The organism is Streptomyces physcomitrii, assembly GCF_012273655.1.
Taxonomy (GTDB): Bacteria; Actinomycetota; Actinomycetes; order Streptomycetales; family Streptomycetaceae; genus Streptomyces; species Streptomyces physcomitrii.
Map to the genome: position 1 here is coordinate 287370 of NZ_JAAWWP010000005.1, position 57671 is coordinate 345040.

At 68.8% G+C, this 57671-nt stretch carries 51 protein-coding genes and 1 tRNA gene; 28 read left to right on the forward strand and 24 right to left on the reverse strand.

All coding sequences use genetic code 11. From position 1 onward, the window contains the following. Positions 1–170: 170 nt before the first annotated feature. Both HFV08_RS10980 and HFV08_RS10985 read left to right on the forward strand, forming a co-directional pair. Positions 171–1028: a Yip1 family protein gene (locus HFV08_RS10980; RefSeq protein ID WP_246341652.1), complete on the forward strand. Its 858-nt coding sequence runs from the start codon at positions 171–173 to the stop codon at positions 1026–1028. 243 nt (positions 1029–1271) lie between these two features. Then, a complete protein-coding gene (locus tag HFV08_RS10985) occupies positions 1272–2621 on the forward strand; it encodes a M14 family metallopeptidase (RefSeq protein WP_168538301.1) in 1350 nt (449 codons plus the stop codon). Between the two features lie 126 nt (positions 2622–2747). Here HFV08_RS10985 and sph read toward each other — a convergent pair whose 3' ends face one another. Both sph and HFV08_RS10995 read right to left on the reverse strand, forming a co-directional pair. Beyond that, the gene (sph, locus tag HFV08_RS10990) at positions 2748–3812 is read right to left on the reverse strand and encodes a sphingomyelin phosphodiesterase (RefSeq protein ID WP_168538303.1); all 1065 of its coding nucleotides are present in this window, start codon (positions 3810–3812) and stop codon (positions 2748–2750) included. Between the two features lie 244 nt (positions 3813–4056). Beyond that, positions 4057–4680 carry a nuclease-related domain-containing protein gene (locus HFV08_RS10995; RefSeq protein ID WP_210430139.1) on the reverse strand — a complete coding sequence of 208 codons (624 nt, stop codon included), beginning with the start codon at positions 4678–4680 and terminating at the stop codon, positions 4057–4059. An 817-nt stretch (positions 4681–5497) separates the two neighbouring features. Between HFV08_RS10995 and HFV08_RS11000 the strand changes: the two genes are divergently transcribed. After that, positions 5498–6502 carry a hypothetical protein gene (locus tag HFV08_RS11000; protein WP_168538305.1) on the forward strand — a complete coding sequence of 335 codons (1005 nt, stop codon included), beginning with the start codon at positions 5498–5500 and terminating at the stop codon, positions 6500–6502. Further along, positions 6495–6989, forward strand: a complete 495-nt coding sequence (locus HFV08_RS11005) for a hypothetical protein (RefSeq protein ID WP_168538307.1) — start codon at positions 6495–6497, stop codon at positions 6987–6989. Before HFV08_RS11000 ends, HFV08_RS11005 begins: the two co-directional genes overlap by 8 nt. Before the next feature lie 778 nt (positions 6990–7767). Here the strand turns inward: HFV08_RS11005 and HFV08_RS11010 are convergent. The 3 genes from HFV08_RS11010 to HFV08_RS31535 all read right to left on the reverse strand — a co-directional run bounded on the left by HFV08_RS11010 (position 7768) and on the right by HFV08_RS31535 (position 9248). Then, a complete protein-coding gene (locus HFV08_RS11010) occupies positions 7768–8286 on the reverse strand; it encodes a phosphoribosyltransferase (protein ID WP_168538309.1) in 519 nt (172 codons plus the stop codon). Between the two features lie 13 nt (positions 8287–8299). Beyond that, a complete protein-coding gene (dcd, locus tag HFV08_RS11015) occupies positions 8300–8875 on the reverse strand; it encodes a dCTP deaminase (RefSeq protein WP_168538311.1) in 576 nt (191 codons plus the stop codon). Between the two features lie 178 nt (positions 8876–9053). Next, positions 9054–9248, reverse strand: a complete 195-nt coding sequence (locus HFV08_RS31535) for a hypothetical protein (protein ID WP_168538313.1) — start codon at positions 9246–9248, stop codon at positions 9054–9056. 341 nt (positions 9249–9589) lie between these two features. On the opposite strand from HFV08_RS31535, the gene HFV08_RS11025 reads away from it, so the two are divergent. Continuing rightward, positions 9590–9663, forward strand: a tRNA-Gly gene (locus tag HFV08_RS11025). 491 nt (positions 9664–10154) lie between these two features. Here HFV08_RS11025 and HFV08_RS11030 read toward each other — a convergent pair. The 5 genes from HFV08_RS11030 to HFV08_RS11050 form a co-directional block, all read right to left on the reverse strand. Beyond that, a complete protein-coding gene (locus tag HFV08_RS11030; protein ID WP_237282733.1) occupies positions 10155–10634 on the reverse strand; it encodes an ASCH domain-containing protein in 480 nt (159 codons plus the stop codon). Continuing rightward, on the reverse strand, positions 10631–12688 hold the full coding sequence (locus tag HFV08_RS11035) for a GNAT family N-acetyltransferase (protein WP_168538315.1): 2058 nt from the start codon (positions 12686–12688) through the stop codon (positions 10631–10633). The genes HFV08_RS11030 and HFV08_RS11035 overlap by 4 nt, the downstream gene beginning before the upstream one ends. A 159-nt stretch (positions 12689–12847) precedes the next feature. After that, complete coding sequence (locus HFV08_RS11040; protein WP_168538317.1) at positions 12848–13999, reverse strand: tyrosine-type recombinase/integrase; 1152 nt, start codon at positions 13997–13999, stop codon at positions 12848–12850. Then, complete coding sequence (locus HFV08_RS11045) at positions 13999–14211, reverse strand: helix-turn-helix domain-containing protein (protein WP_168538319.1); 213 nt, start codon at positions 14209–14211, stop codon at positions 13999–14001. The genes HFV08_RS11040 and HFV08_RS11045 overlap by 1 nt, the downstream gene beginning before the upstream one ends. Before the next feature lie 134 nt (positions 14212–14345). Next, positions 14346–14603, reverse strand: a complete 258-nt coding sequence (locus HFV08_RS11050; protein ID WP_168538321.1) for a helix-turn-helix domain-containing protein — start codon at positions 14601–14603, stop codon at positions 14346–14348. A gap of 477 nt (positions 14604–15080) precedes the next feature. Between HFV08_RS11050 and HFV08_RS11055 the strand changes: the two genes are divergently transcribed. From HFV08_RS11055 to HFV08_RS11070, 4 genes are all read left to right on the forward strand, one after another. Next, positions 15081–15932, forward strand: a complete 852-nt coding sequence (locus tag HFV08_RS11055) for a helix-turn-helix domain-containing protein (RefSeq protein WP_168538534.1) — start codon at positions 15081–15083, stop codon at positions 15930–15932. A 7-nt stretch (positions 15933–15939) separates the two neighbouring features. Then, a complete protein-coding gene (locus tag HFV08_RS11060; protein ID WP_312885513.1) occupies positions 15940–16587 on the forward strand; it encodes a hypothetical protein in 648 nt (215 codons plus the stop codon). 760 nt (positions 16588–17347) lie between these two features. Then, complete coding sequence (mobC, locus tag HFV08_RS31540) at positions 17348–17635, forward strand: plasmid mobilization relaxosome protein MobC (protein ID WP_040250497.1); 288 nt, start codon at positions 17348–17350, stop codon at positions 17633–17635. Further along, positions 17632–19350: a relaxase/mobilization nuclease domain-containing protein gene (locus tag HFV08_RS11070; RefSeq protein WP_168538323.1), complete on the forward strand. Its 1719-nt coding sequence runs from the start codon at positions 17632–17634 to the stop codon at positions 19348–19350. The genes mobC and HFV08_RS11070 overlap by 4 nt, the downstream gene beginning before the upstream one ends. Positions 19351–19396: 46 nt before the next feature. Here the strand turns inward: HFV08_RS11070 and HFV08_RS11075 are convergent, their stop codons facing one another. From HFV08_RS11075 to HFV08_RS11095, 5 genes are all read right to left on the reverse strand, one after another. After that, positions 19397–20566, reverse strand: a complete 1170-nt coding sequence (locus HFV08_RS11075) for a methyltransferase domain-containing protein (RefSeq protein WP_168538325.1) — start codon at positions 20564–20566, stop codon at positions 19397–19399. A gap of 1 nt (position 20567) precedes the next feature. Next, the gene (locus HFV08_RS11080; protein ID WP_168538327.1) at positions 20568–20723 is read right to left on the reverse strand and encodes a hypothetical protein; all 156 of its coding nucleotides are present in this window, start codon (positions 20721–20723) and stop codon (positions 20568–20570) included. Positions 20724–21009: 286 nt separating this feature from the next. Then, positions 21010–21315 (reverse strand): hypothetical protein, encoded by a 306-nt coding sequence (locus tag HFV08_RS11085; protein WP_168538329.1) that lies wholly within the window; start codon positions 21313–21315, stop codon positions 21010–21012. A gap of 9 nt (positions 21316–21324) precedes the next feature. Continuing rightward, a complete protein-coding gene (locus tag HFV08_RS11090; protein WP_168538331.1) occupies positions 21325–21615 on the reverse strand; it encodes a hypothetical protein in 291 nt (96 codons plus the stop codon). Positions 21616–21814: 199 nt separating this feature from the next. After that, positions 21815–22213 (reverse strand): ATP-binding protein, encoded by a 399-nt coding sequence (locus HFV08_RS11095; protein ID WP_040250511.1) that lies wholly within the window; start codon positions 22211–22213, stop codon positions 21815–21817. Between the two features lie 97 nt (positions 22214–22310). Here HFV08_RS11095 and HFV08_RS11100 point away from each other — a divergent pair, with 97 nt between their 5' ends. After that, a complete protein-coding gene (locus tag HFV08_RS11100) occupies positions 22311–23351 on the forward strand; it encodes a helix-turn-helix domain-containing protein (protein WP_040250515.1) in 1041 nt (346 codons plus the stop codon). Positions 23352–23977: 626 nt separating this feature from the next. Here the strand turns inward: HFV08_RS11100 and arsB are convergent. Both arsB and HFV08_RS11110 read right to left on the reverse strand, forming a co-directional pair. After that, positions 23978–25105 (reverse strand): ACR3 family arsenite efflux transporter, encoded by a 1128-nt coding sequence (arsB, locus tag HFV08_RS11105; RefSeq protein ID WP_168538333.1) that lies wholly within the window; start codon positions 25103–25105, stop codon positions 23978–23980. Next, positions 25102–25410, reverse strand: a complete 309-nt coding sequence (locus HFV08_RS11110) for an ArsR/SmtB family transcription factor (protein ID WP_040250521.1) — start codon at positions 25408–25410, stop codon at positions 25102–25104. Before HFV08_RS11110 ends, arsB begins: the two co-directional genes overlap by 4 nt. 103 nt (positions 25411–25513) lie before the next feature. On the opposite strand from HFV08_RS11110, the gene HFV08_RS11115 reads away from it, so the two are divergent. Further along, complete coding sequence (locus HFV08_RS11115; RefSeq protein ID WP_168538335.1) at positions 25514–25936, forward strand: arsenate reductase ArsC; 423 nt, start codon at positions 25514–25516, stop codon at positions 25934–25936. Between the two features lie 72 nt (positions 25937–26008). On the opposite strand, the gene HFV08_RS11120 is transcribed toward HFV08_RS11115, so the two are convergent. Beyond that, positions 26009–26377, reverse strand: coding sequence for an ArsR/SmtB family transcription factor (locus HFV08_RS11120; RefSeq protein WP_040250525.1), 369 nt, complete (start codon positions 26375–26377; stop codon positions 26009–26011). A gap of 83 nt (positions 26378–26460) precedes the next feature. Between HFV08_RS11120 and HFV08_RS11125 the strand changes: the two genes are divergently transcribed. Then, positions 26461–27237, forward strand: coding sequence for an SDR family oxidoreductase (locus HFV08_RS11125; protein ID WP_168538337.1), 777 nt, complete (start codon positions 26461–26463; stop codon positions 27235–27237). A 63-nt stretch (positions 27238–27300) separates the two neighbouring features. On the opposite strand, the gene HFV08_RS11130 is transcribed toward HFV08_RS11125, so the two are convergent. Together HFV08_RS11130 and HFV08_RS11135 are read right to left on the reverse strand one after the other, a co-directional pair. Beyond that, the gene (locus tag HFV08_RS11130; protein ID WP_040250532.1) at positions 27301–28782 is read right to left on the reverse strand and encodes an NAD(P)-binding domain-containing protein; all 1482 of its coding nucleotides are present in this window, start codon (positions 28780–28782) and stop codon (positions 27301–27303) included. 35 nt (positions 28783–28817) lie between these two features. Then, entirely contained in the window at positions 28818–28982 is a 165-nt protein-coding gene (locus tag HFV08_RS11135; protein ID WP_159393003.1) for a hypothetical protein, read from the reverse strand. A gap of 489 nt (positions 28983–29471) precedes the next feature. On the opposite strand from HFV08_RS11135, the gene HFV08_RS11140 reads away from it, so the two are divergent. The 4 genes from HFV08_RS11140 (at position 29472) to aepY (ending at position 39482) form a co-directional block, all read left to right on the forward strand. Beyond that, positions 29472–36545 (forward strand): type I polyketide synthase, encoded by a 7074-nt coding sequence (locus HFV08_RS11140; RefSeq protein WP_168538339.1) that lies wholly within the window; start codon positions 29472–29474, stop codon positions 36543–36545. Positions 36546–36572: 27 nt separating this feature from the next. Continuing rightward, the gene (locus tag HFV08_RS11145; RefSeq protein ID WP_168538341.1) at positions 36573–37613 is read left to right on the forward strand and encodes a ketoacyl-ACP synthase III family protein; all 1041 of its coding nucleotides are present in this window, start codon (positions 36573–36575) and stop codon (positions 37611–37613) included. A gap of 85 nt (positions 37614–37698) precedes the next feature. Beyond that, positions 37699–38385 (forward strand): DedA family protein, encoded by a 687-nt coding sequence (locus HFV08_RS11150; protein WP_040250545.1) that lies wholly within the window; start codon positions 37699–37701, stop codon positions 38383–38385. Beyond that, positions 38382–39482 carry a phosphonopyruvate decarboxylase gene (aepY, locus tag HFV08_RS11155; RefSeq protein ID WP_040250548.1) on the forward strand — a complete coding sequence of 367 codons (1101 nt, stop codon included), beginning with the start codon at positions 38382–38384 and terminating at the stop codon, positions 39480–39482. The genes HFV08_RS11150 and aepY overlap by 4 nt, the downstream gene beginning before the upstream one ends. Before the next feature lie 80 nt (positions 39483–39562). Here the strand turns inward: aepY and HFV08_RS11160 are convergent, their stop codons facing one another. Both HFV08_RS11160 and HFV08_RS11165 read right to left on the reverse strand, forming a co-directional pair. Continuing rightward, positions 39563–39964: an ArsR/SmtB family transcription factor gene (locus HFV08_RS11160; RefSeq protein ID WP_040250551.1), complete on the reverse strand. Its 402-nt coding sequence runs from the start codon at positions 39962–39964 to the stop codon at positions 39563–39565. Between the two features lie 110 nt (positions 39965–40074). Beyond that, a complete protein-coding gene (locus HFV08_RS11165) occupies positions 40075–41640 on the reverse strand; it encodes an MFS transporter (RefSeq protein ID WP_040250555.1) in 1566 nt (521 codons plus the stop codon). A 756-nt stretch (positions 41641–42396) separates the two neighbouring features. Here HFV08_RS11165 and HFV08_RS11170 point away from each other — a divergent pair. From HFV08_RS11170 to HFV08_RS11205, 8 genes are all read left to right on the forward strand, one after another. After that, complete coding sequence (locus tag HFV08_RS11170; protein ID WP_168538343.1) at positions 42397–43113, forward strand: glutamine amidotransferase-related protein; 717 nt, start codon at positions 42397–42399, stop codon at positions 43111–43113. Between the two features lie 104 nt (positions 43114–43217). Beyond that, entirely contained in the window at positions 43218–45740 is a 2523-nt protein-coding gene (locus tag HFV08_RS11175; RefSeq protein ID WP_168538348.1) for a molybdopterin-containing oxidoreductase family protein, read from the forward strand. A gap of 34 nt (positions 45741–45774) precedes the next feature. Beyond that, positions 45775–47097, forward strand: coding sequence for a 3-phosphoshikimate 1-carboxyvinyltransferase (aroA, locus tag HFV08_RS11180; RefSeq protein ID WP_168538350.1), 1323 nt, complete (start codon positions 45775–45777; stop codon positions 47095–47097). Continuing rightward, complete coding sequence (gpmI, locus tag HFV08_RS11185; protein ID WP_168538352.1) at positions 47094–48629, forward strand: 2,3-bisphosphoglycerate-independent phosphoglycerate mutase; 1536 nt, start codon at positions 47094–47096, stop codon at positions 48627–48629. Before aroA ends, gpmI begins: the two co-directional genes overlap by 4 nt. Beyond that, positions 48626–48979, forward strand: coding sequence for a hypothetical protein (locus HFV08_RS11190; protein WP_168538354.1), 354 nt, complete (start codon positions 48626–48628; stop codon positions 48977–48979). Before gpmI ends, HFV08_RS11190 begins: the two co-directional genes overlap by 4 nt. 450 nt (positions 48980–49429) lie before the next feature. Next, complete coding sequence (locus tag HFV08_RS11195) at positions 49430–50296, forward strand: phosphate ABC transporter substrate-binding protein (protein ID WP_040250572.1); 867 nt, start codon at positions 49430–49432, stop codon at positions 50294–50296. A 3-nt stretch (positions 50297–50299) separates the two neighbouring features. After that, entirely contained in the window at positions 50300–52111 is a 1812-nt protein-coding gene (gene pstC / locus HFV08_RS11200) for a phosphate ABC transporter permease subunit PstC (RefSeq protein WP_040250574.1), read from the forward strand. After that, entirely contained in the window at positions 52099–52788 is a 690-nt protein-coding gene (locus tag HFV08_RS11205) for an ATP-binding cassette domain-containing protein (RefSeq protein WP_040250579.1), read from the forward strand. The genes pstC and HFV08_RS11205 overlap by 13 nt, the downstream gene beginning before the upstream one ends. Positions 52789–52862: 74 nt before the next feature. Here the strand turns inward: HFV08_RS11205 and HFV08_RS11210 are convergent, their stop codons facing one another. Together HFV08_RS11210 and HFV08_RS11215 are read right to left on the reverse strand one after the other, a co-directional pair. Next, positions 52863–53204 carry an ArsR/SmtB family transcription factor gene (locus HFV08_RS11210; protein WP_040250581.1) on the reverse strand — a complete coding sequence of 114 codons (342 nt, stop codon included), beginning with the start codon at positions 53202–53204 and terminating at the stop codon, positions 52863–52865. Between the two features lie 86 nt (positions 53205–53290). Then, on the reverse strand, positions 53291–53650 hold the full coding sequence (locus HFV08_RS11215) for an ArsR/SmtB family transcription factor (RefSeq protein WP_168538356.1): 360 nt from the start codon (positions 53648–53650) through the stop codon (positions 53291–53293). A 151-nt stretch (positions 53651–53801) separates the two neighbouring features. Here HFV08_RS11215 and HFV08_RS11220 point away from each other — a divergent pair, with 151 nt between their 5' ends. From HFV08_RS11220 to HFV08_RS11235, 4 genes are all read left to right on the forward strand, one after another. Next, positions 53802–55196, forward strand: coding sequence for an FAD-dependent oxidoreductase (locus tag HFV08_RS11220; protein WP_168538358.1), 1395 nt, complete (start codon positions 53802–53804; stop codon positions 55194–55196). Positions 55197–55255: 59 nt separating this feature from the next. Next, complete coding sequence (locus tag HFV08_RS11225) at positions 55256–55714, forward strand: ArsI/CadI family heavy metal resistance metalloenzyme (protein WP_040250590.1); 459 nt, start codon at positions 55256–55258, stop codon at positions 55712–55714. Positions 55715–55721: 7 nt separating this feature from the next. Next, positions 55722–56948 (forward strand): MFS transporter, encoded by a 1227-nt coding sequence (locus HFV08_RS11230; protein WP_168538360.1) that lies wholly within the window; start codon positions 55722–55724, stop codon positions 56946–56948. 108 nt (positions 56949–57056) lie between these two features. Further along, the gene (locus HFV08_RS11235; protein WP_168538362.1) at positions 57057–57437 is read left to right on the forward strand and encodes an ArsR/SmtB family transcription factor; all 381 of its coding nucleotides are present in this window, start codon (positions 57057–57059) and stop codon (positions 57435–57437) included. The last annotated feature ends 234 nt before the right edge of the window (positions 57438–57671 follow it).

The following is a 57671-nucleotide window of genomic DNA, read 5'->3' on the forward strand; positions in this document are numbered from 1 at the left end:
CCCGGGCGGGTCCCCGGCCCGCCCCCAGAGCAGGTACGTTCATTGACGTGGCTGTATTCAGGACCGGACGTGGCCCAGGCAACCGGGCCCCGCACTCGCGACCGCAGAACCCCCCGCAGCAGCCGTACGGACAGCAGGCGCCAAGCGGCGCCCCGTACGGCGGGCCGCCCATGTCTCCGTACCCGCAGGCCCAGCAGTCCCAGCCGCCCTACGGCCGGCAGCAGCACGGTCACGGACAGCAGCCGGGCTACGGTCAGCAGCCCCCGTACGGCGGCCCCGCCCAGGGCGGTCACGCGGCCCGGCAGCAGTGGCCGGACCCGGGCGGCCACGGGGAACCGGAGTACTTCGGCGCGGGCCACCCGCAGGGCGCGCCCGATCCGTACGCGGCGAACAACCCCGGCCACACCCAGGCCTTCGCCTTCGGCGAGGACCCGTACTCGCAGGGCGACACCTACCGGGCCGGGCAGATGGCCGCGCCCCCGGTGGGCCCCCGGCTGCACTGGAAGGAGCTCCTGCCGGGCATCGTGCTGCGCCCGGCCAGCACCTTCCTGACCATGCGGGACTACTCGGTCTGGTTCCCCGCGCTGATCGTGACCTTCGTCTACGGGCTGCTCGCGCTGTTCGGCTTCGACGGCCCCCGTGAGGACGCGATCAACGCGACGATCTCCACGGCCGTCCCGTCCGTGATCATCACGGGCATCGCCTTCATGATCGGCCTGTTCATGCTCGGGGTGGTCACCCACACCCTGGCCCGGCAGTTCGGCGGCGACGGCGCCTGGCAGCCGACGGTCGGCCTGAGCATGCTGATCAGCTCGCTCACCGACGCGCCCCGGCTGCTGGTCGCGATGTTCTTCGGCGGCGACGCAGGCTTCGTCCAGCTGCTCGGCTGGGCCACCTGGCTCGGCGCGGGCGCCCTGCTGACCGTGATGGTGAGCAAATCGCACGACCTGCCCTGGCCCAAGGCGCTCGGCGCCGCCGCCATCCAGCTGATCGCCCTGCTCTCGCTGATCAAGCTCGGCACCTTCTGACACCCCCGCCGGCCTCGGCGGACGCCCGCCGGCCCGGCCGCCCGCCGCCGAGGCACCGCACTCCCGAAGGCTCCCGGTACCGCTCCACAGGTACCGGGAGCCTTCCGGCATGCGGGAGCCGTTGTTGCGAACGCGCCCTTGACCACCGTCTGTTGGGCGCGAACGATGAGCGCCGGGCGCCCACCCCCCGCACCGCCGGGTGCCCGACCCCCCACCTGTCGCACCAGAAACCAGGAGAAGACGATGCGACTGCAGCACTTGCGCGGGCGGCGGACCACCGCCGTGGCCGCGCTCCTCACCATGGCCCTGGCGGTCCCCATCGCCGCCCAGGCCACCGAGGACAGCGGCGCCCACGACTCCGCGGCGGCGAAGGCGGCCGCCGAGATCCCCCGCCAGTACCGGGTCACCGGACCGGACTCGGTAGCCGACCGGGACCGCCTGGCCCGCCTCGGCGTCTCGCTCGACGAGGTCGCGAAGAAGTCCGTGGTGATCACCGCCGACTCCGCCCAGCTGAAGAAGGTCCGCGCGCTCGGCTGGCGGACGAAGTCCCTCGGCGGACCGCCCGCGCGCGACAGCTCCGGCAAGAAGGTCAGGCCGGGGGTCGCGGACTTCCCCTCCGACGACTCCGGCTACCACACCTACGACGAGGCGCTGAAGGCGATCGACGAGGCGGTGGCCGCCCACCCCGACATCCTCAGCAAGCAGGTCATCGGTAAGTCCCACGAGGGCCGGGACCTGCTCGCCGTGAAGATCAGCGACAACGTCGGGGAAGACGAGGACGAGCCGGAGGTGCTGTTCACCCACCACCAGCACGCCCGCGAGCACCTCACCGTCGAGATGGCGCTGTACCTGATCGACGAGTTCGGCGGCAAGTACGGCAGCGACGAGGCGATCAAGAAGGCCGTCGACGGCCGCGAGATCTGGATCGTGCCGGACCTGAACCCGGACGGCGGTGAGTACGACATCACCGGCGGCGAGTACCAGATGTGGCGCAAGAACCGGCAGCCCAACGAGGGCTCCGAGGAGATCGGCACCGACCAGAACCGCAACTGGGACTTCAAGTGGGGCTGCTGCGGCGGCTCCAGCGAGGACCCGGGCGCCGAGGACTACCGCGGCGCCGCCCCCGAGTCGGCCCCCGAGGTGAAGGTCGTCTCCGACTTCGTCCGCAGCCGGGTGGTCGGCGGCAAGCAGCAGATCACCGCCGCCATCGACTTCCACACGTACGGCGAACTGGTCATGTGGCCCTGGGGCTGGACCCAGGACGAGGTCACCGACGGCATGACCCAGGACGACATCGACACCTTCAAGGCCATCGGCAAGGACATGGCCGCCAGCAACGACTACACCCCGCAGCAGGACAGCGCCCTCTACACCACCGACGGCGCGATCGACGACTACCTCTGGGGCGACCAGAAGATCTTCGCCTACACCTACGAGATGTACCCGGGCGACAGCGGCTCGGACGGCTTCTACCCGCCCGACGAGGTCATCGAGAAGGAGACCGCCCGCAACCGCGAGTCGGTCCTGAAGCTCCTCGACAACGCCGACTGCATGTACAAGGCGATCGGCAAGGAGGACCAGTACTGCAAGTAGCGCCCGGCACGCGGCCGGCCGCACCGCTGAACAACCCTTGAACAGCCTTGAGGCGCCCCGGACTTGACGACCGACCGTCGTCCGGGGCGCCTCGTCATCTCCCGCCACCCGGCGGGAGCGGGGCTCTCACCGCGCCGAACCGGTCAGCGGATAGTGGTCCGAGAGATTGGTGTACGTGTACTCGGTCCCCCAGCTGGAGACGGTCCACGGCGCCGACTCCTCCTTCACCACCTCGTTGTTCCACCCGGCGGGCCGGGCGTTCCCCTCGCGGAAGAGGATGTGGTCCAGGTCCTCGCGCGGGTCGTCCGGATAGCGCTCGCGGGCGATCGAGTTGTCCTCGGTGTCGAAGGAGTACGGGTGCCCGGTGCGCGAATCCGCGCCCGCGAGACCCGCGTCAGCGAGCATCGAGCCGTACTCGGCGCTGCGCGAGTCCACGTTCAAGTCCCCGGCGAGCAGCACCTGTTCGTCCGCCGGGATCTCCTTGGCGTCCAGGAAGGCGTCGATCTCCCGGAACTGGGCGCCGCGCACCCGCGCCGCCTCGCCGTCCCCGCAGCCGGGGTCGGTGGACTGGGTGTGGGTGCCGACGACGTGCACCCGGCTGCCGTTCACGTCCAACACGGCATAGGCGAAGCCCTTGTTGGACAGCGCGTCGGAACCGCAGGCCTCGTCGAACACGTACTGCTCCTTGCGCAGCACCGGCCACTTGCTGAGGATCGTCACCCCGCCGTCCTCCGGCGCCAGCGCCGAGTAGTCCCCGCCCGTCGCGTCCCACCCGTCCTTGCTGCGGCCGACCACCGGCGTCCGGTGCGGATACCGGTCGGCGGCATACCCCTGCAACGCCTCGGAGGAGGAGTTGTCGAAGGCCTCCTGGAGCACCACGACGTCCTTCCCCTGGAAGAAGGGCGCCTCGGTTATCGCCTTCGCACGGTGGTCCTGGCCCCAGTTGGGGTAGAGCAGCTTGCTCATCAGGAAGACGTTGTACGTGAGGACATCCAGCCGGGGCGGCTCGGCGGAGGCGGCGGCCGGGGCGGGGCGGGCCTGCGCGGCGGGCACGGCGGCCACGGCCGGGACAGCAGGCGGGGCGGGCGCGGCCTGTGCGGCCTGCGCGGCGGGAACGGCGGCGAGCAGCACGGCGGCGCACGCCGAACCGAGGGCGGCGCCCCGGAGGCGGCGCGGGGAAAGGTGCGGCACAAGAACTCCTGGCTCGGGGGGTGGAGGTCACGCAGCCGCCATCCAAGCAAAGGCGAACCTTGTTCAGGTACCCCCGCGACGCCAGGGGGGTGACGGGCGGGGAGTGCCGGGGTGAACCGGGGCGCTCGTGATGTTGGTCTGCCGCACTGCCTTCACCGGAAGAGTTCATCCCGGTCGAGGTCAACGAAATGACTCTGGACTCCACGTCCTGCGTCCTTGAATACGCCTTGACGCCTGAGGGACTTCATTCAGACCAAGTGTTGCCCGACCTCGCCGCCGCGTAGATCGTTGCCACCTCTTGCGGGGCGAGTGTCGGGGACATTCCACTGAGCCGTGACGGCAGTTCTTCGCAGGGCACGAGCAGAACTGGTGGTGCGACTTGCCGTACTTTGATCTGCTCGGCTCCGACTATGACGATGACCGGCCGAGCCTCGACCTTGAACCCGCAGACCCGGGTCAAGGTGGCTGATACTTTCCGTGCCTCACTCTGGCTCGCGGGGATGTGACGGGTCTTCCCGCCGTTGACGGTCACCCCGTAGTCGCCGTACCAGACCTTCTTGCCCTTGTGGTGCTTGGTATTGAGCGCAAAGACACCGGCCGGACCGATCACGAGATGGTCCACGTCAGTGCCGGACGGATACTGCACAGCGTGCAGGGTGTGCCACCCTCGCCCGAGACGGCGCAGGCGCCGAGCCGTGCTGACTTCTCCCACGAGGCCCTGCTGCCAGCTCCGTAACTCCCTGGTGTCCTCAGCCTTGGACCATCGCGCGAGGAAGCGCTTCACCGCACTTGGCTCCAGTTCGACAAGCTTGCGGCGTACCGCCGCGCCGGGGCGATTGGCGGCCAAGTCCTCAACAGGAAGCGACATCACAACTCCAGAAGATCGGCGACGACAGCCTTCCCAACGTAGCTTCGGATCGGGGTTGTTACAGGTTTCTCTACCTCATCAAGCCCCGGCTGCGCTCCGCTCCGCCGGGCGCGCTTCCCGGTTCCGCTCCGGGCAACGCGCGCCCACATGGGGGGCAGGACCGGTGGCCATGAGCCGCGCCGCTGCATGGCAGGGCACAGGACACGCCTCCGGCGGGGGCGCTCAGACTCCGGGATGGACGGGGCACCATCAGCGACTGCGGACACATCGTGGTGTGCGCGAGAAGCTTCCATCCCGTCCACCTTCGACCCACGCAGAGCCGAGCAGACGCGGCCCAGGGGGGCAAGGTCGTTCGTAGAGTGGGGCGCTCCAGCTTGACGCCCCTGAACCACGTCGGCTCCACGGTGCGTGGGTCGGACGCGGATGGGATGGGAGCTGGGGTGAGTGGTGGGTTGAGGTGGGGGTATCGGGTCAGAGGTCGAGCAACAGCGAGGAACCTCGGTTAGTTACGGCTTCCAGACACGGGAACGGCCCCCGACCCAGTTCCCCGGATCAGGGGCCGTACTCACTACTCGTCAAGCGGAGGCGGTGGGACTTGAACCCACGGTGAGGGGTTGCCTCACGACGGTTTTCAAGATCGCTGGAGGCTCGACTCCCCTATTGAGACTCCTCTCAGCTACTGAGCGCAGCGCCGACCTCATAGGCGAGGGAAGATCCACCACCCGCCTCGGTCATCCAGCCTCACCGATCTGGTCACCTCACCACTCCGAAGAGTCACCTTGTGGGATGATCTGATGTTCCTAGGGGAGGTGCCTCATTGGCTAAGCACACGTTCGCGAGCTACGCAATCAGGATCAAACGGAGTCGAGAGAAGAGCTATCTCCCTCTCGACAATTTCGACGGTGGGGGGTCCGACCTACTCAAAGAATTCTACGGATTCTTCCTCCACCTTCAAGAATGCGCATTCGAGTTTCCCGAAAAGGAACGTTCTCTCGAAGCTCGCGAGACCCAGCGGAAAAATCGTTCATTGCAAGTCAAACTCGCCTTTGGCGCATATGGCATACAGTCAAGGATCCGAGATCGGACTACCGGCCAAGTTGTATTCCAGAAAATAGAAGGACACGTAGATCTGACAGATTTGCGAAATTACATCATCCTGCCCGAGAACTCTACTGCTGGACTCATCTTCACAGAGCGATTCCAGGGCAATGGTGTAATTTCAGCACTGTCGGAAGCATTCAAAAAGGCATTTCATGCCAAATTTGGCGGATACACGCTAGAAATCAACACCATGACTTCAGAAGCCGCTTTTGGTGTATATATGGAAAGTGGCGAGATTAAGAAAATAAGACTTGTGCGACAGGCCATTCCGCACGACGTGGCAGGTGCCCTTGGGCTAGGCGACGAAGAAACAAACCTGGGCACCATCGAGATGATGTTGCGTCCTCCGCGCACGGGATCCTTCCACAAGCAAAAGATCCAATCTGTAATTAGTGGCGAAACCGACGTCTCCAGCCTTCTGGAGTGGCGCGACGTCACCTTCCGAGAGCTCAAGGTAGAGGTCAAGATCGCCGACTCGCTCAGGACGTTGTCAGTGTCGTCTGGTACAACACCGGCCATGCTCTACGACCTCGAATCTGAGATGCGGAAGGAAGGAGTGACTGAGCTCACGGACACGTGGGTGTATGGGAAGGCTGAAGAGCTAGCTGAAGACCTAGGAAAGAACATGGGTCTCAGCGCCGACCGCATGCGCCGTGAATTCCAATGGCCAGAATTTTGGGATCGCTACAGACTGGAGGTCCCCGTTGATCAGAATGATTGACCTCATTCCGATCGTCAAAGATCATTTCAACACCCTACGCAGCCACTCGACCAACAAGATCATGTGGGGCGAGGTCGTATTCTTCTATGGGACACCTATTGCGCTAGGCGGAGCTGGTATGGCGCTGAATTGGCAAATTGGCGGAGTCGACAACATCTTGGCGGCTTTCGCCATTTTGACGGGTCTATTATTCAATCTTCTCGTATTGCTTTTTGATGTAGCCGCAAAGGCTGCACAGGGCATCGAAGGAACTAGTCCTCGGAATGTTCGCCTAAAGCTAGCCAAGCACCTACAAGCGAACGTCACGTACAGCCTTCTGGTAGCTCTCATCGCGACATCGATTCTCGGCGTCTCAGCCGGAATGGATATCGACAAGGTAAATCGCTGGGTCAGTGGAGCCTTGCTGATTCTCCTTGCGAATTTCACTCTCAATCTACTGATGATCATGCGCCGCATCAGATCCGCATTCTTGACGTCATTCAGCTAGCCGCTAGCCCTCTCCAGATCAGTCTCCTCGCCAGGTACCCGCGCTCACTCGGCTCTGGGCCGAGAACAGACGCTGATGGAGGAGGAGTTGGACGTGCAGGACGCCGTCAGTGGCATCTGAGAGCCTGATAGGTCGCTGGCGTCGGAATTCTTCGTCGACGGCAGCGACCACAGCTCCGTACGAGAACGCGGCTCGTGGACTATCTGTGAACGAGCCTGTTCCCACCGGGCGGTTGCGAGCCATTGACCTGTGCATACTCCTGGGACCGAAAGGCCCTCCGGAGCCGTGCGCGTTTGGTCAGGCACGACACTCCCTCTGTTCCAGAGGTGAGCTACGGCCCCCACATGATCGAAGATGACGGCGGGCGTGCTGCATGGATGGAGTCGAAGCGTCGCCTGGTCAATCCCAAGCGCCACATCGCTGCCCTACAAAACCTCGTTGTTGAAGACGACGATTGAATTTTCTCTATAACTACGACCTCATCAGCGACTCGCAGACCGTGAAGATCGTAAGAGTTCAGCAGCGCGCAGCAGGGCAGAGGAACCGCCGACTCAAGCGCTTGGCGGCCCGGCAGCGCCACGCGGTACAGCAGCGAAGTAACAGCAACCACAGCAACTGGCCCCACCTCAGAGCGTCCCCGTCGGGCCGAAGCGCGACCTGTATGACCGTCAGCAACCGATCCACATAGAGCTACGGATCAGAAGGCAACTGGAGCACACGTGAGCCCCGGAAGCTACGCCGGGGCTCACAGTCTCAGCGGGCGATGTGGGGTGCAGGGTCAGAGCGCCTCGTTGTTCTGCTTGGGTGCCTCGCCTGACCTATGCACCGGAGGCAAGACGCTCCACGGAAAGTTGATCCACTCCTCGGTGCGCTTCCACACGTACTCGCACTTCACCAGCGAGTGCGCCTTCTCGTAGATGACGGCGCTGCGCACCTCGGCGACGGTGTCCAGGCAGAAGTCGCGGACGAGCTTGAGGGTCTTGCCGGTGTCGGCGACGTCGTCGGCGATCAGCACCTTCTTGTCGGTGAAGTCGATCGCGTTGGGGACGGGCGCGAGCATGACCGGCATGTCGAGCGTGGTGCCGACCCCGGTGTAGAACTCGACGTTCACCAGATGCAGGTTCTTGCAGTCCAGCGCGTAGGCGAGCCCGCCCGCCACGAAGACGCCGCCGCGCGCGATGGACAGCACTATGTCGGGCTCGTACCCGTCGTCGGCCACGGTCTGCGCCAGCTCGCGCACCGCCTCGCCGAACCGCTCGTACGTCAGGTTCTCGCGCTGCCCGGATCCGCTCGCCATGGTGAGTCCGCCCTCAGACCTGGGTCCGGTGGAAGTTCAGATAGGAGCGCGAGGCGGTGGGCCCGCGCTGCCCCTGGTAGCGGGAGCCGTAGCGCTCGGAACCGTAGGGGAACTCGGCGGGCGAGCTGAGCCTGAACATGCACAGCTGCCCGATCTTCATCCCCGGCCACAACTTGATCGGCAGGGTCGCGAGATTGGACAGCTCCAGGGTGACGTGCCCGGAGAACCCCGGGTCGATGAACCCGGCGGTCGAGTGCGTCACCAGACCGAGCCGCCCCAGCGAGCTCTTGCCCTCCAGGCGGGAGGCGAGATCCTCGGGGAGCGTGATCTCCTCGTAGGTGGAGGCGAGCACGAACTCACCGGGGTGCAGGATGAACGCGTCGTCCCCCTCCGGCTCCACCATTCGCGTCAGGTCGACCTGCTCCGCGGAGGGGTCGATATGCGGATAGCGGTGGTTCTCGAACACCCGGAAGTAGCGGTCGAGCCGCACATCGATGCTCGACGGCTGCACCATCGACTCCTCGAACGGGTCGATGCGCACCCGTCCGGCGTCGATCTCGGCCCGGAGATCCTTGTCAGAGAGAAGCACGCCCCGAGGATACGCAGTGGTCGGCGTCCGGCTACAACACGGGCGGGGGAGCCGGGGGGCGGTGCGAGCTGCGGGGCAGCTCGTCTGCCGGCCGTGCGCGCCCCTCCCCCGAGCCCGGTCTCGGTGCGCCCCAGCCGGGGCCCGCGGGCAACTGGCGCCCGCGCGGCCCCGGTTGGCCTCAGCGCTCGCCCTCCGCGGATCCCGCGGCGGCGGACCGCGCGGGAGCGGACCCCACCGGCACGGCATGCCGCAGCCGGGCACACTGCGGGCAGCGGATCAGCCGGGCGGGGCCGAGCCGCCCCGCCTGCTGCATCGGGAACGAAGTGGTACTGAACACGTGCCCCTCGGCACAGCGGACGACGGTGCGCTCCATCAAGTCCTTGGTTTCCCTTCCCCAGAGCCGCGAACTGACTTCAGGAAAGCCACGTTACGGGATCAAAGGGACGCCCTTCCAGGCGCCTCCCCACCCCCGGAACAACACTCCCCCGACTCCCCAACGCCCCCCGCCGGCACCCCGAAACCACCCGCCACCGTACGCCCCGGCCCCCACCACCCGCACTCACGACACCCGGGGCCGGCCCCGCCCGGGAACAACCCCGGCGACAAGCCCGGCAACAGGCCCGGTAACAACAGAGAGGCCCCACGACTCGAACGCCGGGGGCCTGAGATGGGGTAGAGTACGAACGGCTCGCCAGTCGATCTTCGGCGAGCTACGCGGGTGTAGTTTAATGGTAGAACATCAGCTTCCCAAGCTGAGAGCGCGAGTTCGATTCTCGTCACCCGCTCCATCGTGAAGCCCCAGGCCAGCAGCCTGGGGCTTATGTGTTGTCTAGTCCAATTCGGGAGCGGCGTGCCCTCCGCGTGCCCTAAGTCGCAGCGAAACGACCATCAAGGGCGGCACCCAGGGCCCACCTGAGCAGCCCGCCCTCCGCATGTCTCGAATGGCGAGACGTATTTTGCGTGACCTACGCCACAGCACTCAGCGCTGCAGTGAAGTCGCTTACGCAAAATATGAGTTCACAAGTGATGTCCGCAGACCACGATGCCGACGCGAGCCCAGAAGGCTGGCAACCGCTCTCCCGGCCAACCCCGGGGTGCCCTCTGTCTGTTCAGGAACAACGCGCCAGCGGCCGCACGCAAGATGCTCTGGGCGCGACTCACGGCCACGGCATCCAGTCCGATGCCGTTGCTGCAGCAGGGACGCACGGCTCACCGAGCAGCTTTCGGGTCTACGAACCGCGACGGGCCTGCCAACCAATCGGCATGGAGTCCCAATCCGTTATGCGTGTACCGCATCCGGTAGCACTCGACGAAGTGCGCTACCCACGGCCGGGTCAGCTTCTGACACCTGGCGCAGGTCAACACTGTTCATATATCGATAGCTCTGCGGCGGGTGGAAGGTTCCCGCCGCACGCAGCGCGCTGAGACTCACCGGCTTGTCGAAGGACAGGGGGTCCTCCAAGGTCAGGCCGCTCGCTTGGGCGGCGCCGTCCATGTAGACGTCGTACTCGCGCCGAGTGATCCCTGTCTGCGCACGATGCGCCGACCAGACCTCCTTGGGGGAGGCCACATGGACGGACGCGATGCGCGCCATACCCACCAGGGCCATGGTTGGCGTCGTCGCGTACAGCAGGACGGGCGTTCCGGGAGGAGCGGCGACGCGTTGACGGCGGACCTCCACCGTCTTGCTGCCGGCCAGGATCGCGTTGGCGAAGCGAGGGTGGACGGACAGCAGCATCGCGCGTTCCGGATCGTTCACGTCGTTCGGTGCCCCTCTTGATAGACCGCCTGGAACAGCTCGTTGCTGATCTTCGACAGCGAGATCAGCGACAACCGTAGCCCCAGCTCCCCGGCCCTGTAGTTCAATCGCCGCAGCGTCACCGGCTTGGGGAAGATCTCCGTGTCCGAGAACCGCAGAGCCATGGCCCGACCGGAGACATCGGCAGCCTTCTGAACCTCTGCTCGACCATATACGCCCAGGTGTTCGAATTTCGAGAAGAGGGCATCAGGTGTGTCGATCAGCACCTCGTCGAGCCGGGAACACCCGACCACCATCTGCCCCTCTGCGCCGGATGTCCCCTTGCTGACGTACCAGAGAAGTCTGGCGGGGACGCTCTCACCGCGGTGCCCGGAGGAGCGGTAGTAGACGTGCTCCCGGCTGATGCCCAAAGCCTCGCTCCGCGGAATCAGCATGGCCGGCACGTTGAAGAGCTCGGTGGACCAACGCGGATCAATGGGCACAAGGAACGAGGGCAACTCGGAGTCGATCACTTTCACCGGCCACCAAGCTCGCTCCACCAGAGCCGCCACTTCGGCCGGCATGCCGCTCTGCAGGTCGGTCGCCTCCGCGTTCAACTCGCGCGCAAGCTCACCCGCCACGGCCTCGACCTCGGCAGCCGTGCCGCAGACGTCTACCAGGAGAGCCACGAGCATGCCGTCCCGCTCCAAGAAGCCGTCCTCACCGGCCGCTGAACGAGCAGCAGGGGAAAGATGGGGATCCTGGATACTGACGATTTCCGCCCCGCATTCGCGGCCAAGTCGTTTGACCAGGAAAAGGAGTTGCCTGGCAAGGGACTCCTCCAGGAGATGAGCAGCAGTACGGAGGATGGGAACCAACAGCGTTCTCCCGTCCAGGACCCAGGCGTAGAGGGCGACCGGGCGTCCCTGGCCGTCTCGCAACAACTCACGACGCCATGCAACCCTGTCGCCGTTCAGGGACCGCAGACGCTCGGCGAAGGCGGATCCGCTCTCATCTCCTGACTGCGGGAAGAAGGCGACCAGCTCATCCTCCGACCCGGGAGTCAGCTCGCTGGACCGGAACTCCGTACCCATGAGGTCTGCTGGACGGTAGACCTGAGCTTGTCGCAGCTCATCTACGTGCAGCGTCACGGCGGAAGGCGCAACGACACGAACACGTGCGACGTCCCAGGCCACGTCGGCCAGACTGGCCAGCAATGGATCACGAGTCACCAGGACCTGCAGACCGGCACATGAGGTCTCGGCCACGTACTGGAGGCGGAGCTGGAGATCACCAGCGGAAGCAGGATCCGGTAAGGCGTCCAGCGCGGCCTGCAGCAGTTCACCGCATCGCGCGTCCACGGCAGCGGCATCCGGAGCAAGCTTGCGCAGGCCCGACAGAGCCGCGCGCTGATGCTGACGTTCTGCCGTATCCGAGATGTCCCGGAGTTGCTGGAACAGTTGCGGGGTATAGGCGAGTTCGACAAGATCCGTCATCCAGCCCGCTTCAAGGGCACGCGATTCCTCTGCACCGCTCGTGTCGACGCGAGCGCGTAGGTCGGCGAATACGCCATGGTCGACGGTCACAACGAGGAGCGCGTCGCTTTCCATCTCCGTGAACAGGTCCGGATGACCGAGGTCCAGCCACCAGCCGTCCAAGATCTCACCGTCACGACCACGCCCGCGAACCTCGCCTTGCGGGACGAACCCCAGCTTCCGCCACATCCCGCTGAGTTCATAGTCCCGTCGGCACTTGGCCTTGATCCCGAGCCGATGTGAATACCGCTCCTTGATGCTCTCCACCAGTTGGCGACCGATACCCCGTCCGCGCTGTTCTTCTGCCACACACAGATGGGCGAGGCGAATGTGAGCACTCCTCTTCGGTAATCCGAAGAGGGCATAGCCGATCACTTCACCCGCTTCTACAGCAGCCAGGAGACCGCCGTCCTCGGCCGCCTTGCGGTAGGCAGGTGGCGCCAGGAGCCCGAGCCACTTGGTGTAGCGGTTGCCCAAAGCTATGGCCTTGTCGACCAGCCCGTCTTGCGCGGGCGAAACGAGTACCAGCTTGATCGCCATTGCTTCCCCTCCCAGCGGCACCGGGCGCAGTCGGACGCAACTGCCCTGTCGCACCTATGCGAGAAGCTGATCTCACGGACGGTCGGCACTCAAGGGGGCACAAGGGGCGCACGGTGCTCCGACCACTGCTGCTCCGGCCGGTCGACACGCAGGGGAAGGCTAAGCCTCTGCGCCCCGCCGACGGTCGGCCGCCGATTCATGCCTTTCCTGACGCACCTCAGCATCGATCCCCTGCGCCAACTTCCGCTGGTGCCTCACCGTCGAGTGCTGGTAGATCAGCTGCGCCCGCTCTGAGGAGTGGCCGGCGCGGACCATGAGGTCCTTGAGTTTGGCGCCGGTGTCGGCGGCGAGGGTGTTGCCGGTGTGGCGGAGGTCGTAGAAGCGGAAGTTGTCCGGCATGCCGACCTTCGCTCGGGCTTTGCGCCACTTGCGGCCGAAGGTCGAGCGGCGAAAGGGGGCGCCTTTTTCGCCGACGAAGAGCAGGCCGTCCGGCCCCTTCTCCGCGAACCAGCGCAGGTGTCGGCGCAGTTCCGGGAGAAGGAAGTCGGGCAGGTAGACGGTGCGCTTGCCCGCTCGTGTCTTGGGGTCGCCGGTGACCCGCTTGCCATTGGTGAGCTCCGGGGACGCGAGCGTGATCCGCAGCGAGCACTCGTCGAGGTCGACGCTGTGGCGGCGCAGTTCGGCCAGTTCCTCCGGGCGGAGGGAGGCGAAGGCGCCGAGCAGGACCATCAGGCGCCAGCGGGGGCCCATGGCGTCCGCGAGGTCGAAGACCTGGGCGATGGTGGCGGTGGGCCGTTCGTCGGCCTCCTCTTTGCCCGCACCCTTGATCCGGCAGGGATTGGTCCGCAGGAGTTCGTCGTCGACCGCCGTCTGAAGGATCGCCTTCAGGAGCCGGTACGACTTGGCGACGGTGGTGGCGCCGGTGGCCTTCAGACGGTCGGCTCGCCAGGTGCGGACCGCGGGTGGTGTGATCGCGTCGAGGTCCTTGCCGCCGAAGGTCGGCAGGATGTGGAGCCGAAGAAGGCCGTCGTAGCGGTCGAGCGTGGTCGGGGCCAGGCCTCGTTCTGTCGTCCAACGGCGGGCGTACTCCTCGAAGTTCACTGCTCCGGCGTCGGGGTCGCGCCAGTGGTCGCGCTCGATGTCGGCGCGGGTGAGGTTGAGCCACTCCTGGGCTTCGGACTTGGTCTCGAACGTCTCCGGCGCGGTGTAACGCTGTCCATCGGGGCCGATGTAGCGGGCCTGCCACCGACCGGACGGAAGCTTGCGGGTCGTGCCGAACTCACGTCGCCGCTGAGGCTTGCGCCCTGCCATCAAGCCGCCTTTCCGTAGCGGCGGCGGACACGGCGAACCGGTTCGACGGTGCGCGCCTCGACGTACTCGGCGACCGCGCTCTCGGGGATACGGACCGGGCGACCGAGCTTGACGTAGCGGATGCGGCGTTCGGCGATCAGGCGGCGGACGAAGCGTTCACCTGTGCCGAGAAGTTCGCCGGCCTCGGCGACGGTGAGGAGGCGATCAGCCATGGGCGGTCGCCTTCTTCGCGTGGCGCTTGGGGTCGTTGAGAACAGGGGGTATTGCGAGGTCGTGCAAGGGTGGTGGGTCCTTTGTCCGGCAAGGCGGTTCGGGGGGCAGGCAGTGGTCCGAGGCGAGCGGTCCTCTAGGCGCCGTGGCCCTCTTGGAGGAGTGCCAGCGGAGGCACCTGCAAAGCTCGGGCGAGGGCGACGAGGTCGTCGATGTCGCAGCGGCGCTGGGCGCGTTCGATGCGGGACAGCATCGTGTTCGACATCGGACGGCCGAGGGCGGTGACGCGAGCGGCGAGCTCGCGCTGGGCGAGACCGTGTTCGGCGCGGAGGATTTCGATAGCACGAGCGGTTCGCATTCCGGCCGTACCTATTTCCAGGGGTCGTGTTGCCATGGCTCCTATTGGTAACTCGAATTCGCCGGTTTGGGTAACCGGCGATCGTCGGTTATGTTGCGCGAGGGAAGTCGCGGCTGGGCGAGGTTTCGGGGCGTCCGGCGGGTGATGGCCGAGACAGCCGCAGAGACGCTCTGAAGTACGGTGTTGTGTTGTAGCTTGCGCGCCGGAGGCGGTCAACAGCCTTCCCGTGTGATCTGTCTGGCTCGGCCTCGAGGGCAGCCATTTCGGCAACAGGCAATCCGGCATTACCCTTTTGCGAGCGCCTCGGGGTACGTGTTCGCCGTCAGCTGTCTGATTTCTCGGCGGAATGCTGGACTTCTGCGGCGCCGGTGTGGCTGTCTTGGCCGGACGAAGCCACCAGCCTCCTGCACCATGCCCGTGGAATTCGGGCCGAGGCTGAGCCGTACCGCCTCCTGCGCGCTGCCCCACGAGGGCCCGCACTCCTGCCCGACCTCACCTCGGAGCCGCCACCCCATGAGCTACGACGCCCGCGAATGGGTGTGGGACCACAGCAAGAGCAAGGGCACCGCCCGCATGGTGCTCGCCCTGATCGCCGACCGGTGCGTCGACGGGCGCTGCATCGCCTACGCCTCCGTGCCCACCCTCATGAAGCGCGCCAACGCCTCCCGTACCGCCGTGCGCGAGGCCCTGGCCAAGCTGGCCGCCAGCGGCGAGCTGGTGTGCCTCACCCACCGCAAGGGCCCCCGCGGGGAGACCTACTACCAACTCCCGGAAGCCGCCCGGTTCCTCGCCCGGCAGACCACCGAGGGGGATCGGCATCCGGCCCCTCAGGGGGATCCGAATCCGACCCCGGAGGGGACGGAATCCGACCCTGCGGACCCCTTCGAGGCGGAGCCGGAATCCGACCCGGGGGAACGGATCCCGACCCCGGGAGGGGACGGATTCCGGCCCATCGGAGGTACGGATTCCGACCCCCAGAACGGTAGAGAACCAAAGGTGAACGGTAAGAGCAGCAGCTCTGCCCCGCTCATCACCGCCGAGCAGTGGGAGATCGACGGCGGTGCTCGGGCCTGGCTCCAGCACGAAGGCCACCTCGACCGCCTCGGCGAACCGGCCCTGAGTTCGGCCCACGAGAAGTGGCGCGCCTACCGAGCCACCTATCCGCCGCGCACCGCTGGGGCCTGGGCCGCCGACTGGCGCAGCTGGATCGCCCGCGAACACACCCCCGCCCCCGGCCGCCCGAACCTCTACGCCGTACCCGGCGAGAGCACCGCAGCCTCGTCGCCGCCCTCCCGCATGACGCGGTCCGAGGCACACATGGCCGCCCTGCTCGCCGCCCTCGACGAACCGACCGGAACGGAGTGACCCGCCCGTGGACCGACGCGAAGTCGCCGCCGCCCTCGCCTACCTCGGCCGACTCGACCCCCGCACCATCCGCACCGACACGGGCCGGGCCCGCGAGCAGATCGCGCAGTGGCAGGAACTCCTCGCCGAGGTGCCCTTCACCACCGACCACGGCTGGGACGTCCGCGAAGCGATACGGGCGCACGTCCTCGAATCGCCCTACCCGATGCTTCCCGTGGATCTTGCCCGCGGATGGCGGGCCTGTCGCCGCGACCGTCTGGCCCGGCACACCGACCCCACGCCGTTCGCCGACCCGGACGATCCGACCGCCTGGCAAGCCGAGTTGCTCCGATCTCGTAGCGCCGCCGCCACCGGGGCAGCAGCCCCCTCTTCACAGCGGCAGCTCCCCAGCGGCGCCCGGACCCGTGACATCAAGGAGCGCCTGCGCGAGACCGGCTCATGCATCCCGCCCGCGGTCCGCGCCGAGCTGGACCGCTATCGGCGTGGTCGCGCTGTGGGGGAGGCCACCGCCGCCAGGGAGACCCCTGCGCATTCGGTACCCGAGGACCGCCGACCGGTCCCGTCCCGGCGAGGGGACACAGCACGATCGGGGACCGAACCTCGAAGGCCGATGATGCCGGCGACCGCCACCAGCTCGGTGGGGACCGTGCCGTAGGGGACGGTCCTGTCCGGGACCGTGGGAGCGCCGTCCGAGGACCGGTCCTCACGGAAATGCAGCTCAAAGGGCTGATCTGATCGGTCCCCAGAGCTCCCTCGCGGGACGAGGACACGGCAACCTTTCCAGTCAGGACCGAGCGCGCGGGAGGAGAGGGCCGGGACGGTCCCCCTGACGGTGTGTCACGGGGACCGTCCCCACTCTCCATGCCTGTATCCAACTGACCGAGGACCGTGCGGGCTGCGCGCTGTCACAGCTCGCCCTCGCACCACCTTCGCCTTCGGCGCTCGACCCGACACCTCTGTCCGAAGGGCCAGCCCGCGAGTCGCTGTCCCGGTTCGCGCTGGCCAGGCCGCTTCAACACGCCCCCAGCGGTCGACACCCCCCTTGCGGCCCAACCACCCATCCCGAACCCCCCGGAGAGCCACACGTGCACGACCGACGTGCTGACCACCCCACCACCCACCAGGAGGAAGCAAGGACGCCGACCTCAGCCGGAGCAAGTTGGAGGTTCGGACACTCCCCCGCGGAGGGAGCGTCCGAACCGGGCCCCGCCCCAGGGGTGGCAGGGCTCGACCGGCGCCAGGGGGCGCCGGTCGAGAAGGCTGCGACCGAGGGCGGATCGCAGCACGCGCAGAGCGGCCGAACAGCCGGAAGGAGACGGTCCCGCCCGCGTGACCGGAAGCAGCGTCCTGCCCACAGCGTCCGTCTGAACGAGCACGAGCTCGCTCTTGTCCGGCAAGGCGCCGACCGTGTCGGTATGAGCGTGGCCGCCTTCCTGGCCTACTCCGCCCTGGCCGCCGCCCGCGACCAGACCCGCACCGCGGAGGCGATCGCCACCGACCGCGATGTCCTGACCGCGCTGTTCGGCGTACGCCGCCAACTCGGCTGGGCCGGAAGCAACGTCAACCAGATGGCCAGAGCCCTCAACGCCGGAGCCGACGTGCCGCACTTCGCCGAGGTGCTGGGAGAACTGCGACGCGCGGCTCACGCCGTCCAGCAGGCGGCCGACCGCGTCGCCGACCGGCAGCAGGACAGCGCGGCGTGATCCCCAGGATCCACAAGCAGGGCGGCCGCACCCTCGGGCTCCTGCACTACCTCTACGGCAAGGGCACCCACGAGGAACACGTCGACCCGCACCTGGTCGCCTCCTTCGACGGCATGGCCCCCGATCCCGGACGCGACCCTGCGACGACGAAGCGGGACCTCCAGCAGCTCCTCGACCAGCCCCTCCATCTGCTCGCCGCAGACCAGCGGCCTGAGAAGCACGTATGGCACTGCTCCGTGCGCGCCTCCCCCGACGACCCGGTCCTGAGCGACGAGCAGTGGGCCGACATCGCCCGCCGTATCGTCGCGGCAACGGGCATCGACCCCGGCGACGGGGCAGGCTGCCGCTGGGCCGCTGTCCGTCACGCCGACGACCACATCCACGTGATCGCCACCCTCGTACGCGAAGACGGCCGCCGCCCCGCTCACCACCGCTCCGGCCGGCGTGCCCAGACCGAAGCCCGCCAGATCGAAGCCGACTACGGCCTCCACCGCGTCGCCCCGGGCGACGGCACCGCTGCCCGGCGCGCCACCAGCGCCGAGCGGCACAAGGCCGAACGCCAGGGCAGAAGCCGTCCCGCACGCGAGGAGCTGCGCGAGACCGCCCGCCGCGCACTGGCCGGTGCCACCTCCACCGAGGAGTTCCTCGACCGCCTCAAGAACGCCGGGCTCCTGGTACGGACCAGGATGCTGCCCTCCGGTGACCTGAAGGGCTACAAGCTCGCACTGCCCGACGACCGCAACGGCGAAGACGAACCGGTCTACTACGCCGGATCCACCCTCGCCCCCGACCTCTCCCTGCCCCGTGTCCAGGAACGCTTCACCACCGACTCCGCGCCACCGAAGAGTGCCGCCGACGAACAGCCCGTTGACCGCATCCCGGAGTCAGCACCCGCCGCAGCACGGCGCACCGCCACCCACGCGGCGTGGACGGCCCTGCTCGTCCTCGACCACGGCACCGACGAAGGTGCAGCCGCAGCGCAGATCGCAGCCACCGGCGAGGTCCTCGATGCCCTCGCCAAGACCTCCGCGCCCCACACCCGCGACGAACTCCGCCAGGCGGCTCGGGAGTTCGAGCGGGCCTCGCGCTCCCACACCCGAGCCGAATACCGCCACGCCCAGGACCTGCGCCGAGCGGCACGCGACCTCGTCCACAGCGGGCCCGCACTGGGCCGGGGCGAGGACGGGGCCGGCACCGCGATGGCCCTGGACATGCTCTTCTTCCTCGCCGTCGCCGCGGCCCACTGGCATGCGCGGCGTCAGCACGCCCAGCAGGCCGCGGCCGCCCACCAGGCCGCCGACCACCTGCGGGCCGCCTACCGCCAGGCCGCCGCCGGACCCCTCACGGCACTACGAGGACGCAGCCGCCGCATCACCCCAACGCAGCGACACCAGCACGCCACCCTCGTACGCGACGCCCTGCCCGACCTCGCCGAAAGCATCCTGGCCGAGCCCGGCTGGGACGCCCTGGCCACCACTCTCACCGATGCCGCGCAGACCGGCCACGATCCGCGAACCCTGCTCATCAAGGCCGCCACGCACCGGGAACTGGACACCGCCGACTCGGTCAGCGACGTCCTGGTCTGGCGACTACGCCGATCCACCGACATGCGCGCTTTCCCCCCGGCCCCGGAACCCGCCCGGGCTGCTGACCCCGCGTACCGCAGGCCATCACACCTCTCTGTGCCCACGGCAACTCGCCTACCCAGCCGCTGACCTGGCGTGAACCCAACCCAGCGCCTGGGGCTGGGGCTGGGGCTGGTCACACGGGCCAACTGTGCTCGGGGGTGTCGAGCCAGGCGGACTGCCCGCGCGCGGTGACGGTCAGCCCGAAGCGCTCATGCGCGGGTTGGCCGTTCATGGTCCACCAGGTGCAGGCGGCTTCGGTCTCGTCCCACAGGCGGCGACGGCCGGACTGCCAGACCTGGGTGGGTTGTTGGTCCTTGAAGAGGGCGCAGGCCCATGAGTGGTCGGTGAGGCTGTACAGCCACACCGGTTGCCGCTCGTTCACCGGTTCGGCCACTAGGCGCACGCAGCGCGGCACGCGCAGGCCGAGCGTGAACTGCAAGGGGCTGAACGGGCCGCCGAGGAACTGCTGCTTGGTCAGCGGGCTCGTGCGTTCCTCGCGTTCGGCGTCGGGGGTGACGTAGTCCCGGTGGCGGACGGGCGGCTGGCGCTGCTCGCGCAGTTTCATGAACTCCACGGGGCCAGTGAACTTCCCTCCGGCGCTGCCACCACCTGCACTCACCACGAGTTTCACCACCGCGTCCCCATGACCCCAGTGCGTTCCCCAGGGGGCGAGGATGACACCGCGGGGTGCGCACTGCTCGATCCAGGCGGCGGGAATCTCGCGTACCGCGCAGGTGGCGATGATCCGGTCGTACGGGGCGTAGTCCAGGTAGCCGAGGGCGCCGTCCGTGCACACCGCCCGGACCGGGTACCCGGCTTGGTGCAGCGCGGTGTGCGCGGTCTCGGTGACGGCGGCGTCGACTTCCAGGGTGGTGATGTTCCGAGGGCCCAGGCGGTGGGCGAGCAGGGCCGCGTTCCAGCCCGTCCCGGTCCCGATCTCCAATACCTGATCGCCGGCCCGGACGCCGAGGGAGCCGAGCATGGCGAAGACGACGCTGGGCATGGAGGCCGAGGACGTCGGCAGCGTTCCGGGCTCGCTTCCCGTGTGCTCGCCGTCGTCCCACTGGGTGACGATCGGGACGTCCGAGTCGGCGTAGTCCTGCCAGCGCTCGGGATCGACAGCGCGCGACACCGCGACGCTCGTCCCTCGTTCCATGTCGAAGGGCCACATGGTCTCGGGCAGGAACAAGCTCCGGGGCACGGCGGCGAAGGAGGGCGCCCAGTCCGGGGTGAGGACGCCCGCACTCATGAGGGCGCGCCCCAGCCCGGTGTGGCTGGGGCGCGCCTGGCTGTGGGGGGCCAACTCAGCAGTCCTTCTCGTACGGGGAGTCCTTCTTGGGCGGCATGGGAACGCCGGGCCCGCCGTCCGGGCTCGGAGGCGGAGGCGCCGGCCAGGGCTCGCCGGGCAGCGGGTCGCCGCCTCCACCGTGCTGCACGGGGCCGGGATGCGTCCACGTCATGGTGCTGATCCTTCCGGTAAGTCGCCTACTGGATACGGGTGTTGGGGTTGAAGGCCAGGGCCGGCGGTGGTGGTGTCGGGTCGGGCTTGGGCTTCTTGCCGCCGCCCGGCTCGCCGTAGGCGGATTCGGTCGTGCACATCGCACTCCTTGTGACCCGCCAAGGGCTGTCGGTGATGGAAGGGGCGGCTGCCCGATGGGGTGGGCAGCCGCCCCGGAGGCCCACTCCCGGGCCGCCCGGGCAGCTGCCCGGACAGGGTGGTCAAGCCCGGGAGCGGGAGTCAGAGCCTCACCTCGTGCCCGCGCCCTGGGCGTTCTCGTCGCCGAACGGGGCGAGCTTGCGCAGGAGTTCGGCCCACTCACGGGCGGTGGCAAGATTGATCGTGCCGAGGCTGAGCAGGTAGTCCTGGCGACGGCAGTGGGAGCAGGGCTCGCGGATCTCGATGTCGTCCAGCGCGATGCCCAACTCGTCGAGTGCGTTGACCAGTTCCTGCCCGGCCGCGGCGGCTTCCTTCCGCCCGTCCGGATCCCAGAACTCCAGATCGACCATCGGCTCCTTCGGGCTCGGGACGTAGTGGGGGACGTAGTAATCCATGGATCCTCTTCAGGGCATCGGGTCGATATACGTACGGGTGTGGCGGTATTCCCGCCTGTGCCACTCGGGGACTTGGCCGGTCGTGGGGTCCATACCGTGCTTGTTGATCTGATGCCGGTCGCCATAGGTGAGGAGCGCGAGCCACGTGACCCAGTCGCCCTCGGACCAGTAGCGCTCGGCAACACTGAGGACGGATTCGCAGCGGACGCAACCGGGGACCGGATCGAAGACACCGATCTCGTCCGCGATGCTGGGCTCATCGGGGTTACCTGGAGGCGGCGGCCTCCAGCGCTTCGTCATGGGACCTCCTTGAGGGCGCGGACATAGGGACGGACGAGCGGCACCTCCTCATGGCGAAGGGACTCGCGAAGACCGGGAAGGCAGAGCGTTTCGGCATCGGCGGGTCTGACCGTCACGGTCGCTGCGCTGAGCGCGGTCCGATGGCGGCCCGAAGCCGGCAGCACCAGGGCGATGAGACCCAGCAGGAGTCGGCGCGTGGTCACTGCACCGTCGCCCAGACTTCCTTGCCCCCGGGCAGTTGCTTGGTGCCCCAGTCCTTCGCCAGCGCCGACACGAGGATGAGGCCCCTGCCACCCTCAACGGATTCGCTGGGGCTGCGCAGTACGGGCGATACGGGCGACGAATCCGAGACCGAGACGCAGACCGTGCGGGGCTTCACGCGCTCGACCACGACTCGGATGTCGTTGCCCTGTGCGTGCTGAACGGCGTTGGCGACCAGCTCGGTTACCACGACGGCACAGCTCTCGGAAAGGTTCTTCAAGTCCCAGGCAGCCGTGGCGACACGCACCAGGCTCCTCGCGACCATGGCGCTCTCGGATACCCGTGCCAGCGTTTCGCTGTAGCCGGGGTGCCCGATCGAACGAGTTGCGATGCTCATCACTTCTCCCGACCGACTTGGTGGTGGGGCTCATCGTGGAGAGTGAAATCGCGCAACTCGATACCACGGTGGAATAGCACCGTCATATGGTCCTTGCATGGCGAAGCAGGGATTGTGGGCAGACGGACGGCTGCGCGCTGCATACGCAGCCCAGGACTGGCCCCTTGTCTTCCGCCGGTATCGAGCGTTATCCGGGTTGTCGCAGAACAGGCTCGGGCGACTGGTGGGCCTGACCCAGGCGTATGTGTCGCGCATCGAGTCTGGTCGACCGCCTCAGGCAGCCGACGTCATCGCACGCATCGTGGAGGGCCTGGAAGTGCCAGAAGAGTTGGGCGGCTCACAGAGTGCCGCCAAGCGGGACGACTGGGCTCCGGCCGCTGAGCTGCGTGCGCGGATGGCACATGCTTCGCGCACCGGACGTGCTGACATGGGTACTGCCGACTGGATCAGCACGGTGCTTGCTCAGTACCGCCGAGCTGAAGACGATGTTCGGGGGCCTGCGCTCTGGCCCGTGGTCCGCGCGCAACTGGACACGGTGACGGAGCTGTTGCCGAAGGCCACGGCGAATCAAGCTGATCGCCTCCTCCTCCTGGCCGCCGAACACGCTCACTGGCTTTCGTGGGTTGCGTGGCAGGAAGGCCGCCGCGGGCCCGCCCTTGCCTGGCTCGACTTGGCCGCCGGCTGGGCAACTGACGGTGGACACGTCGACATGGCGTCATGGGTAGGGCGAGTTCGCGCCTACTACACGCTGGAGCACGGTGACCCTCTCCGCTCCTTGCGCACGGCCGATGCAGCTCGCTTCTCTTCGGCGCCGTTGTCACCCGCGGCTGCGGCGGCAGCGGCCTATCAAACGGGCTTGGCGGCTGCCGCTGTCTCGGAGCGAGACCGGGCCCGGAGGCTTGCCGACGAGGCGCGCGAGTTCGCCGAGCAGGTTCCCGATGAAGCAGACCGGCCCGACTGGCTGTACTGGTTGACTCCGGCGCGTGCGGACCTCCAGGTGGCCGACATTGCCTTCGCGTGCCGGGACTGGGCAGCGGCGGCCGAGGGGTTCCGTCAGGCACTCCCCGGCCTGGTTGGCTACCCTCGTGATCATGCCTACTACCAGGCACGTATGGAGGACGCTCGGCGGCGAATCTAGTCCGGTTCCTCTCGGTGGATTCGCAAGACAGTGCCCTCACGCCCGTCCCCGAAGTGCCTACGGACAGCCAGGCTCACGAGGCCCAGCGTGGGGCCGTTGTGAACGACCCCTCCGTCGGGATCTACCCGGGTTTCGAAGTGGCGAGCGGGAATCTCCAGCCGCAGACGCTCCTTCGGCAGTTCCTTGCCGTCGTCCGGATCCTCGGGCCAGAAGGGCACGACTGTCACCCAGAGCGGGATTCGGGGCTCCCCGTCCAGAGGGTCTCCCTCAAACGGCTCCTCCGGGAGATGGGCTGAGGTCAGAATCCCTTCTCCGCCACTGACCTTGCGCACAAACGCATGCGCGGCTTCGATACCTTCACCGACGATGTCGTCAAGGTCCGTCTCAACTGACCGCGGACGATCCCGAGTTCCGAGGTAATACTCCAATACCCAGCGCGCCATGGCTCCCCTTGGTGGCAAGCTGCCTTTGCAGGTTGGACTTCGAGGTCGTGCTCAGCGTACTGGTGAGACGCTACCTCGCTTGCGAGCAGAGCCCCCACGAGACGAGCATCGAGCTGGCGCAGATCGTGCTTGGCGCTGAGGTGTGCAAGAAGGCGACGGCCTCGAATACACCCCGGCAACGCATCAGCCTTTCGGGCCCGCCGCCACGGAGGGCGACTCGCCGAACCTGTCACGCCAGGCGAGTGCGACGTATACGAGTCCGACCAGGACGGGCACTTCGATGAGCGGGCCGACGACGCCGGACAGGGCTTGTCCGGAGGTGACACCGAAGGTGGCGATGGCGACCGCGATGGCCAGTTCGAAATTGTTGCCCGCGGCGGTGAAGGCGAGGGTGCTCGTGCGGTCGTAGGCGAGGCCGAGGCTCTTCCCGAGCAGGAAGGTCCCGAAGAACATGACGGCGAAGTAGGCGAGCAGAGGCAGCGCGATCCGGACGACGTCCAGCGGCTGCGAGGTGATGGTCCTTCCTTGCAGGGCGAAGAGGACGACGATGGTGAACAGCAGTCCGTACAGCGCCCAGGGACCGATGCGTGGCAGGAACTTCGCCTCGTAGGACTCCCGGCCCGTCCTCTTCTCACCGAAGCGGCGGGTGAGGAAGCCGGCGAGGAGGGGGATGCCGAGGAAGACGACGACGTTGAGGGCGATGTGCCAGACGGGCACGTCCAGGCCCTGCCCGTCGCCGAGTCCGAGCCAACGTGGCAGCAGGTCGAGGTAGAACCAGCCGAGGAAGCCGAACGCGACGACCTGGAAGAGGGAGTTGAGCGCGACGAGGACGGCTGCGGCTTCCCGGTCGCCGCAGGCGAGGTCGTTCCAGATGATGACCATGGCGATGCATCGGGCGAGGCCGACGATGATCAGACCGGTGCGGTACTCCGGCAGGTCGGGAAGGAAGATCCAGGCGAGCGCGAACATCACCGCCGGGCCGATGATCCAGTTGATGACCAGCGAGGACACCATCAGCCTCTTGTCCCCGGTGACGGTTTCGAGCCTGTCGTAGCGGACCTTGGCGAGTACCGGGTACATCATGATCAGCAGGCCGAGGGCGATGGGCACGGAGATCCCGCCGATCTCCATCTTCGCGAGCGCGTCGTCCGTGCCCGGGACCAGGCGGCCGAGACCGAGGCCGACAGCCATGGCGATCAGAATCCACACGGCGAGGAAGCGATCGAGAGTGGAGAGCTTCTCGCCGATCGAGGCTTCCTCGGTGCCCGCCTCCGCGGTGGTGCGCCCGTCGGCGGATTCGGTGGTGGTCACGGGCAGGCCCTCTTGTTCTCCGCGGCGATACGCGCCGAGGTGGCAAGCGCGGCGAAGTGCTCGGAGAGGTCGGCGAGGGCCTCGGTGCGCAGCTTGTAGTAGGTGTAGCGGCCGCAGGGCTCGGTCTCCACGACCCCGGCCTCGCGCAATATCTTCATGTGGTTCGAGAGGTTGGTCTGCTTGGCTCCGGTCTCCTCGACCAGGTGGGTCGTGCAGAGCGTTTCGCGTGCGAGAAGGGTGACGATCTGCAGGCGGAGAGGGTCGGCCAGCGCTCGGATCACATCAGGATCGGCTGAAGTCAGCATGCACTGATACTCTCACATCAGTTCGCACTGACATCAGTGAGGGCTGAACCCACTGGCGGCCACACCCCCGCACGCCCGCTGCGCAACAGAGAGAACGATCGTCATGGCCGAACCCTCCGGCAAACCCTCCGTCCTGTTCGCCTGCGTCCACAACGCCGGTCGTTCCCAGATGGCCGCCGCCTGGCTGACCCACCTGGCCGGCGACCGCGTCGAGGTCCGCTCCGCCGGCTCGGCCCCCGGTGACGCGGTCAATCCGGCCGCCGCGGCGGCGATGGCGGAGGTCGGCATCGACATCTCCGCAAAGGCCCCGAAGCTGCTCACGGTCGACGCAGTCAGGGAGTCGGACGTGTGCGTCACGATGGGATGCGGCGACGCCTGCCCGGTCTTCCCCGGCAAGCGCTACCTGGACTGGCGGCTGGAAGACCCGGCAGGCCGGGATGTGGAAGCCGTCCGTCCGATCAGGGATGAGATCAAGGCCCTGGTCGAGCAGCTCATCGAGGAAATCGCACCGAAGGCGATCGAATGAGAGGAAGCAAAGGGCCCGTCGGCCCGGGCTCCGCCGAGGCCGCCCCGCGCCCCGCGGTGAACTGCCGCCCGATCAAGCCGCCTTGGGCGCCGTCCCGGGGGTGAGCAGTCGACCCATGGCCGCCAGGATCGAGGGCTCGACGCGGTAGTACACCCAAGTCCCCCGACGCTCGGACAGCAGCAGGCCCGCTTCCTTGAGCTTCTTCAGATGGTGGGAAACCGTCGGCTGCGAGACCCCGACATCGGCGATGTCGCAGACACAGGCCTCACTGTCCGGATGTGAGGCCACTTTCGAGAACAGGCGGAGCCGGACCGGGTCTCCGAGCGCCTTGAACATGGCCGCCGTCAGCTCGGCCTCCTCTGCCGTCAGCTCGCGTTCGGTCAGAGCCGGGCAGCACGGCTCGGCCGGGAGGGCGGCCACCTTCTCCTGAAGCTTCGACATGTGTCTATGTTGACACCGGTTACCCCGGATGCCAAGATCGCATAATTCGATGACTGTCTAATCAAGCGCTGGGGGAACGTTTCATGGCCATATCCACCGGAGGCCCGCAGCTGCGCACCGCGGTGGTGACGGGGGCGAGCGGCGGCATCGGAGCCGCCACCGCCCGCGAACTCGCACGGGCGGGCTTCGCCGTTGTCCTCACGGCACGCCGGGCAGAGCGACTGGAGTCCGTGGCCAAGGAGATCCGGGCCGAGGGCGGCACCGCGCATCCGTACGCGCTCGACGTCACCGATCCCGAGGCCGTCACCGCGTTCGCCGAACGGCTGGAGCGCTGCGAGGTGCTGGTCAACATCGCCGGCGGTGCGTTCGGGGTCGAGGAGATCGCTCAGGCCGATCCGGGTGACTGGCGGCACATGTACGAAGTCAACGTGCTCGGTACGCTGCAGGTGACACAGGCCCTGATGCCGAAGCTCGTGGCCAGCGGGGACGGCACGGTGGTGGTGCTCTCCTCGACGGCGTCCTTCACCTGTTACGAGGGCGGCGGCGGATACAGCGCGGCCAAGCACGGCGCGCACGTACTGGCCGAGACCCTGCGCCTGGAGGCGTGCGGGCAGCCCCTGCGGGTCGTCGAGATCGCACCGGGCATGGTGCACACCGAGGAGTTCTCCCTCAACCGCTACCGCGGCGACACGAGCAAGGCCGACGCGGTCTATGCGGGAGTACCCGGGCCGCTGGTGGCCCAGGACGTGGCGGATGCCGTGGCCTGGGCGGTGAGCCGCCCCTCGCACGTGAACATCGATCTGCTGGTGATGCGGCCCAGGGCGCAAGCGGCACAGCACAAGGTGCACCGCACCACCTGACGCCGGAGCGATGACAGCGCGGTTGCCTCTCCAGAGCGGGAGAGGCGACCGCGCTTTCGCCGCTCAGCAGCCGGTGGCACCCGGCGCGTCGAACATCTCGGCTGCGTATGCGGCCAGTTGCAGGGCGGCCGTGTGGTCGACGCCGAGTTCGGTGGCGGCGGCCAGCACGGCCTCCGAGGCACTGGAGGAGGTGCCCAGATGCTTGGCAGTGGCGTGGAGCAACTGCTCGTGCTCCTCCTTGGTCAGGCCCAGGCGCAGCGCGATCGCCTCACCTCCCGCCGTCGCGGAGCACACCCCGGTCTCGGGCAGCTGGAGTTCGACCGACTGGGCGGCCTCGATGTCGCCGGCCAGGGCGGCGGCGATGGAGCGGACCTGTTCGTAGCCGGTGAGCATGAGGAAGGTCGGCGCGCGGCCGTAGCTCTTCATGCCGACGGCGTAGTAACCCGGTTCGGGGTGCGCCAGTTCGCGGTAGCCGTGCGGGGTGACGGTGCCGCAGGAGTGCTGGTTGGGGTCGATGAGCGGGGCGAGGGCACGGGGCGCGGACATGATCGGGTCCAGCTCCAGGCGCAGCTCTTCGGCGATGCCGTAGTCGGGCCGGAAACCGGTGGCCGCGACGATCCGGTCCGCGGTGAGGGTCTGCTCGGTGCCGTCCGGCCCACGGGAGGTGAGTTCGACCTGGTCGCGGCCCGGCTCGTCTCCCAGACGGCGGATGGCGTGCGTACGGAAGTTGGCGGCGAGGGTGACGCGACCGGTTTCCACGAGCATCTTCAGCCCGGAGCCGATGGCGCCACGAGCGGGCAGTTCGTCGTCGCTGCCGCCTCCGAAGGAAGCGGCCGGGTCGGCGCCGCGGATGGCCCAGGTGATGGTGGTGCCCGGTGCGGTGTCGGCCAACTCGGCCAGGGCGAGCAGCGTATTGGCCGCCGAGTGACCGGCTCCGACGACGACGGTGTGACGACCGGCGTGCTGATCGCGGTCGGCACCGAAGACGTCGGGCAGGCCGTGGTTGATCCAGGCGCCAGCATCCTGCTCGCCATGGGCGGGCAGACCGTTGGCCCCGACGTGGTTGGGCCGGCGCCAGGTGCCGGAGGCGTCGATCACGGCACTGGCGAGCACTTCCTCGCCGTCGCCCAGGCGCAGGACGAACGGGGCCTCGTCCCGGCCGACGGTGCGCAGGCGGTCGATGCCGAGGCGGCTGATGGCGGTGACGGCGGCGCCGTAGCGGATGTGGGGCGCCAGTGCGGGCAGTTCAGCCAGCGGCTGCAGGTACTGCTTCAGGAGCTCTCCGCCGGTGGGCAGCGAGGATGCCTCGGGCTCCTCCCAGCCGGCTGCGGCGAGCAGTCGGCGTGCGGCGGGGTCGGTGTTGAACTCCCAGGGGCTGAAGAGCTGGATGTGGGACCAGCCCTGCACGGCCGCCGCGGCTTCGTCGCCGGCTTCCACGACGACGAAGGGGACGCCGCGCTCGGCCAGGTGCGCCGCTGCTGCCAGTCCGACGGGGCCGGCTCCGATCACGGCGACGGGAAGACGATCAAGACTGAGGTCGACCACGGTGGGGTGTCCTTTCACGAAAGGCGAGGTGGCAGTCAGGCGTCGCGCACGGGGTCGGACGAAGAGGCCACGAGATCCTCGCCACCGTCCTCCTGCATGCGCTGCTCTCCGCGCTGCTCCACCCGCAGCCGTAACTCGGCGATCGCGGCACAGCAGGGGCTGGCTTGCTCGGCGCCGGAGAGGTCAGCGGAATCGCTCATCAGGATCGGCTCCTGTCGCAACGCACAGGCGATGACGTGGAGATCATCACGGTCACCTATATAGATAAATAACGAATCAGGATCCAGCCTCGCCCCTCGCTCCATGAATGTCAACCTGAAGCCCCCGCCCCACAGAATGTGACGAGCGTCACTCTGCGCCGCGTTGCGCGCACGCCCCGCACCAGGTCAATCTCGATACATGTCGAAACAACGGGGGTAGCGGCAAAGGGGCATTCGCCCATCGCCGCAACGACATCGGGGAACGGCGGCTGTGCCGACAGCCGCATCCGGCTGTGACGGTCGAAGTGCGCTCGCCACGCAGTGACCGCTCCGCCACGAAGGCCGGATCCTTCCCGCACTACTTCCGTCATGTCCCGGTGTGTGCGCCCGCCACCGGACCGGACACGCTGCCGGTCCGCCGCGCCCACACCGGTGCCCTTCCGTGCTGCTTCACCAGTGAACGGCTTCGCCATGCCCGGAAGGACATTCATGCCACACGAATCCACCCGCGCGGCTGGGACCGCCAGTGAACCGATCGCCATCATCGGCATGGCCGGACGGTTCGCCGACGCCACCAGCCCCGCACAGCTCTGGGACATGCTCCTCGAGGGCCGCGATGCCATCTCCGACATCCCACCCGAGCGCTACGACATCGACGCCGTCTTCGACCCCGCACCCCGCACCCCCGGGCGCACGGTGAGCAGGTGGGGCGGATTGCTGCGCGACATCGACCTCTTCGACGCGGAGTTCTTCGGCGTCTCGCCCCGCGAGGCCGACCGGATGGACCCCCAGCAACGGCTGCTGCTGGAAGTCGCCTACGAAGCCCTTGAGGACGCGGGCCAGCCCCTCCCTCGCATCGCCGGTACCGACACGGGTGTGTTCATCGGCCAGTTGGGCGGCGACTACTGGCACCTGCAGTACGACAACCGCGAGCAGCTCGACCTCTACGCCATGACCGGTGCCGCGTCCCGCGCCATCACCTCCGGCCGCCTGTCGTACGCCTTCGACCTGCGCGGTCCCAGTTTCACCGTCGACACCGCCTGCTCCTCCGCGCTCGTGGCCGTCCACAACGCGGTTCAGGCGATACGGCTCGGCGAGTGCCCCTTGGCGATCGCCGGCGGGGTCAACCTCGTGCTGCTGCCGGAAGAGGGCGTCGTCTACTCCGGCGCCGGCATGCTCGCCTCCGACGGCCGCTGCAAGTTCGCCGATGCCTCCGGCGACGGCTTCGTACGCAGCGACGGCATCGGCGCCGTCATCCTCAAACCACTGTCGACCGCGCTGGCCGACGGGGACCGCGTCCGGGCCGTCATCCGCGGCTCCGCCGTCGGCAACGACGGCCAGAGCAGCGGCTATCTGGTCACCCCCGCCGTCGAAGGCCAGCGCGACGTGCTGCGCCGCGCCTACGCGAACGCCGGTGTGGACCCGGCCGACATCGACTACATAGAAGCCCACGGCACCGGCACCAGCGTGGGTGACCCGGTCGAGCTGGAGGCCCTGGCCGGCATCGTCGGTCCTCGCACACCGGACGAACGGTGCCTGGTCGGCTCGGTGAAGACCAACGTCGGCCACGCCGAGGCAGCAGCCGGGATCGTCGGCCTCATCAAGGCAGTGCTGTGCCTGGAGCACGGGACGGTCCCGCCCAACCTGCACCTGAAGAACCCCAATCCGGCCGTCGACTGGGACAAGCTGCCGCTGACCATCCCCACCCGGGCCACACCGCTGCCGGACCGTGACCGGCCCGCCGTCGCGGGAGTGTCCAGCTTCGGTTTCTCCGGCACCAACGCCCACCTCGTGCTCGAAGCCGCCCCCGAACCGCTCTCCCACCCCGCGGACTCCCAAGGGGCCGCCGCACAGAGCGAGTTGCTGGTGCTGTCCGCGCTCAGCCCCGAGGCACTCGCCGACGCCGCCCGCACCATGGCCGACCACCTCGAAGGCCCCGGCGCCCCGCACAGCCTGCGCGACATCTGCTACTCCGCGGCGCTGCGTCGCACACCCCACGACGCACAGCTCGCCCTGCCCGCCGAAAGTCACGCAGAGGCCGCTGCCGCCCTACGGGGCTTCGCTGGCGGCGAGAACGAACCCGGCCTGTCCTCCAGCGACTACACCGACCCCGAAACGTCGCCCAGGATCGTGTTCGTCTTCCCCGGCCAGGGCTCGCAGTGGCCGGGCATGGGCCACGAACTCCTTGACGCCGAACCGGTCTTCCGGCAGGCCATGGAAGCCTGCGACGAGGCCATCAGGACCGAGACCGGCTGGTCGGTCATCGAACTGCTGCGCTCCGCGGACGAGGAGAGGCTGGGTCAACTCGACGTCGTCCAGCCCACCCTGTGGGCCATGGAGATTGCCCTGGCGGAACTCTGGCGTTCCTGGGGCATCGAACCGGACGCGGTCATCGGACACAGCATGGGTGAATCCGCCGCCGCCTACATCTCCGGCGCACTCTCGCTCGGCGATGCGGCAGCGGTCATCTGCCGCCGCAGCCGACTGGCCAAACGCCTCACCGGCCGCGGCACCATGGCCTGGGTCTCCCTGCCCGCCGAAGAGGCCGCGGCCGCCCTGACCGGTCACGAGGACAAGGTGGCGGTGGCCGCCATCAACAGCCCCACCTCCACCCTGCTGTCAGGCGAAGGCGAAGCCCTGACCCGGGTACTGGAGGGGCTCGACGCCCGCGGCATCGACAACCGGCGGGTCAACGTCGACTTCGCCTCGCACTGCCCGCAGATGGACGCCTTGCGCGAGGACCTGCTCGCCGAACTCTCCGCCCTCACCCCACGGGCAGGCCGCATCCCGCTGCACTCCACCCTCCTCAACGAGGTGATCGACGGCTCCGGAATGGACGCCGACTACTGGGTGCGCAACATCCGCCGGCCCGTCGACTTCGCCGGCGCGGTCCGCGGCCAACTCGAACTCGGCGACACGGTGTTCGTCGAAGTCAGCCCGCACCCGCTGCTGGTGTCCGGCATCCGCGAAACCGGCCGCCTGGCCACCGGCTCGGACACCACCGCGGTCGGCAGCCTGCGGCGCCATCTGGACGAACGCACCGCCCTGCTCACCTCGGCCGCGACGCTGTACACGGCCGGCGCCGGCCTCGATCTCGGCGCGCTGACCACGGGCGGCCACTACGTCCCGCTGCCGACCTACCCGTGGCAGCGCACCCGCCACTGGATCAACCCCGCCCCCGAACCGGCGGCGCACCCGGCGGTGTCAGCCGGTGAGTCGGAACCGGCACGGGGGAGCGACCATCCGCTGCTCGGCCGTCCGCTACCCGCCGAAGGCACCACCCGTATCTGGCAGGGCCCCCTGCGGCTGACGGACAACCCCTATCTGCGCGACCACTGCATCCAGGACACGATCATCCTGCCGGGCACCGCCCACCTGGAACTGATCGCCGCGGCCGCCCGCACGGAACTCGGTTCCGGCGCCCTGTCCGTGAGCGACGTGCACTACCACCGCGCGCTCTTCCTCGACGAGGACGAGCCGGCACCCGAGGTCCGAGTCGACCTCACCCCGCGGCCGGACGGCTCGCTGCACTGCCGCATCCACAGCCGGGACACCGACTCCGACGACTGGATCCTGCACACCGAAGCCACCGCCCGCGCGATGCCCGGCGGCGCTCCCCAGGCGTCCGAACCGCTCCAGACGATCCGCGCCCGGCTGCCGCAGCATCAGGACGCCGACGACTTCTACCCGTGGAACGCCGCCCGCGGAAACCAGTGGAACGGCACCTTCCAGGGCATCACCGAACTGTGGCGCGCCGACGGCGAAGTCCTCGCCCTGCTCGCCTGCCCCTCCGCTCTCCTCGACGGTCTCGGGCGGCACCACTTCCACCCGGCTCTCCTGGACGCGAGCGGTCACGCCATGGCCTCCGCCCGGCCGCTGACCGCTCCCGGCGAGGAAGGCGTCTTCGTCCTCGGCGGCATCGACGAGGTCCGCTTCTACGAGCAGCCGCCCGCCTCGCTGTACAGCCACGCGACCCTGCTGCCCTCACCGCGCGAGGACTCCTTCGTCGCCAACATCGACATCCGCGCCGACGACGGCCGCCTCGTCGCCCAGATGCGCGGACTGCGCCTGCAGTATCTGGCCGGTCATGCGCCCGAACTGCTCACCTCACGCACCGAGGATCCTGTGACGCCCACCCGCACCCACGACACACCTGCCGCCGGCGTCGGCGATCACCTCGACAGTTGGCTGCACGCCCTCACCTGGGACGAAGCCCCGCTCCCCGATCCCCGTACGCACACCCCCGCGGCGGACGGCTTCTGGCTCGTGCTCACCGACAGCGGATCCACCGGGCGGGCCCTGGTGAAGCAGCTGAGTGGTCATGGCCAGCGCGTGGTGACCCTCACCACCGGAGCGGGCAACCTGTCCGGGTCCGGCGAGCGCTACCGCATCGACCCGTCGAAGGAAGAGCACTACCGCGAGGTCCTGGACGACGTCGCCCGCAACGGCGCCTGCCGCGGCATCATCCATCTGTGGGCACTCGACGCCCAGGCGGGTCTGGACGCCACGTCCACGGAGATCCGCCGTACCCAGCTCTTGGCCGTCCACAGCGTCCTGTACCTGACCCGAGCTCTGGAGAAGAAGCCGCTCGGGCATCCGCCTCTGTGGCTGGTCACCCAGCTCGCCCAGGCCACCGGTGCCGCGGAGCAGGTGCGCCACCCCTTCCAGGCCATGCTGTGGGGGCTGGGCCGCACCCTGGCCGCCGAGGCCCCCGCGCTGAGCCCGCGCCTGATCGACCTCGACCGGTCGGCGGCCAGTGTCACCGCGCTGGTGGACCTGCTCCAGCAGACCGACCAGGAGGACCAGAGCGCACTGCGTGACGGACGCCGCCTCTCGGCCCGACTGCGGCAGGCGGGCACCGCACCCCTGCCCCAGGCCCTGTCCCTGCCCGCACCCGGCGTCATCGACGACCTGCAACTGACCGAGACGCCCCCACGCGCCCTCGGCGCGGACGAAGTCCGGATCCAGGTCAGTCACGCCGGGGTCAACTACCGCGATGTGCTGCTGAGCCTCGGCATGTATCCCGGGCAGGACAACAGGCCGCCGGTGATGGGCTGGGAGTGTGCCGGCACGGTGACAGAGACCGGCCGAGCCGTCACCGGGGTCACGGTGGGCGAGGAGGTCATCGCCTTCGCCGAAGGAGCACTCGCTTCCGAGGTCGTCACCTCCGCCTGCTTGACCGCGCCCAAGCCCACCAGGCTGACGGCGGCCGAGGCCGCGACGCTGCCGGCCGCCTATCTCACCGCGTACCACGCGTTGCACGACCTGGCCCGTCTGGAACGCGGCCAGAAGATCCTCATCCACACGGCCACCGGGGGCACCGGGATGGCCGCGCTGAACATCGCACGCTGGAAGGGGGCTCGTGTCTTCGCCACCGCCGGCAGCGACGCCAAACGCGACCTGCTGCTCCGGCTCGGTGTCGAGCGGGTCGCCGACTCCCGCACCCTCGCCTTCGCGGACGCCTTCAAGCCGGCCGAGGGAGAGCAGGGCTTCGATGTCGTCTACAACACCCTTGCCGGTGAGGCCATACCGGCGAACCTTTCACTGATGGCCCCGTACGGCCACTATCTGGAGCTGAGCAAGCGCGACATTCTCGACGACAACTCGCTGCCGCTCGGCGCCTTCGCTCGCAATCTGTCCTTCCACGCCGTCGACGTCGTGCACATGATCCAGCACGCCCCCCAGCGCGCCGGAGGGGTGCTGCGGGCCGCTGCCGCCCTGGTGGACGAGGGGGCGCTGGAGGCGCTGCCGCACACGGTGTACCCGGTCGAGAAGGCCGCCGAGGCCTTTCGCCTGATGGCGCAGGCCCGCCACAGCGGCAAGATCGTGCTGTCGTTCGACCAGACGCCCGCCGCCGCGACGGGCGCGCGCGGCAGGCCCGTGACCGTGCACGCGGACGGCACCTACCTGATCACCGGGGGCGCGGGCGGAATCGGCGGACAGCTGGCGCTGTGGCTCGCCGACCAGGGAGCTCGGCATCTGCTGCTCACCGGCCGCAGCGCTCTGCCCGAGCCCGAAGCGGCCTCGGCGCCCGACCATCCGCAAGCAGGCGCCGTCTCCGTGCTCCGGCAGCTGGACGAGCGCGGCGTGCACGTGACGTACGAAGCCGTGGACGTCGCCGATACGCGGGCCATGCGGGCCCTGTTGGACTCCCGGCGTCGCACGGGTCTGCCTCCCGTACGCGGTGTCTTCCACGCTGCCGGGGTCATCGACTACACCCTGCTGAGCGACATGAGCGGCACGGAGATGGACCGGGTACTGGCGGCGAAGGTCTCCGGGGCGTGGAACCTGCACCGGCTGCTGCACGAGGAATCGGTGGAGGCCTTCGTGCTCTTCTCCTCCGGATCCGCCCTGCTCAGTTCGCCCATGCTGGGTGGGTACGCGGCCGGGAACTCCTTCCTCGACGCGCTGGCGCACCACCGGCACGCCCAGGGGCTGCCGGCCACCGTCGTCAACTGGGGCTTCTGGGACAGCGTCGGCATGGTCGCCCGCAAGGAGGCGCAGGAGGAACGCACGCTGCTGCCGCAGGGCATGGCCTCCTTCAGCCCCGCCGACGGCTTGGCCCTGCTGGGACGGATCCTCGCCGAAGGCCGCGTGCACACCGCGGTGCTCCCGGCCGACTGGCCCGCATGGGCCCGCGCGTACCCGGGAGCGGCGACAGCGCCGCTGTTGCGGTACCTGGTCACCGGCAGCCCGGCGGGACAGCGTTCACCCGCACCTGAAGAACCCGCGCGGCACGAGGCGGTCGCCTCGTCGCGGCCGACCGCTCCCGTCGCGCCACGGTCGGAGACGTCAGGGCCCGCACACGTCGCGGCCCCTCCCGCGGCCGGCCCCGAACCCGCAGTCGCGGCGCGGCGGACGCCGCCGGTCGCCGCGTCGGCTCAGGCGGAGGAGGACGGCGAACTGCTCGACTTCCTCAAGCAGGAAATCGCCACCGTCATGGGACTGCGACCCGAACGCCTCAACGCCAGCCGACCCCTCAACCGACTCGGCATGGACTCCCTCATGGCCGTCGAACTACGCAACCGCATCGAACGCCGCTACCACGTCAAACTGCCCATGGTGCAACTCCTCAAAAACGGCACCCTCACCACCGTCGCCCAAGCCCTCGCCACCGAACTCCAGCCCATCGAAGAGCCGTCGGGAACGACAGTCGGGGGCACCGGGGCGCCGAGGGCAACGGCCGACGCAGCGGAGACGAACGCTGCGGCGCCGTCCACACCGGACGCCGAGGCGGCTCCGCCGGTGGCCGCCCCGCCTGCACCCGCGCCAGCCGCACCGCCTGCCGCCGCATCCGCTCAGGCGGAGGAGGACGGCGAACTGCTCGACTTCCTCAAGCAGGAAATCGCCACCGTCATGGGACTGCGACCCGAACGCCTCAACGCCAGCCGACCCCTCAACCGACTCGGCATGGACTCCCTCATGGCCGTCGAACTACGCAACCGCATCGAACGCCGCTACCACGTCAAACTGCCCATGGTGCAACTCCTCAAAAACGGCACCCTCACCACCGTCGCCCAAGCCCTCGCCACCGAACTCCAGCCCGCCGACGCCTCGGCCTGATCCGAGCAAGTGACGAGGACCGAACTCATGAAGACCACCGACATCCGCATCGCCGGCCTCGGCACGTACATCCCGGAGATCGTCGAGGCCCGCAAAGCCGTCGCTCTGGGCCTGTACGACGCCGACGACTACGAGTTCTACGGCTGGACCGGTGCCGCGGTCGCCGACGACATGCCGGCTCCTGACATGGCGGTCGCGGCCGCCCGGCAGGCCGTCGGACGCTCCGCGCTGCACCCGCACGACATCGACCTGCACATCCACGCCTGCGGCCACGAGCAGGGCCCCGAGGGCTGGTCGCCACAGCACTACATCCTGCGCCACCTCACCGACCGTGACGTGCCCTCGTTCCGGGTCTGGCAGGCGTGCAGCGGCCTCATCGGCTCCCTGGAACTGGCCGCCTGCTACCTCAAGGCGGTTCCCGAGCGCGGTGCGGCTCTGCTCACCGGCGCCGACAACGTCGGCACCCCCAACTTCAACCGGTGGGCCTTCGGCATCCAGAACGGAGTCCTGGGTGACGGCGGCAGCGCCGTCCTGCTGTCGAAGTCCGAGGGATTCGCGAGCCTGCTGTCCATCAACACCGGCTCCACCGCCGAGGTGGAGGAGCAGTACCGCGGGACCGAGGCACTGTTCCCGCCGTCGTTGACGGTCGGCCGCAGCATGGACTTCAAAGAGCGCCTGGCCGCCGCGGGCGGGCTGGAGGAGACCGTCGCCGAGGTCGTGCGCCGTCAAGGAGAGCTGCGTACGGAGATCGCCCTGCGCACCTTGGCCGAGGCCGGGTTGGAGCCGGGCGATGTCACCCGTGTCTGCCACGTCTTCACCGGCCAGGAGAGCTACTTGAAGGTCATCCTCGACCCGATGGGCCTCTCCACCGACCTGGGCCTGCTCGACTTCGGCCGCAATCTGGGCCATATGACGGTCAACGACCAGATTGTCGGCCTGACGCACCTGGTGGAGACCGGGCAGGTCGCCCCCGGGGACCACGTCCTGATCGTGGCCCATGGCGGCGGGGTGTCCATCACCTGCGCCGTCGTGCGCATCGACGAGCGGCCCGACTGGGCCGCCGCCTGATCACCCACAACCCGTCCGCCGGCCCGTCACCGGGCCGGCGGACGGCATATCCGCTGACTCGCACCGCTGTCCCCGGGGGGTACCCGTGCAGAATCTCGCCTCATCGCCCTTGCTGGACGCCGAAGCCCTGATATCCACCTTCGGCCTGCTGGGCATCATGGCCACCGTCTTCGCCGAATCCGGCCTGATCGTCTGCTTCTTCCTGCCCGGTGACTCGCTGCTCTTCACGTCCGGGCTGCTCGTCTCCAACGACCAGATCCTTCATCAGCCCTTGTGGCTGGTCATGCTCGCCATAGCGGTGGCGGCTGTTCTGGGGGATCAGTTCGGCTATGCCTTCGGCCGCAAAGTGGGCGGCGCACTCTTCCGGCGCCCCAACTCCCGCTTCTTCAAGCAGGAGAACGCCGAACGGGCCGAGCAGTTCATGCAGAAGCACGGCCCCAAGGCGCTGGTGATGGCCCGCTTCATCCCTGTCTTCCGCACCTTCATCCCCATCACAGCGGGCGTGGCGCGCATGACGTACCGCACCTTCTTCCTGTTCAACGTGATCGGTGCGGTGCTCTGGTCGGTCAGCCTGACCCTGGTCGGCTACTACCTGGGGCAGATCGCCTTCGTCCGGGACAACATCGAAGCCATCGTCATCCTCATCGTCCTCGTGTCCGGCATCCCGATCATCGTCGAGGGCATCCGGATGCGGCGCCGGGCGCGTGCCGCGAGCCGCCAGACCCCCGCCACACCTTCCGCAACCGTCGAAACGGAGCTTCCCCGTCCATGATCTCCGCACAAGAATTCTGCGACCTGCTGGCCGATCGCGGCTTCACCATGGCCAGCGGTGTCCCCTGCTCCCACTTCGGCGGACCGATCGCTCATCTCAGCACCCGGTCCGGCCGTTATGTGCCCGCCCCCAACGAAGGCAGCGCCCTGGCAGTGGCAGCCGGTGCCGCCCTGGGCGGTCGGCGCGCCTATGTGATGCTGCAGAACTCCGGTCTGGGCAACCTCATCAACCCGCTCACCTCACTGGTGATGACCTACCAGTTGCCGATCCTGACCTTCGCCAGCCTCCGCGGCTGGCCCGACCCGGCCACGGACGAGCCCCAGCACGCGGTGATGGGACCGGCGACTCCGGGGCTCCTCGACAGTGTCGACACCCCTCATCACACCTTGTACGCCGAGGACGGGGTGAAGGAGTTCTCCACCCTTCTGGCGGCGGCGGAGAAGGATCTGGCCGCACAGCGGGCGCCGTTCGTGCTCGTGGAGCGCGGCGCCATCGGCAAGGCCACCGCGGCCAACGAACCGCACACCACCGGGCTCCCGGCCGCCGAGGCCATCCGGATCGTCACAGCTGCCGCACCACAGGCGGCGGTCGTGGCCACGACCGGGTTCACCGGCCGTGACACCTTCGCCGTGGCGGATTCACCCGGCAACTTCTACATGCAGGGCTCCATGGGCCATGCCTCCTCCCTCGGTCTCGGCGTCGCGCTGACGCATCCGGAGAGGACCGTGGTGGTCCTGGACGGGGACGGCGCTCTGCTGATGCACCTGGGCGCGCTGTCGATGATCGGAAACGAGGAGCCCGCCAACCTGATTCACGTGGTGCTCGACAACCGGGTGCACGAGTCGACGGGAGGGCAGGCGACCACCTCGGCGACCACGTCCTTCCCCGAGATGGCGAAGGCCGCCGGCTATGCCAGCGCGGTCGACTGCGACGGTGAAGACGCCCTGCGGGCCGCGATGCTGGGGGCCCAGGCCGCTTCCGGCCCGCACATGATCTGCGTCAAGACGCTGCCGCGCACGGGGACGATCCCGCCGCGTGCGACCAACGCGCTCACCACGCTGGACATCCGGGACCGTTTCCAGAGCAACTTGCAGTAGTAGTAAGGCTGTTGCCGAAGGGCCGGTGTGCCGCGCGGACGCGCGGCACACCGGCCCCCGGTTCGTGACGGTCGGCGGCCTCAGGCGCCCTGCGGCGTGGTGGGCCGGTCGGCCTCTGCCTGAAGGCAGGCAGCGACCGTCTCAGGGTCCAGGGCGGCCAGGCTGGCGAACATACGCAGCGGCTCAGCCAGGGTCTGGCAGCACATCACGTACTGGTTGCTGCGTCCCTTGGGGACCGCCTCGACCAGGTCCTGCTCCCGCAGGGGAGCGAGGTGGTGGCTGACCAGTGTCTGACTGAGACCGGTGGCCTCCTGCAATTCCTTGACCGTACGGGGACGTTGGGCGATCAGCAGGATCAGCGTCAGCCGGGTTTCGTCCGCCAGGGCCCGCAGTTTGGGTGCCAGCATCTGCGCCCGCTCGCGCTCGCTGAGCCACTGGGCAGGATCACTGACCGCCACCCTGAGCTTCGATGGCCGGGCCATCGCCACCTCCCTGTCACCCGCGGGTCGGCCGTGTGGCCCGAGCCCCTCCCTGAGTGGGAGACCGGGTCGGGCTGTGGACTCGATCCTACGCACTGCTGCCTCCCGGGTCTTCAGGAGGCGGCGGTGACATCGGCGCTGCCGCCGGGTGCGGCGGCCTCGGGCTGCGCTGGGGCCTCGTCCTCGGCGACACGAGCCCGCGGCAGGATGAACGCGGCGGCCAGCGCACCGGCGGCAGCGACACCGACAGCGATCAGCAGGGTGGCAGCGAAGCCACCGACGAACGAGTGCTGCGCGGCATCCAGCAGACGCTGGCCGGCAGCGCCGTCGAGCTTCTGGGCGACCGCGGACGCACCCGTCAGCGACTCGTTCACCGCCTCCCCGGCCTCTCCGGGGAGCTGTGCGGCCGAAGGCAGGTCGTCGCGGTAGAGCGTGGTGATCACACTGCCGCTGATGGCGATACCGAGCGCGCCGCCGACCTGCATGCCCACATCCGCCACGGCAGAACCGGCGCCCGCCTGACGGGCCGCGGAAACGACGAGGATGGCGTCCACGGCGGCGGGCAGGGCGATGCCCATGCCCAGACCGAACACGGCCAGCCCGATCAGCGCCTGCACCTCGTCGTCGACGCCGAGCCCGGCCAGGACGCCCAGTCCCGCGGCGCACAGCGCCAGCCCGAGGACCACCGTGGCCTTCAGCCCCGTGCGTTCCACCAACTTCGCCGACAGCGGCGCGCCCACCATCATCGTGCCGATCGCGAGCATGCGCAGGCCCGCGCCCAGCGGGTCCAGTTCGAGAACCGACTGCAGGTACTGGGTGAGCAGATACAGGCCGCTGTAGAGGCCGAAGGAGGTGCAGGCGATGGCCAAGGCGCCTCCGCCGTAGCGGGCGTTGAGGAACAAGCCGACGTCGAGCATCGGATGGGCGGTGCGGCCCTCCCACACGACGAAGGCGACCATGAGAGCGACACCGAGGAGGAGGGAACCCACGGTGACGACGTCGCCCCAGCCGTTGTGCGGGGCCTCGACGAGGCCGTAGACGATGGCGACCAGTCCGGCCACCGACAGTAGCGCGCCGACAAGGTCGAGACCGGGGTGGTCCTCGGCCTTGGACTCGGGGATCAGCTTGGCTCCGCCGATCAGGGCGATGGCCGCCAGGGGCACGTTGATCAGGAACATCGAGCCCCACCAGAAGTGCTCCAGCAGCAGGCCGCTGACGAGGGGACCGAGCGGGACACCGACGGCGGCCGCACCCGACCAGATGCCGATCGCTTTGCCCTGCTCCTCGCGCGGGAACACGTCCTTGATGATGGCGAGGGTGGCGGGCATCATCAGCGCCGCGGAGACGCCCATCAGGGCGCGGAAGGTGATCAGCGTCTCGGCGTTGGACGCGAAAGCGGCACCCAGACTGGTCAGGGCGAAGGCCGCCAGCCCCACCGACAGAAGCCGTTTGCGGCCGAACCGGTCGGACAGGCCGCCGGCCATGAGCAGCAGTCCGCCGAAGGCCAGGGCGTAGGAGTCGACCATCCACTGCAGTTGGCTGCTGGTGGCGTCCAGGTCCTTCTGGATGCTGGGCAGAGCCAGGTTGAGGATGAGGGTGTCGAGGCCGATCAGTACCAAGCTCAGGCACAGGATGTTCAGGATCTGCCATCGTCGCGGATGGCCGGCGGAGCGGTTCACTTACTTCTCCTCAAGCGCAAAGGTAGGCGCCCCGTAGGGCGGCCGGGGTCGGCCATGCCCGCGGGGGTTGGGCGAGGCAGCCGACCACCGGCCAGGGAAAACTAAACAGCAGAAGCCGTTATCAACAGCCGACACTGTTGATAACGGCCGCCTTTTGGCGCTAGTTCAAGCCAGATGGCTCGTCTGCTCCCCCAGCGCGACCCCAACTCCCGCCGCCCGGCACTGCCGTGCACGTCAGACGCGAAACGGACTCCCTGCCGCCGCACGGCAACCCGGAAGCCCCGCGATACCTGACGCCGCATCACTCCGCAGCAGCTCAACCGGGATGACCTGCGACTGGGCACACTCTTACGCTCTTTGACACCGATCGACCCATCAGCGCTGAAGATGGCGGGATTGCTTCGGTATCGAACGCGAGACCCTCGAATACTTTGACCGTCATCGATAAATTGAGCGAGAAGCAGTACGGGGGAGCCCGCAGAGGGCTTCTGCAAGGGGGACCCGGGGGCTGGGACGCATGCGTACATCCAGTAGGCAACGATTCACACCCATATCACCGTCGGCACGGCGGTAGCCCGGCAACTCCTTCTTCTGTCACGGAACTCCGTGCGTGGCGGCACGGTCCTGACATCACCTCAGACACCACCGCATTCGCGCGGCAGGGCGTTCGGCGCGCCTTCTGCTGCGCCCGCAAGGCGCGAACCGTCTCCGGCGACGGCAGTTCCGCTCCTTTTGACGCATTTGAAGGGGAGATCGATGTCAGTCTCTGCTCAGCCACGCCTTGCTCTGGTGGGCGACCGGGGCAACCACGACGAGCCGTCCCACCCGAAGATCGACGCGATGCGTGAGCAGTGGGACCTGGCCACTGAGTGGATCCCGACCACGGACATCCACGAGCCCTCCGTCCTGGACGGCTTCGACGGAGTCTGGGTGGTACCCGGGGCTCCCTATTTCAACCAGAAGGGCGTGCACCTCGCCGTACGGCACGCACGGGAGAACCAGCTGCCGTTCCTGGGCACCTGCGGCGGCTTCTTCAGCGCTCTGATCGAACACGCGCAGAACGTGCTGGAGTTGCCGGACGCGATCGGGGTCGACGAGGACCCCGAGAAGCTGATGCCCCTCGTCACCCCGCTGAAGTGCTCCTTCCGCGGCGAGAAGGCTCCGCTGACGGTCAAGGAAGGCTCCCGCCTCGCCGAGATCTACGGAACGACCCAGGTCGAGGAGATCTTCCACTGCGACTACGGGCTGACCGACACGTTCATGGACGCCGCCCATCAGGGCTCCCTGCAGCTGAGCGCCTGGGACAGCGACGAAGCCCCGCGCGCACTGGAGATCGCGGGGCATCCATTCTTCCTCGGCACCCTCTTCCAGCCTGAGCTGTCCTCCGCACCAGGAGCCGAGCACAAGATCCTCAAGGCTTTCCTGACCGCCGTACGGACCAAGGCGGGTGCGCTGCCGGCGCCCACTGTCTGACCACACAGCCGACTGCTTCGACAAGGCCGTGCGGCACGTCCGCACGGCCAGGGCACCGCCATGCCCGCCTCGTCCCGCACCGGGCGGAAGGATCCCCAGTCTTCATGAAGCACGACCAGCCCGACCTGTCCCGGCGCGGCTTCGTCCGCGGCAGCGTCCTCAGCGGCGTGGGCCTCGGAACCCCTGCCCTGCTTCCGGTGGTTTCGGCACACGCCACCGAGGCATCGGCCGAAGCGGAGGGGCACTCCTCAGGCGCCTGCCGGCCGGGCACGGATTTCACCGAGCAGTCAGCTGCCCTGACTCCGGACAGGACCGTCGCCACGGCCTGCCAGTTCTGCAACTCCAACTGCCGACTCAACGTCGACCTCAAAGCGGGCCGGGTCCTTGCCGTGCGCGGCGAGGAGCGCGACCCCGTCCAGCACGGGCAGGTGTGCGTCAAGGCCGAGCTGATGCCCCAGCTCGTCTACAACCCAGAACGCCTGACCCGCCCACTGCGCCGCATCTCCGGTGCGAAGGGATCACCGCACTCCCAGTTCGAGGCCGTGAGCTGGGAGGAAGCCCTTCGTGTCATCGCGAGGAAGTTCCTGGCCCTGCGCGACGCAGGCCAGGCGCACACCATCGCCAACCGCACCACGGGCCGGATGCCCCGCGGCACCGGATCCCTCGTGGCGCGCCTGTTCGCGATGCTGGGCAGCCCCAACAACACCGACGTCGGCCCGGTCTGCAACGACGCGGGCGGCAACGCCCTGGCAACGACCTTCGGCCTGGGCAACTTCACCAACGGCTACGGGGTCGACGGCGCAACCGGCGAGGACGACCTCGGTTCAGCCCGCCACTACCTGTTCCTGGGCACCAACCAGGCCGAGACCCACCCGGTGACCTTCGACTACCTGCTGCGCGGCCGGAAGAAGACCAAGGCCACCCTGACCGTCGTCGACCCCCGCCTGACCCCGACCGGAGCCGCGGCCGACCGGTGGGTGGCGCCGAAGCCGCACACCGACTTCGCGCTGCTGCTGGCCATGCTCCATCACATCGTGGCGGAGGAGCTGTACGACAAGACGTTCGTCGAGCGGTGGGTGGTCGGCTTCGACGAACTGCGCGCGCACCTCGCCGAGCACCGGTACACCCCCGAGTGGGCAGCGAAGGTCACCGGTGTCGAGGCGGCCGTCATCACCGAGATGGCCGTGGAATACGCGACGGCGAAACCGGCGGCCATCTTCTGCAACGCCGGGATCTCCCACCAGCTCGGCGCCTTCGACACCTACCGGGTGACAACGTTCCTGGCCGCGATCACCGGCAACATCGGGCGACCGGGCGGTGGCTGCAACTTCATGCACAACACCTGGCCCGGCGACCTGCGTCTGCCGCCGCTCGCGGCCCCGGTACCCGACCGGCACCAGGCCCTGCCGGTCGGCCCGGACTACTTCGCCGAGTCCATTCTCACGGGCAGCCCCTACCGGTTGCGCGCCGTGATGACCCAGGGCAACCCGCTGGTGTCCTCCGCCAACACGACCAGGGTCAAGAAGGCGTTCGAGCAGCTCGACTTCTTCGTCTACACCGGGCTGTTCATGGAGGAGCCCGCGTACTACGCCGACATCATCCTGCCGGTCTGCAGCGGACTGGAGATGGAAGGCGTCTACATGCGCCGCGACGACCGGGCCATCCGCTGGCAGGACCAAGTCGTCGACCGCGTGGGCGAGTCCCGGCCCGACTGGGAGATCTGGGTGGGTCTCGCGCACGCCTTGGCGGAACTGGACACCCGCCGTCCCGCCGCCGAGTGGCGTGCGGCGTTCCCGAAGCGGTGGATGGACTACCGGCAGTTGTGGAGCGACTTCATCGCCCACACCCCCGGAGCGGCGGGGATGACGCGGGACAGGATGCGCCGGCGCACGGAGCCGCTGCGCTGGCCGTGCCCCACCGAAGACCACCCCGGGGTGAGCACCCTCTACCTGGACCACCCCCGCTGGTACGAGGCCGCCGAATCCCTGGACCCGGCCCATCGCGGCAAACGCTTCCTCACGCCCAGCGGCAAGGTGGAGATCACCACCCCCGCTCTGGAGAAGAAGCTGGCAGTCACCGGTCACAGCGCTCTGCCGGTCTTCTACACCCACCCCGAGGTCACCGGCAGGAACCCGACCCTGGCCTACAGCCGCAAGTTCGTCACCAACCCCCTCAACCCGCAGGCGGTCACCCATCCGGTCCGACTGGGTGTACCCGGAAGCGACTCGGTGCACCGCGACTTCCCACTGATGGGCATGACCGGCCGGCCCAGCGTCGTCCACTTCGCGGAGATCACCCACTGGACCCGGACGGGCAAGCAGCTCAACGGCATCCGCTTCATCCAGATCCACCCCGACACCGCCCGCCGCGCGGGCGTCTCCGACGGCGACGACGTACGTGTCGAGAGCCCCCGCGGATCGGTGACCGGCACGGCCCTGCTGTGGGAGGGGATCAGGACGGACACCGTCTTCGTGCCCAACACCTTCGGTCCCGCACAGAAGGTGGGCGACGTCTTCGACGACCCCCGCTACGCGGCGGCCAACACCCTCCCCGACGACGGCTTCTACGACAACCTCTCCGGCCAGCAGGCCTTCAAGTGCTTCGCCTGCCGCGTCGTCAAAGCCTGACCACCACACGCCCGACCCCTCTCGGAGGTACTGCATGCCCGCCACTCCTGATCCGCGCCTCAAAGCCGAGTCCCTCACCGTCCGCACCCTGACCGGTTTCGACGAGACGGTCCGTGTCCTGGGGTCCAAGAGCTACACCAACCGGTACCTGGCCATCGCTTCCCTGTCCGGGCAGGAAACGGCGATCGACAATGCTCTGCTGTCCGATGACACCGTCTACCTCGCTCGCGCCGTCGAGGCGTTCGGCCACGTCACCTGCGAGATAGACCACGCCGCCGCCCGCATTCTCGTCACGCCCACGGGCGAGGCGATGCGCGCTCCGGCCGAGGAGATCTTCGTGGGCGGCGCGGGCACACCGCTGCGCTTCCTGATCTCCATGGCCGGGCACGCCGAGGGCACGACGGTCATCACCGGCAACTCCCGCATGCAGGAACGCCCCATGGGAGACCTGCTCGAGGCGCTGCCCCCGCTCGGCGTCGACGCCACCGCCGTACGCGGCAACGGCAGCCCGCCCGTCCGCGTCGTCGGCGGCTCCTTCCAGGGCGGAACCACCTCCATCAGCGGCGCGGTGTCCAGCCAGTTCACCTCCAGCCTGATCATCAACGCGCTGCGCGCCCGGACCGACACCGAGATCACCATCAGCGACGACCTGGTCTCCAAGCCGTACGTGGAGATGACCCTCGCCGCGCTGAAGGAGATGGGCGTGGACGTGGACCGGGACGGCTACCGGCGCTTCACCGTCCCGGCCGGGCAGAAGGCCCGCGGTGGACAGGTGACCGTCGAGCCGGACGCCTCCGGCATGTCCTACTTCCTGGCCGCGGCCGCCCTCCTGCGGTCCCGGGTCGTCATCCCGGGAATCGGCCAGGGCTCCCACCAGGGGGACGTCCATCTCGTCGAGGCACTGGAACGGATGGGCTGTCGTTCCGAGGTCACCGATGACTCGATCACGCTGACCGGCGGGCCTCTGCGCGGCATCGACATCGACATGGAGGCCATGCCCGATGTGGTGCCCTCCCTGGCGATCGCCGCCGCCTACGCCGAGGGCACCACCCGCATCACCAACATCGCCTCCCTGCGCGTCAAGGAGTGCGACCGCATCGCCGCCGTCACCACGGAACTCCGCAAGATGGGCATCGACGTCGAGGAGCACGCCGACGCCATGTACATCACCGGCGGCACCCCGCACGGCGCGGTCATCGACACCTACGACGACCACCGCATCGCCATGACCTTCGCCATCGGCGGCCTGCGCACCGAGGGCGTCGTCATCAAGGACCCCGGCTGCGTCGCCAAGTCCTTCCCCACCTTCTGGGAGACCCTCGACACCCTGCACCCCACCCTGGAGAGCACGAAGTGAGCGCGCCCGAACCGGTGCTCGCCGGGCGGGGCGTCCTGCTCGTCCTCGACGGATGGGGCGCCGCCCCGGCAGCCGAGGACAACGCCCTGGCGCTGGCGCACACCCCGGTCCTCGACGACCTGGTGGCGCGCTTCCCGAGCACCCTGGCCGAAGCCTCCGGCGGTGCCGTCGGTCTGCTCCCCGGGACCGTCGGAAACTCCGAGATCGGCCACATGGTCATCGGAGCCGGACGGCCCCTGCCGTACGACAGCCTTCTGGTCCAACAGGCCATCGACACAGGTGCTCTGCGAACGGACCCGCAGCTGGGTGCCCTCTTGGAGAAGACCGCCACCGCCGAGCGCGCACTGCACCTGATCGGACTGTGCTCGGACGGGCAGATCCACGCCCACGTCGAGCACCTCGGCGAACTGCTGGCCGCCGCCCACGCACACCAGGTGGGGCGCGTGTTCATCCACGCGATCACCGACGGACGGGATGTCGCCGACCACACCGGCGAGTCGTACTTGGCGCGGGTGACCGAGATCGCCGCTGAAGCCGGGGCCGGACAGATCGCCACCGTCATCGGCCGGGGTTACGCGATGGACAAGGCGGGCGACCTCGACCTGACCGAGCACGCGGTCACCTTGGTCGCCGACGGGCGGGGCACTCCCGCCGACAGCGTCCACGCGGCGGTCGCCGCCACCGACCGCGGCGACGAGTGGGTCCCCGCCACCGTGCTCACGACCGCCGAAGGGGCTTCGGTCGCCGACGGAGACGCGGTGCTCTTCTTCAACTTCCGCAGCGACCGCATCCAGCAGTTCGCCGACCGTCTCGGTGAGCATCTGGCGCACACCGGCCGCTCGGTGGAGATGCTCAGCCTGGCGCAGTACGACACGCGCGCCGCCATCCCCGCTCTGGTGAAGCGGGCGGACGCCTCCGGCGGCCTGGCCGACGAACTCACCGCGGCCGGGCTGCGCAGCGTCCGCATCGCCGAGACCGAGAAGTTCGAGCACGTCACCTACTACGTCAACGGCCGTGACGCCACAGTGCGCGACGGCGAGGAGCACGTGCGGATCACGGCAGACGGCAAGGCCGACTACGTGGCGCGTCCGCAGATGAACCTGGACCGCGTCACCACCGCCGTCGTCGAGGCCGCCCATCGCAAGGACGTCGACCTGGTCGTCGCCAACCTGGCCAACATCGACGTGGTCGGACACACCGGGGACCTGGCCGCCACCGTCCTCGCCTGCGAGGCGACCGACACCGCGGTCGGCCAGATCCTCCAGGCGGCCCGGGACAGCCACCGCTGGGTCCTCGCCGTCGGCGACCACGGCAACGCCGAACAGATGACCAAGCAGGCACCGGACGGCACCGTGCGGCCCTACGGCGGACACACCACCAACCGGGTCCCGCTGGTCGTCGTCCCCCTCACGAACGGCACCTCGGAACCCGTGCTGCCGGAGTCGGCCACGTTGGCCGATGTCGCCCCGACCCTCCTGCGCCTGCTGGGACACAAACCCGGATCCGCCATGACAGGAAGGCCTCTGCTGTGAGTCCACCTGCCACCACCGATACCCCGTGGCATCGAACTCCCGTCCCGTCCGACTGCCTGGAAAAGCCTCACATCGCCGCCGCCCTCGCAGAGGACACCCTCGTACGCAGGCTGGACTCCGGTGGCGTCGAAGGAGTGCTGCACGAAGCGCCCGACCGCTCCCGGGCGGTGCTGGGTCTGCACAACCCGACCTCGGCCGAAGCCCGGATCAACCTCGATGCCCTGCTGCCCGAACTCGCCGACTGCACGTGGCACTTCCTCAGCGGGTCCATGCACACCAGTCACGCCGCCGACGGGATGTACGTCCATCTGCCGGTCTCCGGCACGGTCTGGCTGACGGCGGCCTCCTAGGAGACGGCCGTCGGTCCGGGCGCCCGCGCCCGACCACCCGCGTCGGTGCCGACGACAGGAGACGTCGTCGGCGCCTCGCAAGATCCACCGCAGCCTGCGTGAGGCAGCCCCCGAGGGTCCGCTGCCTCGCCTTCTCTTTCAGGGCACCGCCAACCCCGAAGGATTCGACATGAGTTACGTACGAGCCGGAGCGCCCCCGGGAGCCGGCGCGCTCTTCGCCCGTTGTACGCCGCTGAGGAACAAGCCGCCCACGCGGACAGTCGGCCACGGCCCTCCCTTCGCTCCGGATACCGGAACGCCCAGCGTCGGCAGGACCGACCGGGATGTCCCCCTCCCCCGTCCAGGACTCGCCCGACCGTCACACCGGTGACCGGCCAAGGGGCGTCGCAGGACGTCTCGTTCCACCTCATCACACAGACCACGGTCACATCCGAAGGAAGGTCCTCAGCAGTGTTCACCAAGAATCACCGCCGCGCTTGCCTCGCCGCCACGGCTCTTGCGGCCCTTACCCTGGCAGGCTGCGCCGACGGCGGGGGAAGCGATGCGCTGCAGGTCAGCGGATCGACCACCGTGGCGCCGGTGGCCGCCGACGCGGCCCAGGACCTCAAGGCAAAGGGCCTCGACATCACCGTGGCCACCCAGGGCGGTTCGGCCGGCGGCATCTCCCAGCTCGCCTCCGGGCAGATCAACATCGCCATGAGCTCGAAGCCCCTGGGCAAGGAGGACAAGGCCGCAAGCCCCGGAACCAAGTTCCACTCCACGCAGATCGGCGCCGACGCCGTCGGGGTCATCGTCACCAAGCGAGTGGCCGACGCCGGCGTCAAGAACCTCACCGCCGAGCAGGTACGCGGCCTGTTCGAGGGGAAGATCACCAACTGGTCCGAGGTCGGCGGCCCGAACCTCAAGGTCTTCGTCTACGACAAGGAGCCGGGACGCGGGACGCGGGAGGTCCTCGACAAGTACCTCTACGGGGACGGGAAGGCTCCGGCGCCGCCGAAGTCGGGCAACTTCGCCGTCGTGGGCGGCAATCTGGAGACCCGCAACAAGCTGGAGTCCACGCCCGGTGCCGTGGCGCCGCTCTCCACCAGCTTCGTCGAGGGGCGCAAGGGTCTGGCCGCGGTGAACCTGGACGGCATCGAGCCGTCTCCGAAGAACATCGCCTCCGGCAAGTACCCCATGGCACGGCCGCTGTTCTTCATCACCGACGGCGAGCCGGACGGTGCGTCCAAGAAGTTCATCGACTACACGCTGACCGCCAAGGGCCAGGCCCTGATGACCAAGCACGGCTACCTGACCCTCAAGGAAATCGGGAAGTAGCCGATGACCACCAAGACACTGGCCCCGCCATCCGTGCCATCCGGCACGGGCAGTCGCCCCCGCCCGTCGAAGTGGATCTGGAGCTGGACCTGGGTCGGGGCGTTCGCCGTCATTGCTCTGCTCCTGACGGTCGTCGGCTACCTCGGCGCAGGCGTCGGCAGCGGCCACGTCGGCTGGGCCGATCTCCTTTTCGAATCCGCGTGGAGCCCGGCCAACTCCGCCTACGGCGGTCTGGCGATGATCTACGGCACGGCCGTCGTGTGCGTTCTCGCCCTCGTCATCGCCGTACCGGTCAGCTGGGGTGCCGCCGTCGCACTGACGGAATACCTGCCGCCCCGCCTCGCCCGGCCGCTGCGCCTGTGCGTCGAACTACTCGCCGCCGTACCGTCCATCGTCTACGGACTCATCGGCATCATGGTCGTCCGTCCGGTCATCGCGCGGATCGCGGACGTACCCGGCGGAGACAGCCTCGCCGCCGCCGGTATCGTCCTGGCGGTCATGATCACCCCGACGGTCGTGGCTGTCAGCGTCGACGCGCTCACCGCGGTGCCGGACCGCGTCCGCGAGACCGCCCTCTCGCTCGGCCTGACCCGCCAGGAGATGATCCGCTCCGCGGTACTGCCGCTCGCCCGGTCCGGCATGAGAGCGGCCGTTCTGCTCGGCCTGGCCCGGGCGCTCGGTGAAGCGATCGCGGTGTTCCTGGTCGTGGGCCGGGCCGACGGCCGGATGCCCACCAGCTTCGGAGAGTTCGTCGACTCGCTGAGCCACCCCGGCCAGACGCTGACGACGAAGCTCGCCGGACCGGAGCCCGTACTGGCCGGAACAACCGGGCCCTACTTCGCCGCTCTGTGCGGACTCGGCCTCATCCTCCTGGCGCTGGTGGCCGCGGCAACCATCTGGGGCACCCGGGGCCGCACTCGCGGCGCCACGACCAAGAGTGCCCCTCGGTACCGGGGCAGCGCGCGAATGCGTCTTCAGCGGGACCGGATGGTGCGGACGCTGCGGCTGGGTGCGCTGCTGCTGCCCACCGCGCTCCTCGTCGGCATGCTCGCGCTCCTCGTGACACGAGGAAGCTCGGCGTTCAACCCGTCCTTCTGGTTCACGTCCGCCACCGGCGCGGCGGGGGGAGGCGTGCGCGACCAGATCACCGGCACCGTGCTGCTCATCGCCGCGACGGGCATCCTGGCCCTGCCCCTCGGCTTCGGCGCGGGCGTCTTCATCGGGGTGCACGCATCCGCCCGTACGGCGCGAGTGCTGCAGACCCTCACGATCATCCTCGGAGGGGTACCGACCATCCTGCTGGGACTGGCCGGATTCGTGATCCTCTCCACCACGATGGGGTGGGGCCGGTCATGGCTGGCGGGCGCGATCGTACTCGTCCCCGTCGTCGTACCGGTGATCGCCCTGACCACTGCCGCCCGAGTGCGGAGCATTCCCGCCGAACTCACGGAAAGCGCCATGTCACTGGGCCTGACGCGCGCGCAGTTCATCCGTTCCGTCGTGGTTCCGTACACCTGGCCCGCGACCATCACCGGACTGCTGCTCGGCCTGGCCCGCGCAGCCGGTGAGACCGCCCCGCTGCTGTTCACCGCCACCGTCTTCTTCGGTGCACCCGCTCTGCCGGACGGCATCGTGGAAGCACCGGTGCAGGCCCTGCCGACCCACATCTTCACCCTTTCCCAGGACTCGGGTGACCCTCAGGCCGTCACCCAGGCATGGGGCAGCGCGATGGTGCTGGTCCTGATCACTGCCGTACTCCTCAGCGCGGCGGTCGCGCTGCGGAACCGTTTCGAGGGGGAACGATGGACCACGTGATCTCCGTACGCCGACTGAGCGTGCGCAGCCGCGAGAAGACCCTGGTGGGCCCTGTCTCCTTCAACCTGGAGCAGGGGTCCACCACCGGATTGTGCGGACCGTCGGGAGCCGGCAAGTCCACCATCCTGCGCGCCCTGGTGGAGTTGCTCCCCAGCGGGCTGACCCGCGACGGGGAGCTGCGGGTGCTCGGGCGAACGATCCCACCCGGCCGAGGAGATGCCGAACTGCGGGCCAAGGTGGTTCTCGTACCCCAGACCCCGGTCGTCTTCGGGGGAAGCGTCCTCGACAACGCCCTCTTCGGTCTCCGCCATGTCCTGCGTGCTCCTCAGGAGGCGCTGCGAGAGCGGGCGGAGCAAGCCCTGGAAGAGGCCGGGCTGTGGACCGAGGTCGCCGACCGGCTCGACTCACCGGCACAGAACCTGTCGGCGGGCCAGCGCCAACGGCTCTGCCTTGCCCGGGCACTGGCGCTGGAGCCGGCCGGGCTGCTGCTCGACGAGCCCACCAGCGCACTCGACGAACGCAGCAGGGACAAGGTCGAGCAGTCCATCGCCGCGCTGCGCGGCCGGCGAGCAGTCCTGCTCGTCTCCCACGACCCCGCGCAGGTGGAGCGTCTGTGCGACACGACGGTCCACCTGGACCAGCTGACGACGGAATCGGAGACTGCCGCCGTGGCCTGATCCCGGCGCCGGAGAACGAACAGGAGGACGCACCGATCCGGGCCCGGCCCGGCTCCACCGCCGGGCACCCGTTGCTATGCGCCGACTCGGCTGCGCTGATGCAGGATGTGCATCAGCGCAGCGCGCACCCCCTCCCCCAACCGGTAGTAGACAAGACGCCCCTCTCGCCTGCTCTCGATCAGCCCGACACAGCGCAGCCGTTTCAGGTGGTGGCTGACCGTCGCCGCGGACACCCCGACATCCGCCAGTTCACACACCGCGGCCTCCGCACCCGCCCTCTCCGCCAGGCCCACCAGAAGCTGGAGACGGACGGGGTCTCCCAGGGTCTTGAACACCTGGGACCACCAGACCATGTCGGCAGCGCTCAACTCCAGACACGCCCCGTCGCAGCCGAGCCCAGCCCCCTTCTCGCACATGACGCCTCCCTCCCAGCGCCCTCCGGGATCCGTTGCCGATCGACCGCCCCATGCTTCGCGCCTGGCAGCGGCTTGTACGGAACAGTTCAGGCGGCCTGCGACAACAAGCCCGCCAGAACTGACAGAGCGCCGGGTGTAACGCGGTAGTAGACCCAGCTGGCGCGACGCTCTGATTCGAGCAGGCCTGCTTCTCGCAGCTTCCGCAGATGATGGCTGACCGTGGGCTGGGAGACTCCGACGTCCTGGATGTCACAGACACACGCCTCTCGGGCGGGCTGGGCGGCGATCTTCGAGAACAACCGCAGCCGAACGGGATCGGACAGCGCCTTGAACATGGCGGCGATCCTCTCCGAGTCGGCAGCGGACAGCTCCTTCTCCCCGAGCGGCCGGCAGCACACAGCTGCGGCAGCACGACCGACGTCGTACCCCAGAGCCAGATTAGACATGCCTCTATGTTGACAGTCATCGAATCATTTGCCAAGCGCCGGGACGCCCTCTTCGACACTCCCAGCAGATTCGACACTTGTCTATGTTGACGCATGTCGATTCGGGGGCCATGCTGGGCGGTATCGACAGACATCGAATCGAGGAGCCGCTGTGAGCACGCCGACTGCACCTGTTCCGCCCGTGGTGGTCATCGGTGCCGGACCGATCGGGCTGGCAGCCGCAGCCCACCTCTCCGAGCGCGGGATCGCCCCCCTCGTCCTCGAAGCAGGTCCCGCCGCAGGTACCGCGGTACACGAGTGGGCACATGTGCGCCTCTTCTCCACCTGGAGCGAAGTCGTCGATCCCACCGCCGAGAAGCTCCTCGCCGCCACGGGCTGGAGCAAGCCCGACGCCAGCACGTATCCGAGCGGCGGCGACTGGGTCGAGCAGTACCTGCGGCCGCTCGCCGCCGCGCTCGGCGACCGGGTCCGCTACGGCGCCCGGGTCACCGGCGTCTCCAGAGCGGGACGCGACCGGATCGTGGACGCCGACCGCGACACCCAGCCGTTCGTGGTGCACGTCCAGCGCGGCGACGGCCGCGAGGAACGGATCCTCGCCACCGCCGTGATCGATGCCTCCGGTACCTGGTCCCTGCCCTCTCCCGCCGGTGGCAGCGGCCTGCCCGCTCTCGGTGAGCGCTCAGCGGCCGATCGCCTCACCTACCGCGTCCCCGACCTCAGGGACCCGGCGATGCGTACCCGCTACGCGGGGAAACGGACCGCGGTCCTCGGCTCCGGCTCCTCGGCTTTCACCGCGCTCGCGTCCCTGGCCGATCTCGCACACTCCCAGGACGACATGGAGACGAAGACGGTGTGGGTGCTGCGCCGCGGCCTCTCCGATGCCACCTTCGGCGGCGGGGAAGCAGACGAACTTCCCGCACGCGGCGCACTCGGCCTGGCGGCGAAGGCGGCCGTCCGCGACGGGCACGCCGAGGCGGTCACCGGTTTCCGTACCGAAGCAGTCGAGCGCGACACCGACGGGCGGCTGATCCTGGTGGCCGAAGACGGCCGACGCCTGCCGCCGGTGGACGAGATCATCGTCCTGACCGGGTTCCGCCCGGATCTGTCGCCCCTGTCCGAGGTACGCCTGCGCCTGGACGAACGCCTGGAGGCACCGGTCGCGCTCGCCCCGCTGATCGACCCCAACCAGCACTCCTGCGGCACCGTCTACCCGCACGGCCACCGGGAGCTGTCCCACCCCGAGTCCGGCCTCTACCTGGTCGGCATGAAGAGCTACGGACGTGCGCCCACCTTTCTGGCGATGACCGGCTACGAACAGGTCCGCTCCCTGGCGGCCGCCCTGGCCGGCGACACGGACGCAGCCGACCGCGTGGAGCTGGTACTCCCGGAGACCGGTGTATGCGGCGGCTCCGGACTGTTCGACACCACCGACCCCCCGGAGACCGGTGCGGCAGGCTGCTGTGCCACCTCCGCTCCGGTACCGGTCCGGATCACCACCGGCACCCCCGACACGGCCGCCGCCTCCGGCAGTTGCTGCGGCGCCTGACAAACCACCGGAGTACCGCAGCCGCCGGTACCCGTCGAAACCATCAGGAGGAACACCCCATGTCCCGCATGCAACTCGCCCTGCGCGTACCGGACTTGCAAGCCGCGATCGTCTTCTACAGCAAGCTCTTCGACACCAGGCCGGTCAAGCGCCGTGACGGCTACGCCAACTTCGCCATCGCCGAGCCCCCGCTGAAGCTCGTACTCATCGAAGGAACGGCGGGCGAGGCGACCCGCCTGGACCACCTCGGCGTCGAGGTCGCGACCGCCGAAGAGGTTCAGGAAGCCGCCGACCGGCTCGCGGAGGCGGGACTGACCACCACCGAAGAGAAGGACACCACCTGCTGCTATGCCCTCCAGGACAAGGTCTGGGTGCACGGCCCCGGGCACGAGCCGTGGGAGGTGTACGTGGTCAAGGCGGACGCCGACTCCCTGGTCAAGCAGGCCGACAGCGCCTGCTGCCAGCCTGCGGACGACGTACGACCGGCGCCGCGGCCCGACGCGACCGACTGCTGCTGACCGGCACATGGGCGACCTCTCGGCAGCCTCCCCCGCACCGGCCGCGCTCGATCAGCCCGCGCGGCCACGCGCCGCCCTGCCGGCCCTGTGCCTGACCCAGATCACCAGCTGGGGCGTCGTCTACTACGCCTTCCCCGTCCTCAACCCGCAGATCACCGATGCCACCGGATGGAGCCCGGCCAAGACCACTGCCGCGTTCTCCGCGGCCCTGCTGGTCTCCGCCCTGGCCGGCATCCGCATCGGCCGCGTCCTGGACGCCCGTGGCCCCCGGGCGGTCATGACCACCGGCTCCGTCATCGGCGTGGCGAGCCTGATCGTGATCGCCACCGCGCCCAACCTGCTCCTGTTCACCACCGGATGGCTGCTCGCGGGTCTCTCCATGGCCTCCACCTTCTACCAGCCCGCGTTCGCCGCCCTCACCCGCTGGTGGGCTCCCGATCACGTACGCGCCCTGACCGTCGTCACCCTCGCCGGTGGACTGGCCTCCACGGTCTTCGCTCCGCTGACCGCCCAGCTGAGTGGTCATTTCGGCTGGCGCCACACCTACCTGATCCTCGCGGTCGCCTTGGCCGCCTTGACCGTGCCCGCCCACGCCTTCGCACTGCGCGGTCCCTGGCCGCCCGCCCCTGTTCCACCGGCGTCCGGCGCCGACACCGGTGCGGCCTCCCTCGCCAGGAGCCGTCCGTTCCTGCTCCTGGCCGTCGCCCTCACGCTGTCGGCGTTCGCGATGTACGCCGTGGTCGTCACCCTCGTCCCTCTCCTGCTCGACCGCGGTTACACCGCGACCCAGGCCGCCTGGGCTCTGGGACTGGGCGGAGCCGGACAGACCCTCGGCCGCACCCTGTACGCCGCCCTGGCCCGACGTACGTCACCCGCCCTGCGCGCCACCGTCCTCATCGGTCTGGGAGGAACAGCCACCGGGGCCTTCGCGCTGTTCCCCGGCCCCTACCCGCTGTTGGCGCTCCTCGCCGTCGTCGCCGGAACCATCCGCGGCAACCTGACCCTGCTGCAGGCCACCGCCATCACCGACCGGTGGGGCACTCGCCATTACGGACGCCTCTCAGGGCTCCTCGCCGCCCCCACGACCACCGCCTCCGCGCTCGCCCCGTTCGCCGGAACCGCCCTGGCCGTCCCTCTCGGCGGCTATCCCCAGCTGTTCGCCGTCCTCGCGCTGGCCTCGGCAGTCGCCGCTCTCGTCGCCTGGCGCACCACACCGACCGATCGGATGGCCTGACGACATCCGGGCCGGCGCCCTCCCCAGAGCCGCACGGCATCCTCCGAATTCACAGTCCGGCCACTTTCGGCCGTGCCAAAGTGATCACAGGGCGTCTATGGTCGACGGGTGGCTGTCATAGATCTGCAGACGTCGGAGGACGGGTTCCTCGAAGGGGGCTCGTGCGGGCCGGGGTTGGACTGCAAGCCCCTTGAGCGTGCCGAAGCCGAACAGCTGTCGGCGATGCTGCGGACCATCGCCGACCCCACCCGGCTGCAGTTGTTCCGGTTGCTGGAGCAGGCCCCCGACGGCGAAGCCTGCGTGTGCGACCTGGCAGACGCCTTGGGGCTGCGTCAGTCCACGCTCAGCCACCACCTGAAGATCATGACCGAGGCCGGGCTCCTGGACCGCGAACGGCGCGGCACCTGGGCCTGGTTCTCCGTCAACCACGAGGGGCTGCAACGGATCCGCTCGATCCTGGATCCGGCACCGCGGGCTCCAGGCGACTGAGCACGGGCGCTCGCCAGATCCGGTGAGATGGCGCAGACGCGTGGTCGCACTCGGAGAGCGCCGAGCGTCTCAGCCAGTGGCGGTGTCCCTCAACCGAGCGCGCAGACCGCGCCCGTTCTCCATCTCGGCCGCGTCCTGCGATAGTTGCAACCGACCGCTGGTCGGGAAGCCGAGGGCTGGACTGCGGTGGAGGAATCCTCAAGGACGGCCGAACGACAGGGCATGCTGCGGGCC

Coding starts and splice junctions, on each gene's coding strand:
- HFV08_RS11045 (WP_168538319.1), bottom strand. CDS start 14,211: ATGGCTGATCGCCTCCTCACCGTCGCCGAGGCCGGCGAACTTCTCGGC.
- HFV08_RS11090 (WP_168538331.1), bottom strand. CDS start 21,615: ATGACGAAGCGCTGGAGGCCGCCGCCTCCAGGTAACCCCGATGAGCCC.
- HFV08_RS11230 (WP_168538360.1), top strand. CDS start 55,722: ATGGGCGACCTCTCGGCAGCCTCCCCCGCACCGGCCGCGCTCGATCAG.
- HFV08_RS11095 (WP_040250511.1), bottom strand. CDS start 22,213: ATGAGCATCGCAACTCGTTCGATCGGGCACCCCGGCTACAGCGAAACG.
- HFV08_RS31535 (WP_168538313.1), bottom strand. CDS start 9,248: ATGGAGCGCACCGTCGTCCGCTGTGCCGAGGGGCACGTGTTCAGTACC.
- HFV08_RS11100 (WP_040250515.1), top strand. CDS start 22,311: ATGGCGAAGCAGGGATTGTGGGCAGACGGACGGCTGCGCGCTGCATAC.
- HFV08_RS11080 (WP_168538327.1), bottom strand. CDS start 20,723: ATGACGTGGACGCATCCCGGCCCCGTGCAGCACGGTGGAGGCGGCGAC.
- HFV08_RS11115 (WP_168538335.1), top strand. CDS start 25,514: ATGGCCGAACCCTCCGGCAAACCCTCCGTCCTGTTCGCCTGCGTCCAC.
- HFV08_RS11125 (WP_168538337.1), top strand. CDS start 26,461: ATGGCCATATCCACCGGAGGCCCGCAGCTGCGCACCGCGGTGGTGACG.
- HFV08_RS11140 (WP_168538339.1), top strand. CDS start 29,472: ATGCCACACGAATCCACCCGCGCGGCTGGGACCGCCAGTGAACCGATC.
- HFV08_RS11160 (WP_040250551.1), bottom strand. CDS start 39,964: ATGGCCCGGCCATCGAAGCTCAGGGTGGCGGTCAGTGATCCTGCCCAG.
- HFV08_RS11035 (WP_168538315.1), bottom strand. CDS start 12,688: ATGGCGATCAAGCTGGTACTCGTTTCGCCCGCGCAAGACGGGCTGGTC.
- HFV08_RS11085 (WP_168538329.1), bottom strand. CDS start 21,315: ATGGATTACTACGTCCCCCACTACGTCCCGAGCCCGAAGGAGCCGATG.
- HFV08_RS11170 (WP_168538343.1), top strand. CDS start 42,397: ATGTCAGTCTCTGCTCAGCCACGCCTTGCTCTGGTGGGCGACCGGGGC.
- pstC (WP_040250574.1), top strand. CDS start 50,300: ATGACCACCAAGACACTGGCCCCGCCATCCGTGCCATCCGGCACGGGC.
- HFV08_RS11135 (WP_159393003.1), bottom strand. CDS start 28,982: ATGAGCGATTCCGCTGACCTCTCCGGCGCCGAGCAAGCCAGCCCCTGC.
- HFV08_RS10980 (WP_246341652.1), top strand. CDS start 171: ATGTCTCCGTACCCGCAGGCCCAGCAGTCCCAGCCGCCCTACGGCCGG.
- HFV08_RS11215 (WP_168538356.1), bottom strand. CDS start 53,650: ATGTCTAATCTGGCTCTGGGGTACGACGTCGGTCGTGCTGCCGCAGCT.
- HFV08_RS11120 (WP_040250525.1), bottom strand. CDS start 26,377: ATGTCGAAGCTTCAGGAGAAGGTGGCCGCCCTCCCGGCCGAGCCGTGC.
- aepY (WP_040250548.1), top strand. CDS start 38,382: ATGATCTCCGCACAAGAATTCTGCGACCTGCTGGCCGATCGCGGCTTC.
- HFV08_RS11210 (WP_040250581.1), bottom strand. CDS start 53,204: ATGTGCGAGAAGGGGGCTGGGCTCGGCTGCGACGGGGCGTGTCTGGAG.
- HFV08_RS11110 (WP_040250521.1), bottom strand. CDS start 25,410: ATGCTGACTTCAGCCGATCCTGATGTGATCCGAGCGCTGGCCGACCCT.
- HFV08_RS11040 (WP_168538317.1), bottom strand. CDS start 13,999: ATGGCAGGGCGCAAGCCTCAGCGGCGACGTGAGTTCGGCACGACCCGC.
- HFV08_RS11205 (WP_040250579.1), top strand. CDS start 52,099: ATGGACCACGTGATCTCCGTACGCCGACTGAGCGTGCGCAGCCGCGAG.
- aroA (WP_168538350.1), top strand. CDS start 45,775: ATGCCCGCCACTCCTGATCCGCGCCTCAAAGCCGAGTCCCTCACCGTC.
- HFV08_RS11005 (WP_168538307.1), top strand. CDS start 6,495: ATGATTGACCTCATTCCGATCGTCAAAGATCATTTCAACACCCTACGC.
- mobC (WP_040250497.1), top strand. CDS start 17,348: ATGAGCGTGGCCGCCTTCCTGGCCTACTCCGCCCTGGCCGCCGCCCGC.
- HFV08_RS11010 (WP_168538309.1), bottom strand. CDS start 8,286: ATGGCGAGCGGATCCGGGCAGCGCGAGAACCTGACGTACGAGCGGTTC.
- HFV08_RS11175 (WP_168538348.1), top strand. CDS start 43,218: ATGAAGCACGACCAGCCCGACCTGTCCCGGCGCGGCTTCGTCCGCGGC.
- HFV08_RS10985 (WP_168538301.1), top strand. CDS start 1,272: ATGCGACTGCAGCACTTGCGCGGGCGGCGGACCACCGCCGTGGCCGCG.
- HFV08_RS10995 (WP_210430139.1), bottom strand. CDS start 4,680: ATGTCGCTTCCTGTTGAGGACTTGGCCGCCAATCGCCCCGGCGCGGCG.
- HFV08_RS11055 (WP_168538534.1), top strand. CDS start 15,081: ATGAGCTACGACGCCCGCGAATGGGTGTGGGACCACAGCAAGAGCAAG.
- HFV08_RS11050 (WP_168538321.1), bottom strand. CDS start 14,603: ATGGCAACACGACCCCTGGAAATAGGTACGGCCGGAATGCGAACCGCT.
- HFV08_RS11225 (WP_040250590.1), top strand. CDS start 55,256: ATGTCCCGCATGCAACTCGCCCTGCGCGTACCGGACTTGCAAGCCGCG.
- HFV08_RS11145 (WP_168538341.1), top strand. CDS start 36,573: ATGAAGACCACCGACATCCGCATCGCCGGCCTCGGCACGTACATCCCG.